48 protein-coding genes, 3 tRNA genes and 1 riboswitch (1 of these 52 cut by a window edge) are annotated in these 55,900 nt (G+C 68.1%); of the genes, 24 read left to right on the top strand and 27 right to left on the bottom strand.

The features are described 5' to 3' along the window. The 5 genes from rpoH to ATO3_RS21690 form a co-directional block, all read left to right on the top strand. A protein-coding gene (rpoH, locus tag ATO3_RS21710; protein WP_088652005.1) for an RNA polymerase sigma factor RpoH crosses the window boundary here: on the top strand, nucleotides 1-747 show its 3' portion. 150 nt of this gene lie to the left of the window's left edge; only the last 747 of its 897 coding nucleotides appear in the window; the start codon falls outside the window, past its left edge; the stop codon is at nucleotides 745-747. A gap of 156 nt (nucleotides 748-903) precedes the next feature. After that, the gene (locus ATO3_RS21705; protein ID WP_088652004.1) at nucleotides 904-1,830 is read left to right on the top strand and encodes a capsular polysaccharide export protein, LipB/KpsS family; all 927 of its coding nucleotides are present in this window, start codon (nucleotides 904-906) and stop codon (nucleotides 1,828-1,830) included. Nucleotides 1,831-1,960: 130 nt separating this feature from the next. After that, nucleotides 1,961-2,935, top strand: coding sequence for a Gfo/Idh/MocA family protein (locus ATO3_RS21700; RefSeq protein ID WP_088652003.1), 975 nt, complete (start codon nucleotides 1,961-1,963; stop codon nucleotides 2,933-2,935). A 222-nt stretch (nucleotides 2,936-3,157) separates the two neighbouring features. Further along, complete coding sequence (locus ATO3_RS21695) at nucleotides 3,158-3,427, top strand: DksA/TraR family C4-type zinc finger protein (RefSeq protein ID WP_088652002.1); 270 nt, start codon at nucleotides 3,158-3,160, stop codon at nucleotides 3,425-3,427. A gap of 82 nt (nucleotides 3,428-3,509) precedes the next feature. Further along, entirely contained in the window at nucleotides 3,510-4,094 is a 585-nt protein-coding gene (locus tag ATO3_RS21690; protein WP_143747323.1) for a hypothetical protein, read from the top strand. Between the two features lie 292 nt (nucleotides 4,095-4,386). Here ATO3_RS21690 and ATO3_RS21685 read toward each other — a convergent pair whose 3' ends face one another. From ATO3_RS21685 to ATO3_RS21660, 6 genes are all read right to left on the bottom strand, one after another. Continuing rightward, a complete protein-coding gene (locus ATO3_RS21685) occupies nucleotides 4,387-4,872 on the bottom strand; it encodes a GNAT family N-acetyltransferase (protein ID WP_088652000.1) in 486 nt (161 codons plus the stop codon). Further along, on the bottom strand, nucleotides 4,869-6,689 hold the full coding sequence (locus ATO3_RS21680; protein ID WP_088651999.1) for a M3 family oligoendopeptidase: 1,821 nt from the start codon (nucleotides 6,687-6,689) through the stop codon (nucleotides 4,869-4,871). The genes ATO3_RS21685 and ATO3_RS21680 overlap by 4 nt, the downstream gene beginning before the upstream one ends. A gap of 235 nt (nucleotides 6,690-6,924) precedes the next feature. Further along, nucleotides 6,925-8,517 carry an ATP-dependent DNA ligase gene (locus ATO3_RS21675; protein ID WP_088651998.1) on the bottom strand — a complete coding sequence of 531 codons (1,593 nt, stop codon included), beginning with the start codon at nucleotides 8,515-8,517 and terminating at the stop codon, nucleotides 6,925-6,927. Further along, nucleotides 8,514-9,521: a ligase-associated DNA damage response exonuclease gene (locus ATO3_RS21670; protein WP_088651997.1), complete on the bottom strand. Its 1,008-nt coding sequence runs from the start codon at nucleotides 9,519-9,521 to the stop codon at nucleotides 8,514-8,516. Before ATO3_RS21670 ends, ATO3_RS21675 begins: the two co-directional genes overlap by 4 nt. Before the next feature lie 158 nt (nucleotides 9,522-9,679). Further along, on the bottom strand, nucleotides 9,680-10,648 hold the full coding sequence (locus ATO3_RS21665; RefSeq protein ID WP_088651996.1) for an alpha/beta fold hydrolase: 969 nt from the start codon (nucleotides 10,646-10,648) through the stop codon (nucleotides 9,680-9,682). Then, nucleotides 10,648-10,938: an SCP2 sterol-binding domain-containing protein gene (locus tag ATO3_RS21660; RefSeq protein WP_088651995.1), complete on the bottom strand. Its 291-nt coding sequence runs from the start codon at nucleotides 10,936-10,938 to the stop codon at nucleotides 10,648-10,650. The genes ATO3_RS21665 and ATO3_RS21660 overlap by 1 nt, the downstream gene beginning before the upstream one ends. 121 nt (nucleotides 10,939-11,059) lie before the next feature. Between ATO3_RS21660 and ATO3_RS21655 the strand changes: the two genes are divergently transcribed. The 5 genes from ATO3_RS21655 (at nucleotide 11,060) to ATO3_RS21635 (ending at nucleotide 16,483) form a co-directional block, all read left to right on the top strand. Further along, nucleotides 11,060-11,773 carry a tetratricopeptide repeat protein gene (locus tag ATO3_RS21655; RefSeq protein ID WP_233152253.1) on the top strand — a complete coding sequence of 238 codons (714 nt, stop codon included), beginning with the start codon at nucleotides 11,060-11,062 and terminating at the stop codon, nucleotides 11,771-11,773. A 26-nt stretch (nucleotides 11,774-11,799) separates the two neighbouring features. Further along, nucleotides 11,800-14,817: a helicase-related protein gene (locus ATO3_RS21650; protein ID WP_088652046.1), complete on the top strand. Its 3,018-nt coding sequence runs from the start codon at nucleotides 11,800-11,802 to the stop codon at nucleotides 14,815-14,817. Nucleotides 14,818-14,835: 18 nt separating this feature from the next. After that, complete coding sequence (locus ATO3_RS21645; protein WP_088651994.1) at nucleotides 14,836-15,201, top strand: RNA-binding S4 domain-containing protein; 366 nt, start codon at nucleotides 14,836-14,838, stop codon at nucleotides 15,199-15,201. A 112-nt stretch (nucleotides 15,202-15,313) separates the two neighbouring features. Next, nucleotides 15,314-15,652, top strand: a complete 339-nt coding sequence (gene fdxA, locus ATO3_RS21640; RefSeq protein WP_088651993.1) for a ferredoxin FdxA — start codon at nucleotides 15,314-15,316, stop codon at nucleotides 15,650-15,652. Nucleotides 15,653-15,967: 315 nt separating this feature from the next. Further along, the gene (locus ATO3_RS21635) at nucleotides 15,968-16,483 is read left to right on the top strand and encodes a CarD family transcriptional regulator (protein WP_088651992.1); all 516 of its coding nucleotides are present in this window, start codon (nucleotides 15,968-15,970) and stop codon (nucleotides 16,481-16,483) included. A gap of 94 nt (nucleotides 16,484-16,577) precedes the next feature. Here the strand turns inward: ATO3_RS21635 and cobS are convergent, their stop codons facing one another. Further along, the gene (cobS, locus tag ATO3_RS21630; RefSeq protein ID WP_088651991.1) at nucleotides 16,578-17,330 is read right to left on the bottom strand and encodes an adenosylcobinamide-GDP ribazoletransferase; all 753 of its coding nucleotides are present in this window, start codon (nucleotides 17,328-17,330) and stop codon (nucleotides 16,578-16,580) included. 84 nt (nucleotides 17,331-17,414) lie between these two features. Here cobS and cobT point away from each other — a divergent pair, with 84 nt between their 5' ends. Together cobT and ATO3_RS21620 are read left to right on the top strand one after the other, a co-directional pair. Continuing rightward, complete coding sequence (gene cobT, locus ATO3_RS21625) at nucleotides 17,415-18,428, top strand: nicotinate-nucleotide--dimethylbenzimidazole phosphoribosyltransferase (RefSeq protein WP_088651990.1); 1,014 nt, start codon at nucleotides 17,415-17,417, stop codon at nucleotides 18,426-18,428. Between the two features lie 72 nt (nucleotides 18,429-18,500). Further along, entirely contained in the window at nucleotides 18,501-19,289 is a 789-nt protein-coding gene (locus ATO3_RS21620) for a MipA/OmpV family protein (RefSeq protein ID WP_088651989.1), read from the top strand. 199 nt (nucleotides 19,290-19,488) lie between these two features. Here the strand turns inward: ATO3_RS21620 and ATO3_RS21615 are convergent, their stop codons facing one another. Beyond that, entirely contained in the window at nucleotides 19,489-21,387 is a 1,899-nt protein-coding gene (locus ATO3_RS21615) for a cation:proton antiporter domain-containing protein (RefSeq protein ID WP_088651988.1), read from the bottom strand. A 24-nt stretch (nucleotides 21,388-21,411) separates the two neighbouring features. Then, complete coding sequence (locus tag ATO3_RS21610; RefSeq protein WP_088652045.1) at nucleotides 21,412-21,867, bottom strand: Lrp/AsnC family transcriptional regulator; 456 nt, start codon at nucleotides 21,865-21,867, stop codon at nucleotides 21,412-21,414. A 173-nt stretch (nucleotides 21,868-22,040) separates the two neighbouring features. Here ATO3_RS21610 and hppD point away from each other — a divergent pair, with 173 nt between their 5' ends. Then, complete coding sequence (gene hppD, locus ATO3_RS21605; protein ID WP_088651987.1) at nucleotides 22,041-23,135, top strand: 4-hydroxyphenylpyruvate dioxygenase; 1,095 nt, start codon at nucleotides 22,041-22,043, stop codon at nucleotides 23,133-23,135. A 332-nt stretch (nucleotides 23,136-23,467) separates the two neighbouring features. On the opposite strand, the gene ATO3_RS21600 is transcribed toward hppD, so the two are convergent. Further along, nucleotides 23,468-26,560: a hypothetical protein gene (locus ATO3_RS21600; protein WP_088651986.1), complete on the bottom strand. Its 3,093-nt coding sequence runs from the start codon at nucleotides 26,558-26,560 to the stop codon at nucleotides 23,468-23,470. Nucleotides 26,561-26,745: 185 nt separating this feature from the next. On the opposite strand from ATO3_RS21600, the gene ATO3_RS21595 reads away from it, so the two are divergent. Then, on the top strand, nucleotides 26,746-27,456 hold the full coding sequence (locus ATO3_RS21595) for an SIMPL domain-containing protein (RefSeq protein WP_088651985.1): 711 nt from the start codon (nucleotides 26,746-26,748) through the stop codon (nucleotides 27,454-27,456). 314 nt (nucleotides 27,457-27,770) lie between these two features. Here the strand turns inward: ATO3_RS21595 and ATO3_RS21590 are convergent, their stop codons facing one another. After that, complete coding sequence (locus ATO3_RS21590; protein ID WP_233152252.1) at nucleotides 27,771-29,396, bottom strand: DUF1254 domain-containing protein; 1,626 nt, start codon at nucleotides 29,394-29,396, stop codon at nucleotides 27,771-27,773. Between the two features lie 256 nt (nucleotides 29,397-29,652). Between ATO3_RS21590 and ATO3_RS21585 the strand changes: the two genes are divergently transcribed. Continuing rightward, nucleotides 29,653-30,090, top strand: a complete 438-nt coding sequence (locus tag ATO3_RS21585) for a PACE efflux transporter (protein WP_088651984.1) — start codon at nucleotides 29,653-29,655, stop codon at nucleotides 30,088-30,090. A gap of 51 nt (nucleotides 30,091-30,141) precedes the next feature. Here ATO3_RS21585 and ATO3_RS21580 read toward each other — a convergent pair whose 3' ends face one another. Next, a complete protein-coding gene (locus ATO3_RS21580) occupies nucleotides 30,142-31,434 on the bottom strand; it encodes an O-acetylhomoserine aminocarboxypropyltransferase/cysteine synthase family protein (RefSeq protein WP_088651983.1) in 1,293 nt (430 codons plus the stop codon). Between the two features lie 434 nt (nucleotides 31,435-31,868). Here ATO3_RS21580 and ATO3_RS21575 point away from each other — a divergent pair, with 434 nt between their 5' ends. Further along, nucleotides 31,869-33,122: an MFS transporter gene (locus ATO3_RS21575; protein ID WP_088651982.1), complete on the top strand. Its 1,254-nt coding sequence runs from the start codon at nucleotides 31,869-31,871 to the stop codon at nucleotides 33,120-33,122. 133 nt (nucleotides 33,123-33,255) lie between these two features. Continuing rightward, a riboswitch (cobalamin riboswitch) is annotated at nucleotides 33,256-33,435 on the top strand. A 45-nt stretch (nucleotides 33,436-33,480) separates the two neighbouring features. Continuing rightward, nucleotides 33,481-34,158, top strand: a complete 678-nt coding sequence (gene bluB, locus ATO3_RS21570; protein WP_233152251.1) for a 5,6-dimethylbenzimidazole synthase — start codon at nucleotides 33,481-33,483, stop codon at nucleotides 34,156-34,158. A 128-nt stretch (nucleotides 34,159-34,286) separates the two neighbouring features. Here bluB and ATO3_RS21565 read toward each other — a convergent pair whose 3' ends face one another. Then, nucleotides 34,287-35,309, bottom strand: a complete 1,023-nt coding sequence (locus ATO3_RS21565) for a hypothetical protein (protein WP_088651981.1) — start codon at nucleotides 35,307-35,309, stop codon at nucleotides 34,287-34,289. 124 nt (nucleotides 35,310-35,433) lie between these two features. Beyond that, nucleotides 35,434-36,498: a dipeptidase gene (locus ATO3_RS21560; RefSeq protein WP_088651980.1), complete on the bottom strand. Its 1,065-nt coding sequence runs from the start codon at nucleotides 36,496-36,498 to the stop codon at nucleotides 35,434-35,436. Between the two features lie 384 nt (nucleotides 36,499-36,882). On the opposite strand from ATO3_RS21560, the gene ATO3_RS21555 reads away from it, so the two are divergent. Continuing rightward, nucleotides 36,883-38,040 (top strand): MFS transporter, encoded by a 1,158-nt coding sequence (locus ATO3_RS21555; RefSeq protein ID WP_088651979.1) that lies wholly within the window; start codon nucleotides 36,883-36,885, stop codon nucleotides 38,038-38,040. A 296-nt stretch (nucleotides 38,041-38,336) separates the two neighbouring features. Here the strand turns inward: ATO3_RS21555 and ATO3_RS28880 are convergent. Further along, a tRNA-Tyr gene (locus ATO3_RS28880) sits at nucleotides 38,337-38,420 on the bottom strand. A gap of 110 nt (nucleotides 38,421-38,530) precedes the next feature. Between ATO3_RS28880 and rlmB the strand changes: the two genes are divergently transcribed. The 3 genes from rlmB (at nucleotide 38,531) to ATO3_RS21540 (ending at nucleotide 40,747) form a co-directional block, all read left to right on the top strand. Further along, a complete protein-coding gene (gene rlmB, locus ATO3_RS21550; protein ID WP_088651978.1) occupies nucleotides 38,531-39,319 on the top strand; it encodes a 23S rRNA (guanosine(2251)-2'-O)-methyltransferase RlmB in 789 nt (262 codons plus the stop codon). Nucleotides 39,320-39,489: 170 nt separating this feature from the next. Continuing rightward, nucleotides 39,490-39,975 carry a YHS domain-containing (seleno)protein gene (locus ATO3_RS21545; protein WP_088651977.1) on the top strand — a complete coding sequence of 162 codons (486 nt, stop codon included), beginning with the start codon at nucleotides 39,490-39,492 and terminating at the stop codon, nucleotides 39,973-39,975. 301 nt (nucleotides 39,976-40,276) lie between these two features. After that, nucleotides 40,277-40,747: a CoA-binding protein gene (locus ATO3_RS21540; protein ID WP_088651976.1), complete on the top strand. Its 471-nt coding sequence runs from the start codon at nucleotides 40,277-40,279 to the stop codon at nucleotides 40,745-40,747. Nucleotides 40,748-40,901: 154 nt separating this feature from the next. Here the strand turns inward: ATO3_RS21540 and ATO3_RS21535 are convergent, their stop codons facing one another. The 4 genes from ATO3_RS21535 to hisA form a co-directional block, all read right to left on the bottom strand. Further along, a complete protein-coding gene (locus ATO3_RS21535; protein WP_088651975.1) occupies nucleotides 40,902-41,210 on the bottom strand; it encodes a phosphoribosyl-ATP diphosphatase in 309 nt (102 codons plus the stop codon). A gap of 8 nt (nucleotides 41,211-41,218) precedes the next feature. After that, complete coding sequence (gene hisF, locus ATO3_RS21530) at nucleotides 41,219-41,980, bottom strand: imidazole glycerol phosphate synthase subunit HisF (protein WP_088651974.1); 762 nt, start codon at nucleotides 41,978-41,980, stop codon at nucleotides 41,219-41,221. Nucleotides 41,981-42,138: 158 nt separating this feature from the next. Continuing rightward, a complete protein-coding gene (locus ATO3_RS21525; RefSeq protein WP_088651973.1) occupies nucleotides 42,139-42,450 on the bottom strand; it encodes a hypothetical protein in 312 nt (103 codons plus the stop codon). A 6-nt stretch (nucleotides 42,451-42,456) separates the two neighbouring features. Then, a complete protein-coding gene (hisA, locus tag ATO3_RS21520) occupies nucleotides 42,457-43,179 on the bottom strand; it encodes a 1-(5-phosphoribosyl)-5-[(5-phosphoribosylamino)methylideneamino]imidazole-4-carboxamide isomerase (RefSeq protein WP_088651972.1) in 723 nt (240 codons plus the stop codon). A gap of 179 nt (nucleotides 43,180-43,358) precedes the next feature. On the opposite strand from hisA, the gene ATO3_RS21515 reads away from it, so the two are divergent. After that, nucleotides 43,359-43,769 (top strand): DUF2147 domain-containing protein, encoded by a 411-nt coding sequence (locus ATO3_RS21515; RefSeq protein ID WP_088651971.1) that lies wholly within the window; start codon nucleotides 43,359-43,361, stop codon nucleotides 43,767-43,769. Between the two features lie 140 nt (nucleotides 43,770-43,909). On the opposite strand, the gene hisH is transcribed toward ATO3_RS21515, so the two are convergent. Further along, the gene (gene hisH, locus ATO3_RS21510) at nucleotides 43,910-44,548 is read right to left on the bottom strand and encodes an imidazole glycerol phosphate synthase subunit HisH (protein WP_088651970.1); all 639 of its coding nucleotides are present in this window, start codon (nucleotides 44,546-44,548) and stop codon (nucleotides 43,910-43,912) included. A 155-nt stretch (nucleotides 44,549-44,703) separates the two neighbouring features. Next, nucleotides 44,704-45,291 (bottom strand): imidazoleglycerol-phosphate dehydratase HisB, encoded by a 588-nt coding sequence (gene hisB, locus ATO3_RS21505; RefSeq protein ID WP_088651969.1) that lies wholly within the window; start codon nucleotides 45,289-45,291, stop codon nucleotides 44,704-44,706. 180 nt (nucleotides 45,292-45,471) lie between these two features. Here hisB and ATO3_RS21500 point away from each other — a divergent pair, with 180 nt between their 5' ends. Then, nucleotides 45,472-45,711: an Lrp/AsnC family transcriptional regulator gene (locus ATO3_RS21500; RefSeq protein ID WP_088651968.1), complete on the top strand. Its 240-nt coding sequence runs from the start codon at nucleotides 45,472-45,474 to the stop codon at nucleotides 45,709-45,711. A gap of 341 nt (nucleotides 45,712-46,052) precedes the next feature. Here ATO3_RS21500 and ATO3_RS21495 read toward each other — a convergent pair. From ATO3_RS21495 to ATO3_RS21475, 6 genes are all read right to left on the bottom strand, one after another. Next, a tRNA-Gly gene (locus tag ATO3_RS21495) sits at nucleotides 46,053-46,127 on the bottom strand. Between the two features lie 336 nt (nucleotides 46,128-46,463). Beyond that, nucleotides 46,464-46,538 (bottom strand) — tRNA-Gly (locus ATO3_RS21490). 175 nt (nucleotides 46,539-46,713) lie between these two features. Next, nucleotides 46,714-46,869 carry a hypothetical protein gene (locus tag ATO3_RS28875; protein ID WP_158218035.1) on the bottom strand — a complete coding sequence of 52 codons (156 nt, stop codon included), beginning with the start codon at nucleotides 46,867-46,869 and terminating at the stop codon, nucleotides 46,714-46,716. Between the two features lie 258 nt (nucleotides 46,870-47,127). Next, nucleotides 47,128-47,772, bottom strand: a complete 645-nt coding sequence (locus ATO3_RS21485; RefSeq protein WP_088651967.1) for an SH3 domain-containing protein — start codon at nucleotides 47,770-47,772, stop codon at nucleotides 47,128-47,130. Nucleotides 47,773-48,045: 273 nt separating this feature from the next. Continuing rightward, nucleotides 48,046-51,486 carry a pyruvate carboxylase gene (locus ATO3_RS21480; protein ID WP_088651966.1) on the bottom strand — a complete coding sequence of 1,147 codons (3,441 nt, stop codon included), beginning with the start codon at nucleotides 51,484-51,486 and terminating at the stop codon, nucleotides 48,046-48,048. 94 nt (nucleotides 51,487-51,580) lie between these two features. Beyond that, the gene (locus ATO3_RS21475) at nucleotides 51,581-52,756 is read right to left on the bottom strand and encodes an alpha-hydroxy acid oxidase (RefSeq protein ID WP_088651965.1); all 1,176 of its coding nucleotides are present in this window, start codon (nucleotides 52,754-52,756) and stop codon (nucleotides 51,581-51,583) included. Nucleotides 52,757-52,944: 188 nt separating this feature from the next. Between ATO3_RS21475 and ATO3_RS21470 the strand changes: the two genes are divergently transcribed. After that, on the top strand, nucleotides 52,945-55,380 hold the full coding sequence (locus ATO3_RS21470; protein WP_088651964.1) for an ATP-dependent helicase: 2,436 nt from the start codon (nucleotides 52,945-52,947) through the stop codon (nucleotides 55,378-55,380). Nucleotides 55,381-55,900 lie beyond the last annotated feature (520 nt).

Genomic DNA, 55,900 nt, shown 5'->3' with positions numbered 1-55,900 from the left:
CACCGGCTGGTGACCTCGCACCTGCGACTGGCGGCCAAGATCGCCATGGGCTATCGCGGCTACGGGCTGCCCCAGGCCGAGGTGATCTCGGAGGCCAACGTGGGCCTGATGCAGGCGGTGAAACGGTTCGATCCCGAAAAGGGCTTCCGTCTGGCGACCTATGCCATGTGGTGGATCCGCGCCTCGATCCAGGAGTACATCCTGCGGTCCTGGAGCCTGGTGAAGCTGGGCACGACCTCGGCGCAGAAGAAGCTGTTCTTCAACCTGCGCAAGGCGAAGGCCAAGCTGGGCGCGCTGGAAGACGGCGACCTGCGGCCCGAGAACGTCAAGCAGATCGCGACCGATCTGGGCGTGACCGAGGATGACGTGATCTCGATGAACCGGCGCATGGCCGGCTCCGACGCCTCGCTGAACGCGACCGTGGGCGCCGAGGGCGAGAGCGCCATGCAATGGCAGGACTGGCTGGAGGACGAGGATGCCGACCAGGCCAGCGATTACGAGGCCCGCAACGAGCTGGAAGCCCGGCGCGAGCTCCTGGCCGAGGCGCTGGACGTGCTGAACGACCGCGAGAAGGACATCCTGACCGAGCGTCGGCTGTCCGACCAGCCGGTGACGCTGGAAGATCTGTCGGGCAAATACGGCGTCAGTCGCGAGCGGATCCGCCAGATCGAGGTGCGCGCCTTCGAGAAGCTGCAGAAGAAGATGCGCGACCTGGCGAAGGAGAAGGGGATGCTGGCTTCGGCCTGATCCCGGCAGGGCCCTCGTCGCGCCCTTGCAGGCGCGCCTCGGTACGGTGGGCGCATAAAGGTCAGGGGTCCGCTTTGGCGGGCTTCTTTTCTTTTGGGGGATGCGAAGGCCATGCGCCCTCTTGGGCCGGCGCCTGCGGGTCGCTAGGGTCCGCCCATGACGCGCGACATCATCTTTCATCTGCCCAAGGATTGGCTGGACACCTCGGGTGAGGGGGTGATGCCCTTTTATGACCGCCTGCGCAATGGATTGGAGGCAGAGGGCCGGCGGGTCCACCTGCGCCCGCTGGACAAGAGCCGGGTCGCGGCACAGGCGGGCGCGGACGATGCGATCCACCTGGTCAACCACGGCCGCATCCGGCATCCGCGCGTCTGGAACGCCGGCATCGCCTATGTCTACCCGTTCTGGAATGTCGATCCCTGGGGGATCCGGGCGTTTTCGTCCATCGCCGGGTTGCGGTTCGATCCCGATCGGGTCGATGCAGAGGCCGCGCGGCCGTTCTTTCGCCGCTTGCGCAAGCGGCTCGTGGGCGCGCGCAGCTCGCGCTATCCGCAGCCCGGGGCGGTGGAGGCGCTGCCCGAGGGGGCCGTGGCGGTCTTTCTGCAGAGCGAGGCGCATCGCGACGTCGAAGAGACCTGCCACCTGACGCGTGAGCAGATGGTGGAGACGGTGCTGGAGGCCGCGCAAGGGCCGGTGGTGGTGAAGTCGCATCCGCGCGACACCGACCCGGCGACGGCGGCCTGGCTGCGGCGGCTGGCGGCGCGGCATTGCCGGCTGACCGTCTCGGGCGGCAATATCCACGATATCCTCGCGGCCTGCGAGCGGGTGGTGACGATCAACTCGGCCGTGGGCATCGAGGCCTGCCTGCACCGCAAGCCCGTGGTGCTGTGCGGTCAGGCGGATTTCCATCACCTGGCGAAGGTGGCGAAAACACCCGAGGAACTGGCCGAGGCGCTGGGGGGCAGGCCGAGGAAGCGGGCCTATGACAAGTATGTCTACTGGTATTTCGGGCTGCAATGCCTGTCGACGACCGATCCGGCCCTGGCGCGGCGCTTTCTGGAGCGGGTGGAGGCCGGGCTTTGACGGCCGCCGGCGCGGCGGGGGCTGAACCGGGGGCCTTGGGGCTGGTGCCTGCCGACAGAGACGCTACCCTGCGGGCGACGGTCGGGGGCCGAGGCGCCTGGCCCGCGCGGGCAGAAGAAGGAGAGACGACATGACCACTCCGGTGCGCTGGGGCATTCTCGGGGCGGCGAAATTCGCCCGTGAACATATGGGGCCGGCGATCCACGCCGCGTCGGGGGCCGAACTGGCGGCGCTGGCGACCGGTTCGCAGGAGAAGGCGGCGGCCTTCCAGGCCTTTGCGCCGGGGCTCAAGGTGCATGCCGATTACGACGCGCTGCTGGCCGACCCGGGGATCGACGCGGTCTATGTCCCGCTGCCGAACCACATGCATGTCGAGTGGACCCTGAAGGCGATCGCCGCCGGCAAGGCCGTTCTGTGCGAAAAGCCGATCGCGCTGAAGGCCGAGGAGATCGACGCGATCATCGAGGCCCGGGACAAGGCCGGCGTGCTGGCGGCCGAGGCCTTCATGATCGTCCATCACCCGCAATGGCAGCTGGTGCGTGACTGGATCGCCAACGGCCGGATCGGCGAGCTGGTCCACGTGCGGGGCGCCTTCAGCTTCGACAATTCCGCCGAAACCGGCAATATCCGCAACCGGGCCGAGACCGGCGGCGGGGCCCTGCGCGACATCGGGGTCTATGTTCTGGGATCGGTGCGGTTCGCCACCGGGCAGGAGCCCGACGAGATCGGCGCCAAGATCCGCTGGGACAAGGGGATCGACAGCTTTGCCGCGATCGAGGCGACCTTCCCGGGCTTCACCTATTCCTCTTACGTGTCGATGCGGATGGGCCTGTATCAGGAGATGTCCTTCCACGGCACGACCGGCACGATCCGGGTGACGGCGCCGTTCAACGCCGGCGTCTTCGGAGAGGCCCGGGTGGAGCTGCATGCGCCCGGGCTGGTGGTGGAGAGCAAGCGCTTCCCCTCGGCCAATCACTACGTGCTGCAGGTCCAGAATTTCGGGCGCAGCCTGCGCGAGGGCGTGCCCTATGGCTGTTCGCTGGAGTTCACGCGGGGGACCCAGGTGGCGCTGGACCGGATCTATGACGGGGCGGTCAGCCTTTAAGGGTGTCCCACGCGTGGGACATCAGGTCGGTCCAGGAAAATCAAGGGGTTGCGAGGGCGCGTTTACCGATTGGTAACGCATTGCCCTCTCAAGCCACGGGGGCGTTTCGGCCCGGATCGGGCCTGTGCCCGCCCCCGGGCGTTGGGGGCGGCGCGTGCCGTCCCGATGGACGGGGCTGCCGATCGGCCCTAGATTAAAAGCATCGCGAAAGGAGAAGCTGGCATGGCAGGCGGATGGTCCCGCGACGGCGCGGTGAATGAACAGATCGAGGCCTCGATCTCGGACGAACTGGCACGGTTGCGGGCGGCAAAGCGGCCGCAGGGCGAAAGCCTGACCCATTGCGCCGAATGCGAGGAAGAGATCCCCGAGAAACGCCGGCTGGCCATTCCGGGGGTCAAGCTGTGCCTCGACTGCCAGCAGGAGCGCGACGGGGCCTACAAGGCGCGCGGCGGGATCAACCGGCGCGGATCGAAGGACAGCCAGCTGAAGTGAGCCTGCGCGCCCGGCGCTCTTCACGAAATGTAAAACCTCGCCGGCCCATTCTGTCGAGACACGCGACAGGACGGGATGGCAGATGAACGGACGACAGTTGATGATGGCGCTGGCCGGCCTTTTGGCGTGGCCGTGGGGCACGGCCGATATGGCCCGGGCGGGCACCGTGGACGTGGACAGCTGGAGCAACGGCGCCTGGCACGTGCGGTTCTTCGCCAACCCCGATTTCCCCGGCTTCGGCGGTTGCGAGGTCTGGACAGGCTCGGACGGGGCCGGGGTTTTCGGCATCACCGTGGGCGAGGACGGCGCGGATGCTAGCCTGAGCTACGTGCCGGTGGCGCCGCGCGGCTATCCGTCGCCGCTGATCGACGGCGATGCGGTCTCTTTCATCGTGGACGGGCAGGTCATCCCGGTGTCGCAGCAGCTTGAGATCTCGGAGATGGAGAACGAGTTCGGCGAATGGGAGGTCAGCGCGGATGCAGGCAACAGCGGCGTGGCCGGAACGGTCCGCAGCCTGCGCGCGGGCGACGTGATGACGGTCGGTGTGACCCGGCAGGGGCAGATGACGATCTACGAGACCTATGCGCTGAACGGGTTCACCGCGACCTGGCTGAAGGCGGCGGAATGGTGCGGGTTCGATCCGGGCAAGCGGTTCCGGTCGTCCTGATCCTGCCATCTGCCCCTGTCGCGAAGGACAGGGCCGGCCAGGCAGGCCGGACTGCCTTGCGGACCCGGCGTGGATGTTCTTTCATGCGGCGAACAAGCGCCTTTGGCGCAGAGCCCTTGCAGAGGCACGGGCGCCGGCCGCCCCCTGCCGATTACATCCTACCTTCGCATCCGGCCCGGCCGACGTGGATGGACGCCGATGGACGCGGTGGGGCGAACCCCCATGCCCTCGGCCGCAGCCGGGCGGGACGGACATGTAGGGTGGGGTTTTACCCCACCGCTCCCCGTGCCCGTCAGTCCAGGGCCAGCCGCATGATGTGCTGCGGGCCGAAGCCGCCGCCGTGGTAAAGCGCGCCGGTATCCGTGAAGCCGCCCTTGAGATAGACAGCCCGCGCGCCCGGGTTGCGGCAGTTGACGGTAAGCCAGCAGCTGCCGATACCCGGATAGCGGTCGCGGAAATAGCCCGCCATCGCCCGCGCCGCGGCGCTGGCGATGCCGCGCCCCTGCTGGGCGTGATCGACCGAGAACATGCGCAGACCGATTGCGCCCGGATCGGCGAAATCGTGGGTTTCGGCGTAATCCCGGTCGATGGCGAAGAACCCGGCCGGCTCTCCGTCGGCAAGGATCACGTGGCCATCGCGCGCCGGACTGTCGGACAGCACCTTGCCCGGCAGGTCGGCAAAGCCCGCCTGTTCCGGCGGCAGGGTGAAATGGGACAGGCGGCCGATATCGGCCGCCTCGATGGGGTCCAGCGTCACCAAGGGGCGCGCGGCTGTCATTCCTCCATCGCCTCCAGCTCGTCGATGAAGCCCGATATCATGTCGAGCCCCTTGTCCCAGAAGGCCGGATCGCTGGCATCAAGGCCGAAGGGTGCCAGCAGCTCCTTGTGGTGCTTGGATCCGCCGGCCTTCAGCATGTCGAAATACTTGTCCTGGAAGCCCGCGTCGCCCTCGGCATAGACCGAGTAGAGCGCATTCACGAGCCCGTCGCCGAAGGCATAGGCATAGACGTAGAAGGGCGAGTGGACGAAGTGGGGGATGTAGGACCAGAAGACCTCGTAGCCGTCCATGAATTCGAAGGCGGGGCCGAGGCTTTCGCCCTGCACCGACATCCACAGCGCGTTGATGTCGTCCGGGGTAAGTTCCCCGCCGCGGCGCGCGTCGTGCAGCTTGCATTCGAAATCGTAGAAGGCGATCTGGCGGACCACGGTGTTGATCATGTCCTCGACCTTGCCGGCCAGCAGCACCTTGCGCTGCTGCTTGGTTTCGGCATCGTCGAGCAGCTTGCGGAAGGTCAGCATCTCGCCGAAGACGCTGGCGGTTTCGGCCAGGGTGAGCGGGGTCGACGACAGCATCTCGCCCTGTTCGGCGGCCAGCACCTGGTGCACGCCGTGGCCCAGCTCATGCGCCAGGGTCATCACGTCACGCGGTTTGCCGAGATAGTTCAGCAGGATGTAGGGGTGAACCTCGGTCACGGTGGGATGAGCGAAGGCGCCGGGCGCCTTGCCCTCGGTCACGCCGGCGTCGATCCAGCCGTTGGAGAAGAAGGGCGCGGCGATCTCGGTCATGCGGGGGTCGAAGGCGCCGTAGGCCTCCATCACGGTCTTTTCGGCCTCGGCCCAGCCGATCTTGCGCTCGTCCTCCATGGGCAGGGGCGCGTTGCGGTCCCAGACCTGCATCTTGTCCAGGCCCAGCCATTTGCGCTTGAGCTCGTAATAGCGGTGGCTGAGGCGGGGGTAGGCGCCCACCACGGCGGTGCGCAGCGCCTCGACGACCTCGGGCTCGACCTGGTTCGACACGTGGCGGCCATGCTGCGGCGAGGGCATCTTGCGCCAGCGGTCCACGATCTCCTTCTCCTTGGCCTGGGTGTTGTGCACCCGGGCGAAGGTCTTGACGTTGTCGGCCAGCACGGCGGCCACCTCGCGGGCGGCCTCCTCGCGCAGGTCGCGGTCCTGCTCGGTCAGAAGCGTCAGCGTGCCCTCGATGTTGCGGGTCTCGCCGGCGACCTCGAAGGTCAGCCCGGCGATGGTCTCGTCAAACAGCCGCTCCCAGGCGTCGCCGACGACGCCCAGGTCATGCAGGAAATTCTCCAGCTCGTCCGACAGCTGGTGCGGCTTCATCGCGCGGATGCGGTCGAAGATCGGCTTGTACCGGGCGAGATCGGCGTTCTGGGCAAAGAGCGTGTCCAGGTGATCGTCGGGCAGGCGGTTGAGCTCCAGCGTGAAGAAGACCATCGGGGTAGAGAAGTTTGTGATCTTCTCCTGCAGGTCCGACAGCTGCTTGGCGCGCCCGGCATCGGTGGTCTTCTGGTAATAGCGCAGCCCGGCATAGGACATGATCCGTCCCATCTTGGTCGAGATCGCCTCGTCGCGCTGCACGCACTTCAGCATCCCCGCGGCGTCCAACTCGGCCAGCTTGCCCTCGTAATCCGCGGCGAACTCGGCGCAGGCTTTCTCGACGAAATCCAGGTCGGCCTGCAGTTCCGGCGCGTCGGGCGCGGCGTAAAGGTCGGTCAGGTCCCAGACCGGCAGATCGCCCAGGCCCCCCGACCCGGTTTCGGTTGCGGCATCGCGGACAGGGAAGGGCAGGTGAAGCATCTGGGATCTCCGGGTTCGGGTTTGGCAGTGAACCTATGCCCGCCCCGCGGGACAGACAACCGCTGCGTCGACGTTCTTCTTGGGGCGTAAGGTCCCGCCGTCGCGCGGGCGGAGACGGATCAACGGAGTATTTTTTTCCAAGAAGAAGACAGGAGCGCCGCGCCCGCGTCTTCTTCTTGGGAAAAATATCTCCGGGGGAGGCCGCCATCGGCGGACGGGGGCAGCGCCCCCAAACTCACCCGTAAAGCTCGAGCATCGCCTGGAGGTCTTCGAAGGTATTGGCCTCCTGCACCGGCTTGTCCTTGCGCCAGCGCGCCATCCGGGGGAACCGCAGGGCGACGCCGGACTTGTGGCGCGGCGAGGCCTGGATGCCTTCGAAGGCGATCTCGAAGACATGCTCGGGCGTCACCTGCCGGACCGGGCCAAAGCGCTGCTGCGTGTTCTTTCGCACCCAGGCGGTGATCTGGCGGAACTCGGCGTCGGTCAGGCCGGAATAGGCCTTGGTGAAGGGAACGAGGTCGTTGCCCTTCCAGACCGCGAAGGTGAAATCGGTGAACAGGTTGGCGCGGCGGCCGTGGCCAGACTGCGCGTAGATCATCACCGCGTCGATGGTCAGCGGGTCAAGCTTCCATTTCCACCAGTCGCCCTTCTTGCGCCCTGCAAGATAGGGGCTGTCCAGCCGCTTGAGCATCAGCCCCTCGGACTGGTGGTCGCGGGCATTTGTGCGGAGCGTCGCGAGCGTCTCCCAATCGTCAAAGGCGATGGTCGGCGACAGGCGGATCGGCGCATCTGCGGGCAGGTCCGAGACCAGCGCCTCCAGCCGCGCGCGGCGGTCGGCGAAGGGCAGGGCGCGCAGGTCTTCGGCATCCTGTTCCAGAAGGTCGTAGGCATAAAGGATCACGGGCGCCTCGGTCAGCAGCGCCTTCGGGACACTCTTGCGCCCGATCCGCTTCTGCAGCGCGTTGAAGGGCAGGGGCTGGCCCCCGGCCCAGGCGAGGATCTCGCCATCCAGGACAACACCGTCGGGCAGGAAATCCAGCGCGCGGGCCAGTTCCGGAAACCGGTCGGTCATCAGCTCCTCGCCACGCGACCACGTGAAATGCTGGCCGCCGCGCAGGATCAGCTGGCCGCGGATGCCGTCCCATTTCCATTCGGCGTGCCAGTCCGACGGAGGACCAAGGCTGTCCGGTCGGTCCTCCAGCGCATAGGCGAGGTAGAAGGGATAGGGGCGGCTGTCCCGCGCGACCGGATCGTCGGAGGTGATCAGCGCCTCCCAAGAGGTGGTCGCGGGCGTCCAGTCGCCCATCAGGCGGTGGGCCAGCTCTGCCTCGTCGCGCCCGGTGGCCTGGGCCAGCGCGCGGGTCATGAGCTTCTGGCTGATGCCGATGCGGAAACCGCCCGTCAGCAGCTTGTTGAAGAGGAACCGTTCCGTGGTGTCGAGCTGGTCCCAGGCGGCAAGGACGGCCGCCTTGCGCGCCTCCTCGGGCTGCTGAGACAGCTCGGTCAGGGCGTGGATCCAGTGGGTCAGCGACAGGTCCGAGGTGCCCGACGGCGGCGGCAGGATCAGCGCGATGGTCTCGGCCAGGTCGCCGACGATCGGATAGGCCTCCTCGAACAGCCACAGCGGCAGGCCGGCGCGCTCGGCCGCCCATTCGCGCAGCCGCGTGGTGGTGACCGCGCGCTTGGGCCGCCGCCCCGAGAACAGCGCGACGGTCCAGAGCCGGTCGTCCTCAGGCGCCTCTGCCAGGTATTCGGCCAGGGCCGCGACCTTCACGTTGGTCTTCGTGGTCTGGTCGATCCGGGTGAAGAGACGGGCGAAGCGTTTCACGAGGCCTCGGCCTCCAGCGTCTCGCCCTCGAACTCGGTCGGCACGATCTGCGCATCGAGGCCCCGGTCCTGCAGCCAGCGGCTGAAGATCTCGGTGTAGCCATGGGTGACAAAGAGGCGTTCGGCCCCGGTCTCGGCGATGGCGCTGTTCAGCCCGTCCCAGTCGGCATGGTCCGAGATCACGAAGCCCCGGTCGGCGGCGCGGCGGCGGCGCACGCCGCGCAGCTGCATCCAGCCGGAGGCGAAGCCGGTCGACAGCGTCCCGAAGCGCCGCGACCAGGCGGAGCCGATGGCCGAGGGCGGGCAGAGAACGAGCGCCCCGGGATGGTCCTTGGCTTTGGTCTCGGGCGTGACGGGAACGGTCTCGGGCAGGCCGTAGCCCTGGTCGCGCAGGACCTGGGTGGTGTTCTCGACCGCGCCATGGGTCAGGATCGGCCCCTGCGCGGGGTCAAGCAGCGACAGCAGCCGCTGGGCCTTGCCCAGGGAATAGGCGCCAAGGATCGGTGTGCGCCCGGCGGCGACGCTGTCCCGCCACCAGGCGGCGATCTCGGTGGCCAGCTCGGCCTGCGGGCGCCAGCGAAAGACCGGCAGGCCAAAGGTGCATTCCGAGATGAAGGCGTGGCAGCGCACCGGTTCAAAGGGCTCCGACAGCCCGTCGGGCACGGTCTTGTAATCGCCGGACACGACCCAGACCTCGCCGTCCACCTCGACCCGGATCTGGGCGGAGCCGGGGACATGGCCGGCGGGGTGGAACGACACGCTCGCCCCGCCGATCCGGCGTGTCTCGCCAAAGGCCACCGTGTCGAGGGTGATCTCGCCCAGCCTGTGGCGCAGGACGGGTGCTGCGGCATCTGTCGACAGGTAGGACCCCATGCCGGACCGCGCGTGATCCGCATGCCCATGGGTGATCAGCGCCCGTTCCACCGGCCGCCAGGGATCGACAAAGAAATCCCCGGCCGGGCAATAGATCCCGTGATCGGTAAAGGTGAGAACCGGCGCGCGCATGATCCAAGCCTAGCGCGCCCGCCGCCCCGGTCCAGAGCCTTCACATCCCGCGACACACCTCATGAACGAAGCGCCACGTCCTGTCTTCACCTTGGCAAAATACCTCCGGGGGAGTCCGCCATGGGCGGACGGGGGCAGCGCCCCCTGAAGACAGGGACTCACGCGCTCTGCGCGGCCGTCTCCTGTACTGCCGCCGCGTCGTAATGCGCCACCAGCCGGTCGAAGATTTGCTTTCGGATCTCCGGCCCCTCCATCATCACCTCGTGCTCGGCGCCGGGGATCACGACCAGCTCGCCCCTGGGCCAGGCCGCCATGCGGTGGTGGACGCGGTCCACGTCGATGATGCGCTCCAGCCCGCCCAGGATCGTCAGGCAGGGCAGGTCCGGAGAGCCGCGCGGCGCCATCATCGCCGTCACCTTCAGCGCCTCGCGCAGCCAGGTCAGCGTCGGCCCGCCAAGCGCGAGATCGGGATGCGCCGCGATCTGGGCGCGCATCATGTCGTACATCCCGGGATCGGTGGTCAGCACGTTGTTCTCGAACGGATGCCGGGTCACGTAGTTCTCGTAGCTGGTCGAGGGCGGCAGCCGGTGACCGAAGCCCACGCGCGGCGCGACATTTGCCAGTGTCCAGCCGATCTGGCGGATCACCGGCGCCAGAGAGATCCCCCACATCGGCCCGGTGAAGGAACACGACGCCACCGGCAGCCCCTCCATCACCGCCGCGAGGCCGATGGCGCCGCCCATGGAATGGCCCAGAAGGTGCCAGGGCCGGGGCAGGTCAAGCTCGGCGGCCAGCACGAGCGCGGCCTCGGCGTCGCGCTGGTAATCCGAGAACGCCTCGACATGGCCGACACGCGGGTCGGGCACCAGGCGGTCGGCCAGGCCCTGGCCGCGCCAGTCCACCGCCAGCGTCGCGTAGCCGCGCGCGGCGAAATCGGCGGCCGCCAGCCCGTATTTCTCGACATATTCGGTGCGCCCGGGAAACAGCAGGACCGTCCCGCGCGCGTCGTCCAGCGGCCAGGTCGCGACGCGCAGCCGCACCCCGTCGCTGGCCCGCAGCCACCAGGCGGCACCGCTCTCCGGCCCCGGGGCGATGTCCTCGAAGAGCGGCGCCGCCTGAAGATCCATCAGGCGAGGACCTGCGCCAGCTGCATCGCCATGCCCATGTCGCCGTCGATCGTCAGCCGGCCGGACATGAAGGCCGCCGTCGGGTCGAGTTCCTTGTTGAAGATCGCGCGGAACGTGTCGGCGTCGGCCGTCATGGTCACATCGCTGTCGGCATCCGAGATCTCGGCGGTCTCGGAGGTGAAGACGATGGCGCCTTCCCCGGGCACGGAAATCTTGGCGGTGCCGTCGAAGCTTGCCTCTTCGAGGCGCGGTTTCAGCTCTTCCAACATGTCCTGGAGATATTCGCTCATGATCAACGGTCCCTGAAATTTGACGCAGCCGTGTCTGGTAATCCGGGTCTGCTAGGTTACACTCGAATACGTTATGAGACCTATCAACTCCAGACTCAAAGGTGCCGCCACGGTAATTGCCATGCCGGCGCTGATCGTGGCGCCGCTCCTGGCGGGGCCGTTCTTTTTCGGGTCGGCGGCTGTCTCGCTGATCTCGGTGCCGGCGGCCGCGTCGGCGCAGGAAGGGGATGTGGTCCGGACGGGTGTCCTGCCCGCCCAGGCGCAGGCGCCCGATGTCCTGCCCGAGGACGAGCTGCCGCAGATGGATCTGGGCCCCGCGCCCGGGGAGGAGGGCGGCGAGGATGTCGTGCTGGACCCCGGCGTGGACGAGGCCACGCTGCTTGATCGCCTGGCCGAAGCCGACGCGGGCGAGGCCATCCGGATCGAGCGCGAGCTGCAGGCGCTCTGGCGCAAGAGCGGCTCGGCAGCGATGGACCTGCTGTTCCGCCGGGGCCGCGAGGCGATGGAGCAACAGGACCTGCAGGCCGCGATCGAACATTTCACCGCGCTGACCGATCACGCCCCGGACTTCGCCGAGGGCTGGCATGCCCGCGCCACCGCCTATTTCCATGCCGATCTTTACGGTCCGGCCGTCGCCGACCTGGAGCGCGCCCTGGCGCTCAATCCTAACAATTATCGTGCGATCTTCGGCCTGGGTACGATCCTGGAGACATTCGGGGATGAAAAGCGCGCCTATGAGGCCTATCTACGCGCCAAGGCTATACATCCCCACTTCGAGGACGTAACCGACGCCCTGGACCGGCTCCGCACTGGCGTCGAAGGCCAGACACTCTGAACTACCCCGCCCAGCGGAGACACATGATGACCGGGTCATCCCGGGTCGTGGCCGTGCTTGGCCCGACCAATACAGGCAAGACGACCTATGCCATCGAGCGCATGCTCGGGCACCGCACGGGCGTTATCGGACTTCCTCTCAGATTGCTGGCCCGCGAGGTCTATGACCGCATCGTGGAGCTGCGCGGCCCCTCGGTCGTGGCACTGGTCACCGGCGAGGAACGCATCGTGCCGCCGCGCACCCAGTACTGGGTCTGCACCGTCGAGGCGATGCCCGAGGGCATGGGCGTCGATTTCCTCGCCGTGGACGAGATTCAGCTTTGCGCCGATCCCGAGCGCGGCCATGTCTTCACCGACCGGCTGCTGCGCGCGCGCGGGCTGAACGAGACGATCTTTCTGGGCTCGGACACGATGCGCGGCCCGATCCGCGAGCTGGTGCCCGAGGCGACCTTTCTCTACCGCGACCGCATGAGCGAGCTGCTCTATACAGGCGCCAAGAAGATCTCGCGCATGCCGCCGCGTTCGGCCATCGTCGGGTTTTCGGTCGACAACGTCTATGCCATCGCCGAGCTGATCCGCCGCCAGAAGGGCGGGGCCGCCGTGGTCATGGGCGCGCTGAGCCCCCGGACCCGCAACGCGCAGGTGGCGCTGTATCAGAATGGCGAGGTCGATTACCTCGTGGCCACCGATGCGATCGGCATGGGGCTGAACCTTGATATCGACCACGTGGCGTTTTCGTCCGTGACGAAGTTCGACGGGCGGCGCATGCGTCCGCTGGCCCCGAACGAGCTGGCGCAGATCGCCGGCCGCGCGGGGCGCGGCATGCGCAACGGCACCTTCGGCGTCACCGGCGAGGCGCGGCCTCTGGACGAGGGCGTGGCGCAGGCGATCATGGATCACCGCTTTACGCCGCTGAAGAAGCTGAACTGGCGCAACGCGGCGCTGAACTTCGGCACGGTCGAGCGGCTGATCGCCTCGCTGGAGGAATCACCCGAGGGCGAGACGCTGCTCCGGGCCCGCGAATCGGATGACCTGCAGGCGCTGAAAATGCTCTCGCGCGTGGCCGAAGTGGCGGCGCGGGCCAGCGACGGCGCTTCGGTGCGGCTGTTGTGGGATGTCTGCCGCATCCCGGATTTCCGCGGGATCAGTCACGCGGAACATGCTGCGCTGCTGGAAGTTATCTTTGGACATCTGCACGAACGGGGCGCTGTACCCCATGATTTCATGGCCCGTCAGATCCGGCGCATCGATCGTACCGATGGCGATATCGACACATTGTCGAAGCGGCTGGCCTATATCCGCACCTGGACCTACGTGGCCCAGCGGAACGGATGGGTCGAGGATGAAAGTCATTGGCGCGAGGAATCGCGCGCGGTAGAAGACAGGGTGTCCGACGCCCTGCACGAGCGCCTGACCCAGAGATTTGTGGACCGGCGCACATCAGTGTTGTTGCGGCGGCTCAAACAGAAGGAGGCCCTTTTGGCCGAAGTGAACGACAAGGGGGAAGTGACGGTCGAGGGCGAATTCGTCGGCCGTCTCGAGGGGTTCCGGTTTGCGCCGGACAAGGCAGCCCAGGGGCCGGAGGCGAAGACGCTGAAGGCGGCCTCGCTGCAGGCGCTGGCGCCGCATTTCCACCTGCGGGCGGACCGGTTCTACAATGCGCCGGATACCGAGATCGACTTTACCGAACAGGGCGGGTTGATGTGGGGGGATTCTGCGGTCGGCAAGCTGACCGCCGGGGCCGAGCCGCTGAAGCCGCAGGTCGAGGTCTTCGTCGATGACGCGGCCGGGCCGGACGTTGCGGCAAAGGTGCAGCGCCGGTTGCAGCATTTCATCGACCGCAAGGTCGCCGCGCTGTTCGAGCCGCTGGTGAACATGCAGAAGGACGAGGCGCTGACCGGGCTGGCCCGGGGCTTTGCCTTCCGCATGGTCGAGAACCTGGGCATCATCCCCCGCGCCGCCGTCGCGCAGGAGGTCAAGGAGCTGGACCAGGACGCGCGCTCGCTGCTGCGCAAGCACGGGATCCGCTTTGGCCAGTTCACGATCTTCATGCCGCTGTTGCTGAAGCCCGCGCCGACACGGCTGCGGCTGGTGCTCTGGGGGCTGTCCTCGGGGCTGAGCGAATTCCCCGAGGCGCCGCCGCCGGGTCTGGTGACGGTCCCCGCGATGAAGGACGCGCCCGAGGGCTATCACGCCATGTCCGGCTACCGCGAGGCGGGCGAGCGGGCGATCCGCATCGACATGCTGGAACGTCTGGCCGACATGCTGCGGTCCGAGGACAGCCGCGGCGGGTTCGAGGCCAAGGCCGACATGCTGTCGATCACCGGCATGACGCTGGAACAATTCGCCGGGCTGATGGAAGGCCTGGGCTACCGGGCCGAGAAGGGCGAACGCGCCAAGGCGCGCCCGGTGCCCGCCACGCCCGAGGCAGAGGCCGAGGCCGCCGCCGAGGGGCTGGAACCCGGGGCGCAGCCGGCCCCCGAAGTTCCCGCCGAGGACGCGCCGGCGGCCGAGGCCGCCCCGGTGGAGCCCGGCGTCGCCGTGGAAGAGCCCCGTCCGGTGGACGAGGCGCCGGTGCCCGACATGCCCGTGACCGAGCCGGTGGCCCCCGAGGTGCCGGAGCCTGCGGCGGAGACGGCCGAACCCGATGGGGCGCCCGTCCTGGCCGAGGAGGCCGCGGATGCGGCCGCCGACCAGGCCGCGCTGACCGAACCGGCGGAGCCGGAAATGGAGGTGTTCTACACCTTCACCTGGAACCGCCAGCGTCCCGCCCATCAGGGACACCGCGGCAAGGGCCGCGAGGCCCGTGGTGGCGGCGGTGGCGAAGGCCGTCCGCAGGGCCGCAAGGGCGGCGGCAAGCCGCGCCGCGAGGGCGGTGGCGCCGGCAGTGGCGGCAAGCCCCGTGGCAAGGGCGGCCCGCGCGACCAGCAGAAGGGCGCCAAGACCTATTCCTCGCGTCCTCCCCGCCAGGAGAAGAAGATCGATCCCGACAACCCCTTCGCGGCGGCCCTCATGGGCCTGCGCGACGACAAGTCGGACAGCTGATCCGGGGCAGGGAGGCGCATGAGCGACCCTGCACCCAAGCTGCGCGTCGACAAGTGGCTGTGGCAGGCGCGGTTCTTCAAGACCCGCAGCCTGGCCGCGAAACAGGTCACCGAGGGCCATGTGCGTGTGAACGGCACGCGCGTGGCCAAGACCTCTCACGCCGTCGCGCCCGGGGACGTGCTGACCTTCCCGCAGGGCCGGCAGATCCGGGTCGTGCGCATCGTGGCGCTGGGCACCCGCCGTGGCCCCGCGACCGAGGCCCAGGCCCTCTACGAGGATCTCACCCCCGAACCGGAGCCCGCACCCGAACGTGTCGGCGCCCGGCCCACCAAACGAAATCGTCGTGCAATCGACGCTCTGAAGGACGCAGGTTCCGAAGATTAGGCCATCGCAGGTCGATCGTCCTTCCCGTTGTCTTTCTGGGCCGCATCGCCTTGAACCCCTGTTGAAACCGTTCTAGCTACGGATCGTCAGCCGATACGGAAGCCGAAGCCAAATGACATACATCGTCAACGACAATTGCATTGCCTGCAAATACACCGACTGCGTCGAGGTGTGCCCCGTGGACTGCTTCTACGAGGGCGAGAACATGCTGGTGATCCATCCTGACGAATGCATCGACTGCGGCGTCTGCGAACCGGAATGCCCCGCCGACGCGATCCGCCCGGACACCGAGCCGGACATGGAGAAGTGGGTGGAGTTCAACCGCAAGTATTCCGAGCTTTGGCCGGTGATCATCACCAAGAAGGATCCGCTGCCCGAGGCCGAGGAACGCGACGGTGAAACCGGCAAGCTGGAGAAGTACTTTTCCGAAGCCCCGGGCGAGGGCGGCTGACCGTCTGATTCGCCAGGGGCCCCCCGCCGGCCCGGGGACGTGACCCTGAAAGGCGGCCTCATATTGCGGATTCAGCATGGAATTCGCACTGCGATGTCGGTGGTTTGATCAAATCCACCCTGCCTCCGCTTTCCCGGGGGCTTATTTTGTGGTACAAGAACTGCTCAACGAAGCCTACGGCCGGAGCTGTCCTCATCTTGCTGCCACTCATGGACGGCTGAATATCCATCTTCTGAACCGCTGGACGGGACGTGATCGATGCCCGGCCTGCGGATATTTGTCGCCTGCTCCGGCCGTCAAGCAAGGAAGACTTGAATGAGTAAATCGAAGAAGCTTGAATTCCGCCCCAACGATTACGTGGTATACCCGGCCCATGGCGTGGGCCAGATCATGTCGATCGAGGAGCAGGAAGTCGCCGGCCTCAAGCTGGAGCTTTTCGTGATTTCCTTCGAGAAGGACAAGATGACCCTGCGGGTGCCCACCGCCAAGGCAACCGAAATCGGGATGCGCTCGCTCAGCTCGCCCGACGTGATCTCCAAGGCCATGACCACGCTCAAGGGCAAGGCCAAGGTGAAGCGGGCCATGTGGTCTCGCCGGGCTCAGGAATACGAACAGAAAATCAACTCGGGCGACCTGATCTCGATCGCCGAGGTGGTTCGCGACCTGCACCGCACCGACGACCAGCGCGAGCAGAGCTACTCCGAGCGTCAGCTCTACGAAGCCGCGCTTGAGCGTCTGACCCGCGAAGTCGCCGCCGTCTCCGGCAGTGACGAAGTCGCCGCCGCCAAGAAGGTGGACGATGTGCTGATGTCGCGCGCCGCTGCGGCCTGAGACCTGTCCGGTCCGGTTCGCCGGGCCAGGAAATTCCGAAAAAAGGGCCGCGCCGCAAGGCGCGGCCCTTTTCCTTTTGAGGGGCGCCTGGCCGTCAGGAGAGCTGCGCGATGCAGACCAGCAGCATGGCGATCTCGGCCAGCTGCTGCGTGGCCCCGAGGATATCGCCGGTCTGGCCGCCGATCCGCGCCCGTGCCAGCGCCCCGGCCAGCACCGCCATCACGCCACCGGCGACCAGCACGGGCAGCGCCACCGCCCCGCCAAGCGCCAGCCCAAGTCCCAGCGCCAGGGCCGCGCCCAGCAGCACCGCGCCGCCGCCCGGCCGCCCGACGCCCTTCGACAACCCGTCGGCCCGCGCATGGGGCAGCGCCCGCATCAGCGCCGGCATCATCGCGCGCGATCCGACCGCCGCCAGGATCACCGGCCAGGCCCCATGCGGCAGCAGCACCGCCACCGCCTGCCAGCGCAGCCCCAGCGACAGGATCAGCGCCAGCACCCCGTAGCTGCCGATCCGGCTGTCGCGCATGATCTCCAGCCGCCGCTCGGGCGTGAACCCGCCCCACAGCCCGTCGGCCGCGTCGGCCAGCCCGTCTTCGTGCATCGCGCCGGTCACGATCACCTGCACCGCCAGCACCAGCCCCGCGGCCACTCCCGCCGGCAGCCCCGCCGCCAGCGCCAGCAGCCCCGCGCCGCCCGCCAGCGCCCCGGTGCACAGCCCCACCAGCGGAAACGCCCAGACCGCCCGCGCCTGCGCCGCAAAGGCCGCGTCGGGCAGACGGGGCAGGGGCAGGCGGGTCAGCAGCGCGAAGGCGACACCAAGGTCGAGCAGGGGGGCGAAGGGGCGCATGGGCGTCGCAGGGCCTCTCGGGGGTTGTGGCGCGGGCTTGGCGCGTTAAACACCTCCCACCCGGCCAATGCAACGAGGTCCAAGATGACGGCTCCCTTCACGACGCTCGACGAATTCCGCGCGCTGCTTGCCGCGGCGCCCGGCCCCGACACGGCGGCCCGCACCGCCGCCGAAGAGCGCAACGGCCAGCTGACGAAGCCGCCGGGGGCGCTTGGCCGGCTCGAGGATCTGTCGATCTGGTACGCCGGCTGGCGCGCAGACCCGCGGCCTCGGATCACCGCGCCGCAGGTCATCGTCTTTGCCGGCAATCACGGCGTGGCGGCGCGCGGCGTTTCGGCCTTTCCGGCAGAGGTGACGGCCCAGATGGTCGCAAATTTCGACGCTGGCGGCGCGGCCATCAACCAGCTTGCCCGCGAGGCCGGCGCGCGCATGGACGTGCACGCGCTGGATCTGGACCGGCCGACGGCGGATTTCACCGCAGGCCCCGCGATGTCCGAGGCCGACTGCGTCGCGGCGCTGGCCACCGGATGGGTGGCCGTGGACCCGGCCTCGGACCTGCTTGTCGTCGGCGAGATGGGCATCGGCAATACCACCTCGGCCGCGGCGATCGCCATGGCGCTTTACGGCGGCGCGGCGGGAGACTGGACCGGGCGCGGCACCGGCGTGGACGACACGGCCCTGTCGGTCAAGACGGCGGTCGTGGCCGAGGGCGTGGCGCGGCATGGCCCGGTGACGGACGGGATCGAGGTGCTGGCCTCGCTCGGCGGGCGCGAGGTGGCGGCCATGGCCGGCGCCATCGCCGCGGCGCGGGCGCATCGCATCCCGGTGCTGCTGGACGGGTTCATCTGCTGTGCCGCCGCGGCCACCCTGGCGGAAACCCAGGCAGGCGCGCTGGATCACACCGTCGCCGGTCACCAGAGCGCCGAGGCCGCGCATCGCGCCCTGCTCGACCGGCTGGGCAAGCCCGCGCTGCTGTCGCTGGGCCTGCGGCTGGGCGAAGGCTCGGGCGCGGCACTGGCGATCACCGTGCTCAAGGGCGCGCTGGCCTGCCATTCGGGCATGGCAAGCTTCGCCGAGGCCGGTGTCTCGGACGCCTGAGGCGCCTTGCCCTCGCGGCGGCGCACGGTCTATGGTTCGCGCCACGGGCACAGGCACCAGCGGGGTTTCGACATGCGTATCCGGTCCATCCTCGCGGCGCTGGCGCTGGCCGCAACCACGCCGCCGGCGATCGCCGAAAGCCCGCTGCTGAACCTGCCGAACTTCCCCGATTTCGCCATGCTGGGTGTCGGGACCGGGCCGCAATACTTCGGCTCGGACGACCGGGTGGCCGCCGTGGTCCCGGCGGCGCAGATGAATTTCGGCCGCCGCTACATCAGCCTTCAGGCCAATTACCTCTCGATCAACCTCGTGGACGATCCCCGCTGGCAGGCCGGCCCGGCCGGGATCCTGCGGTTCGGCCGCCGCAACGTGGACGACCCCCAGGTGGCCGCACTGCCCGAGATCGACATGTCTGTCGGCCTGGGCGGCTTCCTTGGCTACCAGATCGGCGGCCCGGATCCGCGCGACCGGCTGCGCTTTGGTGCGGGCGTGCTGCAGGACGTGACCGGATCCCATGGCGGGCTTGTGGCCGATTTCGGCGTGCGCCGCTGGCTGCCGGTCGGCAAATACGGCGCGCTGGGGCTTAGCCTGGCCGGCTCCTGGGCCTCGGACGACTACATGGACACCTATTTCTCGGTGGACGACGCCGGCTCGGCCGCCAGCGGCCTGCCGGTCTTTGCGGCCACCTCCGGATGGCGCGACCTGCGCGCCATGGCGGTGTTCGTGCAGCCGGTCAGCAAGAAATGGGCCGTCGGCGCAGGGGTGCTCTATTCCTACATGCTGGACGAGGCGGGCACGAGCCCCGTCACCCTCGACCGCGATCAGCTGTACGTCGGCATCGGCGTCGCCCGCGCCTGGTAGTAGAGCATGCCCCTCGGCCCCCGGCACAGGGCCCCCTGCTTCTTCTTGGAGACAAATACTCCGACACGGCGCCTGCCGCGGGGACGCCCTCCGGGCAGGTGCACCGTCCCCCTGTCTTCACCTTTGTCCAAATACCTCGATCCGACACCTGCCACGCGCGAACCACCCGCAGCAGGGCACGGCCCCCCGGTCGGCCCGCCTACGCGCTTTTCTTGTCGGTCTCGCTTGCCCGGGTCATCAGAGCCGTCTCCAGGTCCTTCTGCAGCTCCCGGGCGCGGGCGATGTAGGCCGCGTTCTGCGTTGTCGGCACCGCGGGATCCCACAGCTCGGCCAGCTCGCGCACGGTCTGGCGGTCATGGGCGTAGAAGGTCTGCTCGGCCGCCGCGGCCTCGAACTCGGTCAACCCGGCGTTCTCCAGCACGTAGCGCCCGGCCCGCAGGCTGCTGTCGAACATCTCGCGCACGATGTCGTTGGCGCCGGCGCGATAGAGTTCATAGACTTGGTTGCGATCATAGGCGCGGGCGATGATGTGCAGATCGGGCCGTTCCTTGCGGGCATAGGCCACCAGCTGCGTCACCTTCTTGGCGTCGTCCATCGCCGCCACCAGGATCTTCGCCTTGTCCAGCCCGGCCGCCTTCAGCAGTTCGGGCCGCGTCGGATCGCCGAGGAAGCCCTTGAAGCCGAAGCGGCGCATCAGCTGGATCGTCTCCATGTCGTGGTCCAGCACCACGGTCTGGATCCCGCTGGCCTGTACCAGCCGGTTCACGATCTGCCCGAAGCGCCCGATGCCGGCGATGATCACCGGCCCCTCGATGTCGATCGGGTCGGGCTCCACCGGGGTCTTGGTGTCGGCCATCCGCCGCGAGAGCTGATCGTACAGGATGAACAGCGCCGGCGTGATCAGCATGGACAGCGCCACCACCAGCAGCAGCGTCTCGGCCACGGCGGCGGTGACGACCTGCTGCTGCAGGGAGAACGACAGCAGCACAAAGCCGAATTCGCCGGCCTGCGCCAGTGACAGGGTAAAGAGCCACAGGTGCCGGCCGCGCAGCCCGAAGGCGCGGCCCAGGACATAGAGGATCGCCCCCTTGGCCACGATCAGCAGCAGCGTCATGCCGAGGATCCGCAGCGGATCGCCGAAGAGCACGCCAAACTGGATTCCCGCGCCCACGGTGATGAAGAACAGCCCCAGCAACAGCCCCTTGAAGGGCTCGAGGTCGCTTTCCATCTCGTGCTTGAATTCGCTGTTGGCCAGCACCACGCCCGCCAGAAAGGTGCCGAGCGCGGGCGAAAGGCCGACCAGCGTCATCAGGAAGGCGATGCCGACCACGATCAGCAGCGCCAGCGCGGTGTGCATCTCGCGCAGGCGCGAGACGTAGATGTAGTGGAACAGCGGCCGCACCAGGTAGATCCCGGCCAGGATCACCGCCACCACGGCGCCCAGCGTCACCAGCGTCACGCCCCAGCCCGGCAGCCCCTCGACCAGCGACAGGTCGGGCCCGTGATGCGCGGCCTCGTGGCCGGTGACCTCGACATTGCCGGTCTCGGACACCCGCGCGCGCTGCGCCGGGCCCTGGTGCACCGCTGGCGCGGCCAGCAGCGGCATGAAGGCCAGGATCGGGATCACCGCGACATCCTGCGTCAGCAGCACGGAAAAGACGCTGCGCCCGCCCTGGGTCTGGGTCAGCCCCTTTTCCGACAGGGTCTGCAGCACGATCGCGGTCGAGGACAGGGCCAGCGTCAGCCCGATGGCCAGCGCGGGCGCCCAGCCCTGGCCGAAGGCGATGGCCACGCCCATCAGCGCCAGCGCCGTCAGGACCACCTGCGGACCGCCCAGCCCCATCAGCTTGCTCCGCATGTTCCACAGCGTGCGCGGGTCAAGTTCGAGCCCGATCAGGAACAGCATCATGACGACGCCGAATTCGGCCACATGCTGGATATCCTGGGTCTCGGACCCCACCAGCCCCAGCACCGGGCCCACGATGATCCCGGCCGCCAGGTAGCCCAGAACCGACCCCAGTCCCAGCCGCGCGGCTATGGGCACGGCCAGCACGGCCGTCGCCAGGTAGACCGTGGCCTGGTAGAGGAAGGTATCCATGAGCTTTGGTCCTTTCGTGGCGTCTCAGGTGGGCAGCGGCGCGTCGCGTTTGAGCTGATCCATGACGATCTGGCTTTGCACACGGGCCACGGCCGGATGGGTCAGCAGCACTTCGTGCAGCAGGGTGTTCAGCGCGCCCAGGTCGGGACAGAAGACGCGCAGCAGGTAATCGGCCTCTCCGGTCATCGTCCAGGCACTGGTGATCTCGGGGCGGGTGCCGATCAGCCGCGCGAAGCTTTGCGACTGTTCCGGCCCGTGGCGCGCCAGCTGCACCTGCACGAAGCCCTGCACCGCAAGGCCCAGCCGCGCCGGGTCCAGCCGGGCGGAATAGCCCTGGATATAGCCTTCGGCCTCCAGCCTCTGGCGGCGGCGGCCGGCCTGGCTGGGCGAGAGGTTCAGCAGCTCGCCCAGCTGCTGCGCGGTCAGGTGCGCATCCTTCTGCAGGGCGGCAAGAAGCCGTGTGTCGGTCGGATCGAGCATGTGCGCGAAAACCGTATGTCTGATGGGTTCCATGCGCAGTTTAAGCGCCGTTCCCTGAAACAGCCATGAAGAATGCGCACATTCGCCACGAAAGTCGGCCTATTCTTATCTCAAATGACATCAAATTGCGCGCCCGCCCGCCGAAGGTGCGCGCCGCCTCAGGAGGAGACCTCATGGGACCTTTCCCGCATGACGCCCCGAAATCGAAGATCACCGCCGAGAACCCCGCCGGCACCGACGGGTTCGAATTCGTCGAATTCGCCCATCCCGATCCGCAGGAGCTGCGCGATCTCTTCACCCGCATGGGCTATGCGCTCGTCGGCCGCCACAGGGAGAAGGCCGTCGAGCTCTGGCAGCAGGGCGACATCACCTACATCCTGAACGCCGAGCCGGGCAGCTTTGCCGCCCGCTTCGTCGAGGAACACGGACCTTGCGCGCCCTCGATGGGCTGGCGCGTGGTGGATGCGCAGGCCGCCTTCGATCATGCCGTGTCCAAGGGGGCCGAGCCCTACGAGGGCGCCGACAAGACGATGGACGTGCCCGCGATCAAGGGGATCGGCGGCTCGCTGATCTATTTCATCGACCAGTATTACGAGACCTCGCCCTACAACACCGAGTTCGAATGGCTGGCCCAGTCGAAGCCGCGTGGCGTGGGCTTCTACTACCTCGATCACCTCACGCACAATGTCTTCAAGGGCAACATGGACAAGTGGTTCCGTTTCTACGGGGATCTGTTCAACTTCCGCGAAATCCGCTTTTTCGACATCGAGGGCAAGTTCACCGGCCTGTTCAGCCGCGCGCTGACCTCGCCCTGTGGCCGCATCCGCATCCCGATCAACGAGGACCGCGGCGAGACCGGTCAGATCGTGGCCTACCTGAAGAAGTACAAGGGCGAGGGGATCCAGCATATCGCGGTGGGCTCGGACAACATCTACGACAGCGTGGATGCGATTTCCGAAAAGGGCATCGCCTTCATGCCGGGGCCGAACGACGCCTATTACGAGGCCTCGCGCGAGCGGGTGCACAACCATGACGAGCCGCTGGAGCGGATGAAGAAACACGGCATCCTGATCGACGGCGAAGGGGTCGTGGACGGGGGCGAGACGAAGATCCTGCTGCAGATCTTCTCGAAAACCGTGATCGGGCCGATCTTCTTCGAGTTCATCCAGCGCAAGGGCGATGACGGGTTCGGCGAGGGCAACTTCAAGGCGCTTTTCGAGTCGATCGAGCAGGAGCAGATCGACAGCGGAGAACTCGCCGCCGAGTGACGCCAGCCTGAGGGCTTCAGGGCACGCTTGACGCTGCCCGCGCGACCGATGCAGACGCCCGGCGGATCCCTTCGCCGGGCGCTTTCGCGTCAGATGTCCATGGGTCTGGAGGTGCTGATGCCGGGCACAGGACCTTCCGGCACCTAGGGGCCTCCGGGGGTGCTGTTCTTGACAGAGGCGCCGCCGGTGCTGGCCTGGGCGGGTGGTACCCTAGACGGGATCCGCAACGCCTGGGGGATCCATCCTGCGGGTCCGGGTCAGACGCGCGCATATCTGCTGCTCGCCGCTTCGGCGCCGGCTTTTCCCGGGAGGATCGGCTTCGAGGCGAGGGGTCAGCCGCGCGGCATCTTGAGGATCACGCTGCGGCCGCCCTTCTGATAGCGCAACTCGCTGTCGCCAATGGCCACGACCTGGCCGCCGTCGATCCGGTCGCCCACCTGCACCTTGCGGTAGCGTCCCGACGACAGCCGCACCAGTGCGCGGCGGTTCGACGGCGTGCCGTAGACTCCGATCAGGTTCACCTGCCGCAGGTTGATCGCGTTCTTGATCGTGGCCTGCTTGGCCACCGTGGCCGGCGTCGGGCCGGTCGGGCGCGCGGTCTGGTTGCGCGGCACGGCCGGGGCATTGCGGTTCGTCGACGAGGGCGTGGCGAATGTCGTTGCGGTCGAGGCGCCGGCCGCCGGCCCGGCCGAGGCATTGGCCTGGCGCTGCGCGGGCGCACGGGCAGCGGCCACCGTTCGGGCGAAATTGCCCGGCCGTGCCTGGGGCTTCTTGGCCGCCAGGTGCATCTCGTTGGGGCCCAGCGGGATGTAATCCGGCTCTTCCTCGGCGACTTCGGGAGCCTCGGGCGTTTCTTCCGCGGCGGGCTCTTCCTCGGCGGCGGGCAGCTCGGGCTCGTAGGGGCGTTCGCGGGGGCGCAGGCCGCCCAGCTCTTCCAGCGTCAGGCCGCCCAGCCGCGCGCGTTCGGCATTGTCGACCAGGTCCTCGGGCCGGTTGCGCGGACGCTTGGCGGGCAGCACCGGTTCCAGCGGTTCCTCGGCCTCGACGCTTTCGATGCGCGGCGGGGTCGGCGGCGGCACGACGGCGGGCTGGCCCAGGTAGACCAGGATGCCGTCCGGCGTGACCGTGCCCTCGGGCGAGGGGTCCACCAGGCTGAGCGCGTCCAGCTCGAAGGCGATGCCCGGCCCGGCGGGCGAGGCCACGCCGTTGGGGGACTCGTCGGTCGCGTAGCTTTTCGCCGCGGGCAGGGCGAGCGCATCCTGGGTCAGTGTCGCGCCGTCGATCGAGGCGACAAAGACGTCGTCCAGCGGGATCACCCCCGGCGTTTCGGGCCGGGCGGGCGCATTGCTCCAGATGCCGGTGGCGGCATAGGCGGCGGGGCTTGTGCCCCCGGTTTCGTCCGTGGCGCCGCTGGCTGAGCCCGCGCCGTCAGGCCCGGCGAGCGGTGCGTCGGCCAGGGCTTCGGGGTCGGTTTCGGCATCTTGGGTGGCCCCGGCGGTGGCCATGTCGATCGCTTCGGCGTTCGCGGCGGCCTCTTCTGCGGCGCCCAGGGCGTCAAGCACGGCCGCATCCGTCTCGGTCAGCGTATCGGCAAGGTCAAGCGGGTCGGTGTCGCGGTTGGCGGCGACGGTGGCATCGGGCTGAGAGCCGAGGGTGGGATCGTCTTCGTCGCCGACCCCCGGCGCAGCCATGTCAGGCGCGTCGGTGGAGATACCCCCGGGCCCCGTATCGGTCGCGCTGTCGTCTGTCCGGGAGGGGCGAGCGGAGGTGATGACCTGCGCGTCCATCTCGAGGATGCGAGGGTCGATCGCCGCCGTCGCGGGGGGCTCGCCCTCGGCCCCTTCGGCCGGGGCGGGGGCGTAAGCGGCCTGTTCGACCTGCGCGTCATCCTCTGCGCCGCGATTGAAGAACTCGCTCACCGGCGTGTCGTTGAAGATCGCGGCAAAGGCGGCGACGCCGACCAGCACCACGAGCAGGATCGCCGTCAGGATCAGGCCAAGGAACCGGGGTTTGCCGCGGGGCTGGCTTTTCTGGCGGGCGCCGAAAACGGTCATCCGCTCGGCATCGCTTTGCGGCATCGGCGGGATCGGGTCCCGCGCCGGTTGCCCGGGCGTCGCGGTCTGCGCCGGGGCGGGCTGTGCGCGCCGGCGGCTCATGAAGCCCGCGCGCGGCTCGGCCTCGGGCGGGGGGGTGGCGCGGGCGGCGCCAAGCGAGGCAGCACCGGCGGAGGGCGGCGTGCTGGGCGCGCGGACCGGCGCGGCCGGGGCGCTGCGGGCCGTGGAGAATGGCTGCGCCGGAGCCTGCGCCTGCGGCGCGGCCACGGTGGGCGCGGGGCGCGAGGGTGGCGGCGGCGTGCGCAGGTGTTCGGGCAGCGCGGCGATCTCGGCAGAGGCAGGGCGCGGCGCGAGCGTGATATCGTCCGGCAGCTCCGGGCCCCGGCTGCGGCGCGAGGCGAAGCCGGCGGCGGTGTCGTCCTGTTCCTCGGTCGATGTCGGGGGGGCGGAGGCCGTGGCGTTCCGTGCGGCACTGGGCGCCGACGGGGTGTTGGGCGGCGGGGTCGGCGGCTGGGCAGGCAGTGGGGCCTGTTGCGGCGGCGGTTTCGCGGCCGTCGGGGCCTTGTCCATGCCGCCGTCCGGGCCGGATGATCCGGTTGCGGAGGTGGCCGCCGGCTCGGCCCGGGGGCGCGAGGTGGCGGGGGACGGGGCGGGCTTGGCCGTATCGGGAGCGTCGTCCTTCGCGGCCGGAGGCTCGGGCGTCCGGATGTCGGTCTTCGCAGCCTCGCGCGGCGCGTCAGGGGCGGCGGCGGGGAGATCGGGCGCGGCCACGTCCTCGACCGGGGCGGCATCGTCGGCGGCCACCGGGCCTTCGGGCGCGGCGCTCATCTCTGCCAGGACGATCGGATCGGTGTCGGGCTCCACCGTCTCGCCGGGGGCGAGTAGGGTGCCGGCCTGCCGCGTCTCGCCAAAGAACGGCTCTCCGGGGAAGGCGGCGGGGTCGGGCATGGCGACGAAGGAGACGGGGTTGAAGCCGTGATCCACCGCGAAGCTTTCGGCCTCGTCCAGGGTTTCGCGGGCGACGGCGGCGACATGGGTCTTCGGTCCCTCGGCCGCGATGTCGAAGGCAAGCTCTTCCACCGCGTAGGGGGTGGCGCCGTCCAGCGCGCGGATCGCGGCCTCGCGCCGTGCGTCGGCATCGAGCGGTCCGGTGTCGATGGTCAGATAGCGGATCTGGTCATCCGGCAGCACCAGTTTCGTGCGCAGGGCGCTGCGCGACAGCGCCGCGGCATCGCGGCGCAGCCCGTCCATGGCGGCGGCCATGTCGGGGGTGTCCACGGCCACCTCGCCCACACGACGCCAGCCTGATGCGCTGCGGTGCAGCAGCGTGAGTCCCTCGAACGACAGAGAGAGCGCAAATCCCGGTTTCATACTGCTATGACTTCTGCATCCTGACCGGCGGTTCTGGCGCCGGTTCATGTCAAACCTCGGTGACTCTTTTTAATGGTTTCCGGCCGCGAGGAAAAGGAAAACGCGCAGACGCTTCCTGTCGGCGCGTCCTTGCCGGACCCGCTGTCGGAACCCATGTTCAGGGTCCAATGCTACGGAGGAATGGTATGCATAGCATTAAGACCGGACTTGCCGCGCTGGGTGCCGCGCTGGTGCTCGGGCTCGGGGCCGGAATGGCCCAGGCAAGCGAGGACATGCGCGTGATCCGTGTGACAGGAGAGGGCCGCGTGGCGGCCGCGCCGGACACGGCGACAATCACCATGGGCGTGACCGAACAGGCCGACGCGGCGCATGCGGCGATGAGCCAGGTTTCGGTTTCGGTGGCCGCGATACTGGAGCGACTGGAAGAGATCGGGATCGCTCCGGAGGATGTCCAGACGCAGCGGCTGACGGTGAACCCGGTCTGGTCGAACCGGAATTACAGCGAGGGCGAGGCGGAGATCACCGGCTTCGTGGCCAACAACGCGATCAGCGTGCGGATCCGCGACCTGCCCAGCCTGGGCGACGTTCTGGACCGCATTCTCGAGGAAGGCGGCAACGATTTCAGCGGGCTTCAGTTCTCGGTCCAGGACCCCGAGCCGCTGGTGAACGAGGCCCGGCGCGCGGCGGTGGCCGACGCCAGGGCGAAGGCCGAGCTTTATGCCGAGGCCGCCGGCGTGAGCCTGGGCGCGGTCCAGCGCATCGAGGAGATGGGCGGCAGTCCGCGACCGATGATGATGGAAATGGCCGCCGCCTCGCGGGGGTCTTCGGTGCCCATCGCCGAGGGTGAGGTCACCGTGGAGGCCAGCGTGAACATGGTCTTTCTGATCGCGGAATAAGTCCCGGAGAGACCGGGTGTCCCACGCGTGGGACACAAGGCGGGGTCAGGGATTCCAAGGGGTTGCAGGCGCGGATTTACACTCTGTTTACCCTTGGGCCCCGCGGTTGCGGGCCTCGACGCGACAGCGGGCCGGACCGGGCGCTGGCGAAAACGTGACCGGGGCATCGGGCCCGACAGCCCGATGCCCCGCGCAGACCGCGCCGGGCGCGGGTGGAGAATCATCGGATCCAATCACAGGGTCCCCGGACCGGGATCTTCCTGACCCGGAAGGGGCGCCCCGGACTGCGCGGAAGCAGCCCGGAGCGTGACCGCTCAGTTGGTGACCGGCTCGATCTCGCTGGGTTGCCAGGACTTGTCAAAAAAGGACGCCAGCGGGCTGTAGAGCCGCAGGATCACGACCCAGCCCTTCTCGGGGTCGGTCTGGATCCAGTTGCCGCGGCCGACGCCCTCGGGCTGGTCGGGGCCGAACCATATGGTGGTCGATCCGTCTTCGGCCGCCTCGGCCTCGGGCGAGGGATAGCCCTGCGATCCGGCGCGCGGATAGTTCTGCGGGGTCTGCAGCATCGACCGCGTCTGGTTGTCGTAAAGCGTGAAGGACCAGAACGCCCCGGCCGGGATGTCCTTGGGCAGGACCACCTTGTAGGTTTTTGACCCGTCGTAGAAATCCCCGTTCGCATCAAGGCTGGAGAACAGGTATTGCGAGCCCACGCCGGTCAGCCGCATGGCCATCGCCGGGGTGATCCCCGTGGCCATGTAGAAGAACGAGGTCCGCGCGTCGTTCTGCTTGTAGCCGCTGGGCGGATAGGGCTTGGCGCCGTCCTTGGTGATCTCGGGCAGGGGCGTTTCGAAATTGTAGCCCCCGGCAAAAAGCGGGTTCCACCAGTGCGAGCCCTCGTAATAGCTCCAGTCGGGATCGCGCGGCCACATGCCCAGCGTGCGGCCCGTCGCATTGGCGACCTTCACCGCCTCTTCCAGGATGCCCTTCATCCGCGCGTCGGGCGCGAAATCCTGCCCCTTGCGGATGCCGATGGCGGCGATCGGCCCCATCAGCTCGGGGTCGAGCACGGTGGCGGGTTCGCTTTGCACCAGCCGGTCGAGCATCTCGTAGAAGCCGTAGCCGCTGGGCGGGATGGTGTTGATCGCAAGTCCGGTGCCTTCGTGGAAGACCGGTGTGACAGGTTCGGCATCACGGCCCAGCTGCACGCCGCCCTCGAGGAAGCGGGCGATGGACATGCCGATGCCGCCGGGGGCGTAGGGATAGATTTTGAGGTTGTCCTTGATGACCTTCACCGTCGGCGCCGGATCGTCATCGGTCAGGAAGGAGCGGCCGAGGATCACGACCATGTTGGTCCGGGATTTCGACAGGTAGAAGCCGTCCTCGGGCAGGAAGCCGTCGTAGCCGGGGCCGACCAGCAGGTACTTGCCCCCCGCGCCGCGATCCGGGCCGGGGCGGCCGAAATCGCTGACCCAGCGGAACCAGGCGTCGTCGAAGGTGCCAAGCGCGTCGGGCGGCGTTTCCACCACCACGGGCCCGTCGGAGAGGTCGACGAAAGCCAGGTAATAGACCGTGTCGGCATTCGCGGTCAGGAACAGCGATTTGGCATCCATCAGCTTTGAGAAGATCAGGATCTCTCCGTCCTTCACGCCGGCGTCGCGGAAGCCTTCGAGCACGGCGCGCACGCTGACGCCCTTGTAGGTGTCGGTGAAGGCGCGGAAGGCATAGGTGAAATCGAGATGGTCATAGACCGCCGTGGCGGTGTCCGCCGAAGGCGCGCCGTCGGTGAAGGCGAGCGGGCCGAGCCGGGTCTCGACGCTGTCGGGGGTGGAAATGGCGGCCAGGGTTTCGGCGGAAACCTGGGCCTGCGCGCCGGGCGCAAAGCCAGACTGGGCCGCGACGAGCGAGAGCCCGGCGGCAATCAAACAAGAACGCATCAACATGGAAAGCCTCTTTCCGATCAAAAGATGACGTTGGGAAAGGTTAACGCGCTTAGCGGGAATTGTCTTGCTGTTAACGCACTAAATGCGTGGGGCCCGGATGCGGTATCCGGCCGGGGGGCCGTGGCGCGCGCGCCACCGGCGGCGCGCGGGGCTTGATCCCTGCGCCGGGGGTGTTATCTGGACCTCAGCGAGGACGACCTCCCCCCGTTACGGGCCATTCTGCCGGGACGACCCGGTCCAAACGACCGAGGTTGCCATGCGCTCTCCCCTTGACCGGCTTCGCCATGCCGTGAGTTTCGAACTTCTTGCCCTGCTGTTGATCGTGCCGCTGGGGTCATGGCTGTTTCACATGCCGATGCATGACATCGGGCTGGTCGCGGTGGTCAGCGCCACGATCGCAACCCTTTGGAATTTCGCCTATAACTGGCTGTTCGACCATGCGATGCAGCGCTGGACCGGCGGGACGGAGAAAACCGCCCGGATCCGCCTGCTGCACGCGGTGCTGTTCGAGCTGGGTCTGCTGATCGTGCTGCTGCCCTTCATCGCCTGGTACCTGGGGATTTCCCCCTGGCAGGCGCTGGTGATGGATGCGGGCTTTGCGGTGTTCTACGTGGTCTACGCGCTGGCCTTCAACTGGGCCTACGACCGGCTGTTCCCGCTGCCTGAATGGGGCGGTGAAGCGGCGGCGCGGTAGAGGTCTTCGCGCGGGTCGGGCCCGCGCGAAGTCAGGGTCGGTCGCGCGGGGTCAGGCGGTGGCCTTGGCCAGCGCCTGGTCGAGGTCGGCGATCAGGTCGTCGGCATCCTCGATCCCGATCGAGATCCGCACCACGTCCGGGCCGGCGCCGGCGGCTTCCTGCTGTTCCGGCGTCAGCTGACGGTGGGTGGTGGAGGCCGAGTGGATGATCAGCGAGCGGGTGTCGCCGAGGTTGGCCACGTGGGAGAAGATCTCGAGCGAATTCACCAGTTTGACGCAGGCGTCGTAGCCGCCCTTCATCGAGAAGGTGAAAAGCCCGCCGGCGCCCTTGGGGCAGATCTTGGCGACCCGGTCGTTGTAGGGCGAGGAGGCGAGGCCCGCATAGGTAACGGTGCCGACGCGGTCGTCCTTTTCCAGCCAGTTGGCGACCTTGATCGCATTGGCGACGTGACGCTCCATGCGCAGCGACAGGGTTTCGATCCCCATCAGCGTGTAATGGGCGCCCTGCGGGTTCATCGTCATGCCAAGGTCGCGCAGGCCGACGGCGATGCCGTGGAAGGTGAAGGCGAGCGGGCCGAAGGTCTCGTGGAACTTCAGGCCGTGGTAGGCCGGTTCGGGCGCCGAGAGGGAGGGGAACTTGTCCGAGGCGGACCAGTCGAAGCGGCCCGAGTCGATGATCGCGCCGCCGGTCACGGTGCCGTTGCCGGTGAGGTATTTCGTCAGCGAGTGCACGACCAGCGTGGCGCCGTGTTCGATCGGGCGGCAGAGGTAGGGCGTGGCCGAGGTGTTGTCGACGATCAGCGGCAGGCCGGCGTCATCGGCGATGGCCGAGATCGCGTCGAGATCGGTGATGTAGCCGCCGGGGTTGGCGATGGATTCGCAGAAGACGGCGCGGGTGTCGTCGTCGATCGCGGCCTTCACGGCGTCGGTGTCGTCGAAATCGACGAACTTGGCGGACCAGCCGAAGCGCTTGATGGTCTGGCTGAACTGGGTGACCGTGCCGCCGTAGAGGCGGGTCGAGACGACCACGTTGCGGCCCGGTGCCATCAGCGGGAAGAGCGCCATGATCTGGGCGGCATGGCCGGACGAGCAGCAGACGGCGCCGACGCCGCCTTCGAGGGTCGCCATGCGTTCCTGAAGGACCGCGACCGTGGGGTTGGTCAGGCGGGAATAGATGAAGCCCACTTCCTGCAGGTTGAAGAGCGCCGCGGCATGGTCGGCGTCGCGGAAGACATAGGCGGTTGTCTGGTAGATCGGCGTCTGGCGCGCGCCGGTGGCCGGATCGGGCCGGGCGCCGGCATGGATCTGGAGCGTGTCGAAGCCGTATTTCGGGGCGTCGGTCATGGAAGTCCTCCGGGATTGTTGAACGCGCGTCGGGCGCGGGATCTGTCTACGGGCTTTGACGTCGGGGCACAACGCCGGCCTCGGCGCGGCGGAGAGGGCGGGACGGACCGCCGGCACGCGCCCGCCCGCCCACCCCGCGCGCCGGCGGTCCGGCGCACCGGAGCCAGCCGGGCACCTGCATGTCCGGCCTGCGGCGGAGGGGGCTGCGGGCCCGGCATACCGGGGGACGGCCGAGGCCAAAGCGGGGCCAAAGCAGGGGCCGGTCGGGGTCAAAGCGCCGCGCAGGGCGGTCCCCGGGCGGCGTCAGGGCGGACGGAATGCCTGGATTCTGGCGTGAATGCCCTGCCAATGACGCTGAAACAGGCACACGCATTGCCTGCACGCGCAAAGCCACGCAGGGTGGGCGGTGACTTCGGCGGGGGAGGGCTGTGATCATGTACCAGGTGTTGTCCGGTGTCTGGGCATTGCTGATTGGCATCATCTTCATCATGCTGGGCAACGGCATGCATTTCACGCTGATCGGCCTGCGCGGCGGGATCGAGGGGTTCTCGGCCGCCGAACTGGCCATCGTCACCTCGGGCTATTTCATGGGGTTCCTGTCGGGGGCGAACCTGACCCCCCGGCTGATCCGGCGGGTCGGGCATGTGCGGGTCTTCGCCGCGCTGGGCAGCTTCATGTCCGCCGGGCTGATCGCCTTTCCGCTGGTGACCGAGCCATGGGCCTGGACGATCCTGCGCCTGCTGGTGGGGTTCTGCATGTCGGGCATCTATGTCACCGCCGAAAGCTGGCTGAACGACGCGGCCACGAACGAGACCCGCGGCAAGGTCCTGTCGGCCTACATGATCGCGCAGACGCTTGGGATCATCGGAGCACAGGGGCTGCTGACGCTGGGCGACGCGGCAAGCTCGGCGCTGTTCATCTGCGCCTCGATCCTCGTGTCCGTCTCCTTCGCGCCGATCCTGCTGTCGGTCACCCCGCTGCCGGCGGCCGAGGTGACGCGGCCCATGCCGCTGCGCAGCCTGTTCCGGGGCTCGCCCCTGGGCACGGTGGGGATCTTCCTGCTGGGCAGCGTCTATGCGACGCAATCGGGCATGGGCGCGGTCTTTGGCTCGCAGATCGGGCTGAGCGCGGACCAGATCGCGCTGTTCGTGGCGACGCTTTTTGCCGGGGCGCTGGTGCTGCAATATCCCATCGGCTGGCTGTCCGACCAGATGGACCGGCGCAAGCTGATCTTCGGCGCGGCGACCCTGGGCGCGGGCGCCTGCGCGCTGGGCTGGCTGGGAGAGGGCGGGATATGGCCGCTGATGGGGGCGGCCTTTCTGGCGGGCGGGGTGACCACGCCGCTTTATGCGCTGTTCCTGGCCTATACGAACGATTCACTCTCGGCCGAGGACATGCCGGCCGCCTCCGGGGGCCTCGTGCTGACCTTCGGGGTGGGCGCCATCCTGGGCCCGCTGATCGCGGGCTGGGCGATGGAGCGGCTGGATCCCTTCGCCTTCTGGCTGATGCTGGGCGCGAATTTCTGCCTGATCGCCGTCTATTCGCTGTATCGCATGACGCAGCGGGCCTCCGTGCCGGCGAGCGATACCGAGAGCTACCTGGGCGTCGTTCCCACCGCCTCGCCCGTCGCGGTGGAGGCGGCCGGGGCCTGGGCCGCCGAGCAGGCCGAGGCGGAACCGCAGACCTGATGTCGCGCGCCGCTTGCGGATCCGGGCAGGGCGGGCCGGTGTGGCGGGCGGCCGGACCTGTCGCGGCTGCGGCGCGCCGCCGGCCAGAGGGACGCGAGGGCGAGGTGATCCTTGCAATCGCAGGCGCGGTTCGCCACTCTTGCCCCTGTCAGGTGCCCTTTTCGAAGGGATAATCGGGAAGCCGGTGCAAATCCGGCGCGGGCCCGCCGCTGTGAGAGTGACGAATTGGCACGAGCCACTGGATCCGTCCGGGAAGGCGCCAATCCTCGGATGATCTCGAGCCAGAAGACCGGCCTTGACGGCATCGCGGCCCTGCCTGGTCGGCAGCGCGGCAATGTTCGACCCAAGGAGGCCGCCCGTGCCCGATCCCTCCATCTGTGCGCCGCAGCCCGCGCGCGTGTTCAATGAGACCGAGCGCCAGGCGCTTTACGACGTGATCTTTCACCGGCGCGACGTGCGCAACGAATTCCTGCCGGATCCGGTGGATCCGGATGTGCTTGACCGGATCCTGCGCGCGGCCCATGCGGCGCCGTCGGTCGGGCTGTCGCAGCCGTGGAATTTCATCCTGATCCGCGATCCGGCGCGGCGGGCCGAGATCCGGCAGGCCTTTCTGCGCGCCAATGACGAGGCCCGCGCGATGTTCCCCGAGGACCGGCGCGGCGACTACGCGGCGCTGAAGCTGGAAGGCATCGCCACGGCGCCCCTGAACATCTGCGTGACCTGCGACCGGACGCGGGGCGGCGATGTCGTGCTGGGGCGCACCCACAACCCGGATATGGACATCTATTCCACGGTCTGCGCGGTGCAGAACCTGTGGCTGGCCGCCCGCGCCGAGGGGATCGGGATCGGATGGGTCAGCATCTTTCACGAAAGCGACCTGAAGCGGATCCTGGGCCTGCCGGGTCACGTGACGCCGGTGGCCTATCTGTGTGTCGGCCATGTGGATATGCTGTTCGACAGGCCGGAGCTGGCCGTGCGCCGCTGGGCCGATGTCGCCGAGCTGGACAGCGTGGTGATGGAGGAGAGCTGGACCTGAACGGCCGGCCTGGTCCGGAGCGGCAGCGAGAGCGTGACGCGGCAAGAGCGTGGGCCCCGCGCCGCCCGCAGCAGCGCAAGCGAGCCTCCCGGTCCGCCCGAGCCGGCAGGCGGGCGGAGGGCCGCGCCTTAGCGCATCCAGAAGCCGTTCGCCTTGATCCGGTTGCGGATCGCCTGTTCCTTGCGCGGCAGGGACTCTTGGTCGAACAGCGCGCGCACCTTGGCGCCGCGGCCCTGGTAGATCATGCGCTTCATCGGCTCATAGCCCTTGAGCACCTTCTTGATCCAGTTGGGCGCGCAGACGTCTTCCAGCACCTCGACCACGCGGTCGCTTTCGCGGGCGTAGAGCAGCGGGAACAGCCGGTAGTGGCAGGTGACCGTGCCATCCAGAAGCCCGGCGGGCAGGGTGTCGCGCCCGCCGCCCAGCGAATGGATCACCAGCGGCAGCGCGACCTGGTCGAGCCAGGGATCTAGCGGCTGGCAGACCAGCGCCTCGGGCGGGTCATCGCGGATCGACAGGGCATAGTCGAGGAAGCGCTGACCGAAGATCCGGGGGCAGCGGTAGAAGAAATAGCCGGCATTGAAATAGAGATACCGCTTCCAGTATTCGCGCGGCCAGGCGGGATCCTGGCTGGTCTCGAACTCCAGCCCGAAGCGGTCGTAGAGCGCGCGCCAGGTGGCCTCGTAGCCCGGACCGTAAAGCTCGATCTTCGGCCAGGTGCCCTCGCGCCGCATCGAGGCGGTGGGGCGGTCGAAGTCGAAGGGGACCGAGGCGAGGTCGCCGGTCACCAGCGTGTCGGTGTCGAAGAAGACGAAGGGCTCGCCCTCGGGCAGGGACAACAGCGCCTCGATCTTGTTGCCATAGGGGTAATCGGCGCCGAAATGGCGACTTTCGAAGGGCAGGATCTCGGCCCCGAGGCGGGTGTAGAGGTCCAGCAGGTCGGGATCGGGGATCGATGGATCGTTGGGCCAGCGCTCGCCCGGTTGCGGCGTCGCGATGAAAAGCCGCCCATTGTGGCCGGGCGACATGGCGCGCAGCGAGGCGGCGAAAAGCGCGGCCTCGTACGAGAGGCGGCCGGACTGGCCGATGACGACAATGTTGAAGGCGGCGGGCGTGGTGTCGCTGGAGATTGGGGATTGGCCGGGCGCCATGGGGATTGCCAAATTCGCTGCTCCTGTCGTCTGAGCTTTATAAGTCGCGGGGGACAGGGTCAAATCCGACGGTGCGCGGGCGGGGATCCGGCCCGCCGCGCGCAGGGCCTGCCGGCTTTGGCGTTCAGGCCAGGGTCCGGTCCAGCAGGGCGAGCCAGTTGTCGCAGGCGACCTTGGCGACCAGCTCGGGGCCGTAGCCGTGATCGGACATCGCCTGCAGCAGCGAAGGCACGCCGGTCACGTCCCCCACCGCCGCCGGGATCACCGCGCCGTCGAAATCCGAGCCGAGGCCCACGTGATCCTCGCCCAGCTTTTCCAGCAGGTAGTCGATGTGGCGCAGCATCGGGTCGAACCCCATGTTCACGTCGGACACCCCGTCCTCGGCCAAAAAGAAGGTGGCGAAATTCAGCCCCACCATGCCGCCCGAATCGCGGATCTGGCCCAGCTGCCGGTCGGTCAGGTTGCGGGCCGAGGCGCAGATCGCGTGAACGTTGGAATGGGTCGCCACCAGGGGTTTGGTCGAGATCCGCGCCACGTCGTCCACGCCGGCGGCGTTCAGGTGCGACAGGTCGATCATGATCCCCAGTTCGTCGCAGAGCCGCACCAGATCCTTGCCCTTTTCGCTCAGCCCCGGGCCCACGTCGGGATCGCCCGGATAGCGCATCGGCACACCGTGGCCGAAGATGGTCGGCCGGCTCCAGACCGGCCCGATCGAGCGCAAGCCCATGTCGTGGAACAGGTAGACCGCGTCGAGATTGGGGCCGATCGCCTCGGCGCCTTCCATGTGCAGGATGCCGACGATGCGGTCGCTGTCGAGTGCCGCGCGGATCTGTGCGGGCGTCCGGCACAGGGCGAAATCGTCGGGCGCGCTGCGTTCCATCCATTGCATCAGCCCGGCCATGGTCAGCGCCGTGCCCTGGGCCTGGCCATGGGTCATCAGGGGCGGCAGGGGCAGATCGTAGGGCGGATGCTGCATCAGCGCCATGAAATCCACCGGCGCGCCGGTCTGGATCGGCGGGACGAACATGGCGAAGAACCCGCCCTTGAACCCGGCCTGTTTCATGCGGTTCAGATCCAGGTGACCCGAACCGCTGTCCCCCAGCCACAGCGTCTCGCGCGGTTCGCTGGAGGTCATGAGGCGCAGAAGGAAATCGTTGTGTCCGTCGAAATAGGGCAGGGGTGACGTCATGATGAAACTTTCGCGAATAAAGAGCGGCCCGGAAGAGGCCGGATGCCGATGTCTAGCACCCGCAGGCCGGCGGCTGAATGGGCAAGCGCGGATCGGTTCACCGGTTTGGACAGGTTTCGGGGCCCGCGCGGGCAAGCGCTGCCGCTTTGGGCGCGATGGCCGGCGCCGCGCATTCCGGCGCGGCCCGGGGCGCGCGGGGCGCGGCAACAAGGCTTTGAATCCCCCGCGTCACTGGGATAGGCGAAAGCGCGGCCCCCGGGGCCTGCCCAACACCCAGTGCCCCCTCGGGCCTGTCCTGTGCCTCTGCAGGCCACACCGGCCTGACGGTCGTTCGCGACCGCCCGCGGCCGGCAGGATCCGGGGCCCCTGTTCAGGAGACGGAACATGCAGCGCATCAACACGCCCTGGCGCGCCGTGGCGGCGGCCTTCGCGCTCAACGGGCTGCTTCTGGGCAGCTGGGCGTCCCGGGTCCCGGCGATCATGGAGAAACACGACCTGAGCGAGGGCACGCTGGGGCTGCAGCTGCTGCTGATGGGAATGGGGGCGCTGATCTCGTTTCCCGTCGCGGGCAAGATGTCGGACCGGCTTGGCGCGGCGCCGGTGACGCGTGGCCTGGCGGGTGCCTACCTGGCGACGCTGCTGCTGGTAGGGCTGGCGCCGGGGACCGTGGCCCTGGGTGCGGCGCTCTTCGTCTTCGGCATGTGTCACGGGGCGATGGACGTGACCATGAATTCCTGGGCGACCGAGGCCGAATCCCACATGGGCCGGCCGGTGATGTCCTCGTTCCACGCGATGTGGAGCGTGGGCGCCGGGGCGGGCGCGGCGCTGGGCTATGCGGCGACCAGCGTCGATCTGGCGCCGGGCTGGCATTTCGCCGGTGCGTCGGTGCTGGGCGCAGTGCTGCTGGCGCCGTTCCTGGCGCTGCCCTGGCAGTCGCGGATCCGGCCCGGCGCGGCCTCGGACCCGGTCTTTGCCCTGCCGCGCGGGCCGCTGGTCCTTGTGGGGGTGATCGCGCTGGCGGCAGGCCTGGGCGAGGGTGCGGTGGCGGACTGGAGCGCGGTCTACCTGCGCGACACGCTTGGCACGAACGATGCCCAGGCGACGCTGGGCTACGTGGTCTTTTCGGTGACGATGGTGATCGTACGGCTGCTGGGCGACCGGGTGGTCAACCGCTACGGCCCGGGGGCGGTGGCGCGGGTCAGCGGGCTGGTGGCGGCGTCGGGGATCGCGCTGGTGACGGTCCCGATGGAGCTTGGCGCCGCGCTGGCGGGCTTTGCGCTGATGGGCGCGGGCTATGCCGCGCTGGTGCCGCTGGCGTTCAGCCGGGCCGCGGCGGATCCGCATGTGCCGCCGGGGCAGGGTATCGCCTCGGTCGCGACGCTGGGTTACGGCGCGCTGCTGCTGGGCCCGCCGGTGATCGGGCAGATCGCCGAGCTGGCCTCGCTGCGGCTGGGATTCGTGCTGCTGGGGATCTTTGCGCTGACGGTGTCCGTGCTGGCGCCGGTTCTGGGGCGGCGGACGGGCGAAAAGGTTACGGCCTGAAAGCGAAGTGGGTCCCGGGCGGAGAGGCCCGGGTGACCCGCAAGCTTCTTCGGCCAGATCCCGGGCGGCCGGCGCCCGGATTGGGATGGCCGTGACGTGATACGCTCTGGTCGGTGCGGTGATCCCGGCGACTTCATGCGACACATGAAGATGTGCCCGGAGTCGCTCGGTCTGATTGGGATTTTTCGGAAATCGGTGGTTGTCGGCCCTGTCCCGCAGCCCTTGAGCGTCCTGCCGGTCCGCGGCGCTTGCGTGCCGTCCGGGTGCCGGTGCACCATAACCAGGAAAGAGAGGGATGGTGGGCGACCCTGGAATCGAACCAGGCGTGCGTCTCCGCGAGGGAGTTACAGTCCCCTGCCACACCTTGCGGCCTGTCGCCCATCCCCGGGCGTTGCGCCCGGTGTGGAGGCGTGATTACAAGCGCGTCTCAGGGGCGTCAACCGGAAAATCCGGCTTCTTGCGACCGCCCGGTGCATCAGCGAGGCGAGATATGAAAAAGCCCAAATGGGTCGTGGAAAAGGAACAGGCGAAACGTGCCGCGAGGTCCGAGACCGTGTGGCTCTTTGGCCTGCACGCGGTGCGGGATGCGCTGGTGAACCCCAGGCGCGAGAAGCTGCGGCTGATCGTGACGCAGAACGCCGAGGCAAAGCTGGCCGATGCCATCGCCGCGTCGGGGATGGAGCCGGAGCTGGCCGATGCGCGGAAGTTCTCCGCGCCGATCGATCCCGGCTCTGTCCACCAGGGCGCGGCGCTGGAGGTCAAGCCGCTGGACTGGGGCAGCTTGGAGGAGGTGTGCATCGGCGACAGCGCCGCGCCGCGCGTGCTGCTGCTGGACCGGGTGACCGATCCGCACAACGTGGGCGCCATCCTGCGCTCGGCCGAGGTGCTGGGCGCCAGCGCGGTGATCGCCCCGCGCCACCATGCGGCGCCCGAGACCGGCGCGCTGGCCAAGACCGCCAGCGGCGCGCTGGAACGCCAGCCCTACCTGCGGGTGCGCAACCTGGCCGATGCGATCGAAGAGCTGAAGCGGATGGGCTACCTGACGCTGGGGCTGGACGGCGAGGGCGAGGTGACGCTGGAGGCGGCGCTGGACGGGCAGAGGCATCGCCCCGTGGCGCTGGTGCTTGGGGCCGAGGGCCCGGGCCTGCGGGCGCGCACGAAGGAGGTCGTCGACCAGCTGGTGCGGATCGACCCGGCGGGCGGATTCGGCTCGCTCAACGTGTCCAATGCCGCGGCGATCGCGCTATACGCGACCCGGGCGGGGGGAGGCGGAGGCTGAGCGCCCGGTTGCAGAGCACGGCTGCGTGAGCGGGACTGCAACACTGCTCACATCTGCGTTGCCGGTCTTGGCGCAGGGCTGAAGGTCGGCCAGTTTAAAGCGCAGGCCCGATCTTCGGGCTTTTCGTGAACCGCGCCGACCGACGCGACCATACCGGAGCCGATTGCCAGATGAACCGCCGCCAGTTCCTTGTTTCGGGCCTTGCCGCGGGAATGACCGCGGGCCTTGCCACGAGCCTGTCCGTGGTCGGCACGCCGGCCCAGGCGGGACGTGCGATGTTCTGCACGATCGAGGGGCTGGCGATCGACGGCTATGACCCGGTCAGCTACTTCTCGACCCAGGGGCCGCGGCGCGGGCGGCGCGATATCTCTGTGATGTGGAAAGGCGCGATCTGGCGCTTTGCCACGCCCAAGCACCGCGACATGTTCGAGCTGAACCCCTGGGCGCTGGCCCCGCGCTACGGGGCCTATTGTGCCTATGCGATGTCGCAGGGCATACTGGTGCCCGGCTCGCCCCGGGTGTGGCACCTGGTGAACGGGCGGCTCTACCTGACGCAGGATGTCGAGGCGCATGAACGCTGGCGCAAGGACATGGTGAGCCATATCGCCAAGGCCGATGTGAACTGGCCGGCGATCCTGCTAACCGAGAGGTCCTGAGCGGCGCGATAGGCCTTATCCCTTTCCTGCGCGGAAAGCTGCCTGCGCAATCTCGTACGATCACGGTTGTGATCACATGGGCGAGAGTGGGGCTTCATGGGCAAAATAAATCTCTTATGTATCTGACAGGACACGGATCGGAACCTCCGTGCTCCACTTCACTGTCCCTCGTTCCGACACTGCGCCCTGGCTTCGGCCCGGGCGTTTTTTTGTGGGCCGTCCGCGCCGGACGGCCAGGGACGGGACAAGGCGCTTGCAGCCGGACGTTGAGACGGCGCGGCGCCACGCATAGGATCCGGACATGAGCACAAACACCGATTCGGACCTGAGGCGGATCCTGGCGGGCACCAGGGTGATCGCCATGGTGGGCCTGTCACCCGACCCGCTGCGGCCCAGCTATTTCGTGGCGCGCTACCTGTCGATGAAGGGCTTCCGGGTGATCGGGGTGAACCCCAAGGCGGCCGGAGAGCGGCTGTTCGGCGAAGACTGCGTCGGATCGCTGGACGAGGCGGGGCCCGAGGTCGACATGGTCGACATCTTCCGCCGCTCCGACGCGGTCCCCGGTATCGTGACCGAGGCTCTGGAGGTGTTCCCGAAGCTTCGGACGGTCTGGATGCAGATCGGGGTGGAGAATGCCGAGGCCGCCGAGATGGCCGGGGCAAAGGGGATCGACGTGGTGCAGAACCGCTGTCCGAAGATCGAGCATCAGAGGCTCTTCGGCGAGCTGCGCAAGGCGGGCTTTGCCACCGGGGTGATTTCGTCGAAGCTGTGAGGCGGGATTTTCTTCGGCGAAGAAAATCGGGCCGGGCACATAGGTCTTGTCGGGCTCAGAGGTTTTGCGGAGCACAGAGGTCCGCGCTGTACACGGCGCGCGTGACAGCCGGGGTCTTCGCCAGAGCCGGCCCTTGCAAAAAAGCGCTGCCGCGTCAGCGCCGCGCCTTTTCCTCGATCCCGCTCAGGCCCTGACGCCGCGCGAGTTCGTCCAGCACGTCCGACAGCGGCACGTCGCGGGCGGCCAGCATGACCAGCAGGTGATAGAGCACGTCGGCGGCCTCGGAGGTCAGCTTCTCGCGGTCGCCCTTCACGGCCTCGATGATCGCCTCGACGGCTTCCTCGCCGAACTTCTCGGCGCATTTCTCGGGGCCCTTCGCGAAGAGCTTGGCGGTCCAGCTGCTGTCGGGATCGGCGCCGCGGCGGGATTCGATCGTGGCGAAGAGGCTGTCGAGCGTGCTCATGTGCGAGGTCATACCGGCCTCACCGGGATGCCGGCGGCGGCCATGTGGGCCTTGGCCTCGCCGATGGAATAGGTGCCGAAATGGAAGATCGAGGCGGCGAGCACGGCGCTGGCATGGCCTTCGGTCACGCCCTCGACCAGGTGATCGAGCGTGCCGACGCCACCGGAGGCGATCACCGGGATATTCACGGCATCGGCGATGGTGCGGGTCAGCGGCAGGTTGAAGCCGGCCTTGGTGCCGTCGCGGTCCATCGAGGTCAGAAGGATCTCTCCGGCGCCCTTCTCGGCTACGGTAAGCGCGAATTCCACCGCGTCGATCCCGGTGGACTTGCGGCCGCCATGGGTAAAGATCTCCCACCGCCCCGGCTCCACCGTCTTGGCGTCGATGGCCACGACGATGCACTGGCTGCCGAAGATGTCTGCCGCCTCGGCCACCACATCGGGGTTGGCGACGGCGGCGGAGTTGAAGCTGACCTTGTCGGCGCCGGCCAGCAGCAGGGCGCGCACGTCCTCGCGGGTGCGGACGCCGCCGCCGACCGTGAGCGGGATGTAACATTGCTCGGCCGTGCGGGTGACCACGTCGTACATGGTCCCGCGGTTTTCATGGGTGGCATGGATGTCGAGAAAGCAGATCTCGTCCGCGCCGGCGGCGTCGTAGGCGCGGGCGCTTTCCACCGGGTCGCCGGCATCTATGAGGTCGACGAAGTTGACGCCCTTGACCACGCGGCCGTCGGCGACATCGAGACAGGGGATCACGCGGGTTTTGAGCATATCGGTCTTATAGAGGTTGGTTGGGGCTGGGCAAGTGGGGCAGTCCGGTGGGGGCGTTGCCCGTCGCCATTGTGCTTGAACCAATGGCGCATCAATGGCGACCCCCCGGAGGTATTTGGGCCAAGAAGAACGAGGGCCGCAATCCCGGGGGGAGCAGGTCAGCTTGGGGGCGTTGTGGTGCGGTGCCGTTTGCGGCGGTTGAGCCAGTCAAGCAGGGCCAAGGCGATCAGCACGCCCAGCAGGATCAGGCCCACGGGCAGGGTCAGCAGCATGAACCAGCCGGAGACGAAGGCGGAATAGAGCGTCTCGCCGTAATCCGTGCCGTTCACCACGCAGGGATTTACGTAGCCTTCGTGCAGGGTGCAGCCGTGGCGGTTCGCGAACCACGACGACCAGATCACCGCGCCCACCGGGGCGAAGCAGATCAGCGTGCCAAGGACGAGGGCCGCGTAGAGGATCCGGCGCCACAAGGGGGCTCAGCCCTTCAGCGCGGCCAGAGCCTCGGCCAGGTCCAGTGCGCCGTCGTAGAGCGCGCGGCCCGAGATCGCGCCGTTCAGCCCGGCGCCGCAATCGCGCAGGGCTTCGAGATCGGCCAGCGAGGACACGCCGCCCGAGGCGATCACCGGGATCGAGACCGCACGGGCGAGCGCGGCCGTGGCCTCGATGTTGGGGCCCTGCATGGCGCCGTCGCGGTTGATGTCGGTGTAGATGATCGCGGCCACACCGGCGTCCTCGAAGCTGCGGGCGAGGTCGGTGGCGTTCACGTCCGTCTCCTCGGCCCAGCCACGGGTGGCGACCAGGCCGTCGCGGGCGTCGATGCCCACGGCGATCTTGCCGGGGAAGGTGCGGGCGGCTTCGCGGACGAGGTCGGGGTTTTCCACGGCGACGGTGCCCAAGATCACGCGGGCGAGGCCCTTGGACAGCCAGGTCTCGATCGTGGCCATGTCGCGGATGCCGCCGCCCAGCTGTGCGGGCACGTCGCAGGTGGCGAGGATCGCCTCGACCGGGGCCGCATTGACCGGCGTGCCTTCGAAGGCGCCGTTGAGATCGACGAGGTGCAGCCACTGGCAGCCGGCCTCGACGAAGGCGCGGGCCTGGGCGGCGGGATCGTCGTTGAAGACCGTGGCCTTCTCCATGTCGCCGCGCAGAAGTCGCACGGCCTTGCCGTCCTTTAGGTCGATGGCGGGGTAGAGGATCATCTGTGTCGTCCGGCTGGGAATGTCGCGGGCCGTATGGCACGGGTCGCGCGGCTGCGCAACGCGGCGTCAGGGGCAGGCGGGTCTGCGCGGGGGGCTGCCGGAGGCCGGCGGGGATGCGGGCCGGGCTTGAACCGCGCCGGAGCCGAGGCGAAGCTGCGTGCGAAAAGGGAGATCAACCGATGCGGAGTCGCACTCTTGCCAAGGCGCTGCTTGCGCTGTCCTGGATCCTGGCCCCCGGCCTGCTGGCGGCCGATCCCGTCGAAGGCACCTGGAAGACCGGAGAGGGTGAGGACGGCGGTTATGCCCATGTCAGCATCGCGCCCTGCGGGGATGCCTTTTGCGGCAGTATCTCGGCGGCCTACGAGCCGGGCGGGCGGGAATCGAAAACCTATCCCCATCTGGGCCGGCAGCTGATCTGGGACATGCGGGCAGAGGGCGGCAACCGCTACGGCGGCGGCCAGATCTGGGCGCCGGACACCGGCAAGACCTACCTGTCGAAAATGGAGTTGAAGGGCGAGACGCTGACCGTCAAGGGCTGTGTCGCCGGTGGGCTGCTGTGCCGGGGGCAGGATTGGACGCGGGTGGACTGAGCGGGCTGCCTGCCTGCTGGGACCCGGCGGATTGACCCGCCTCCGGGGCCGATCGCCCGGTGTCACGCCACGCGCGGAGACCGAGCCGGGGGCGCGGATGCGGGCCCGGATAGGGGACTTGCGCGGATGCGCGGGGCGCTTCAGGGCGTCCAGGTCAGGAAGTTGGCGATAAGGCGCAGGCCGGTGGCGTGGCTTTTCTCCGGGTGGAACTGGGTGCCGATCATCGTGTCGCGACCGATGATGGCGGTGACGGGGCCGCCATAGTCCACATCGGCCAGGGTGTCCGCCGGATCGCTGGTGCGGACCTGGTAGGAATGCACGAAATAGGCGTGATCGCCCGAGCCGATGCCCTCGAACACCGGGTGGGCAGAGCGGATCCGCAGATCGTTCCAGCCCATGTGCGGGACCTTCAGCGACGGGTCTTCGGGGCGGATCCGGTCGACCTCGCCCGCGATCCAGTCCAGGCCTGCGGTTTCCCGGTATTCCAGCCCGCGGGTGGCCATCAGCTGCATGCCGACGCAGATGCCCAGGAAAGGCCGGCCCTTGACGGTGACCGCCTCGACCATGGCGTCGAAGATGCCCTTGTGGCCCTTCAGTTCTTCCATGCAGGCGGGGAAGGCGCCGTCGCCGGGCAGGACGATGCGGTCGGCTTTCGCCACCACCTCGGCCTTGTCGGTGACGATGACCTCGCCGGCGCCGGTCTCGGACGCCATGCGCTGAAAGGCCTTCTCGGCGGAATGCAGGTTGCCGGCTTCGTAATCGACGATGGCGGTAAGCACGGGGCGGGTTCCTTCGGCTGGGTCCTGGGCAGACGGGTGGCGCGAAAATCCGGCGGGGTCAAGACGGGGTCAATGCGGGGGCAATACGGGCGGGATCGGGGCTGTGCCCCCCGGGGCGCGGACGCGCGGTGCGCCGCCGTCACGCGCCTGGCGCCCTAAAGCGTGCCCTTGGTCGAGGGGATCGCGTCGGCCTTGCGGGGATCGGTTTCCAGCGCGTCGCGCAGGGCGCGGGCGACCGCCTTGAATGCGGCCTCGGCGATGTGATGCGCGTTCAGCCCGTGCAGCCGGTCGACGTGCAGGGTGATCCCGCCATGGGTGGCGAAGGCCTGGAAGAATTCGCGCACCAGCTCGGTGTCGAAAGTGCCGATCTTGGCCGAGGGCATGTCGACGTTCCACACCAGATAGGGCCGCCCCGACAGATCCAGCGCGCAGCGGACCAGCGCATCGTCCATCGGCAGCAGGCAGGCGCCGTATCGCGTGATGCCCTTCTTGTCGCCCACGGCCTGGGACAGGGCCTGGCCAAGCGCGATGCCGACATCCTCCACCGTGTGGTGATCGTCGATATGTAGGTCGCCCACCGCCTTCACGTGCATGTCGATCAGCGCGTGCCGCGCCAGCTGGTCCAGCATGTGGTCGAAAAAGCCGACCCCGGTCCGGTTGTCATAAGACCCGGTGCCGTCGAGGTTGACCGTCACGGTGATGTCCGTTTCGGCCGTCTTGCGGGTGATCTGGGCGCGGCGCATGGGTGGCTCCTTGGCAGGCGAAGGTCGCAGCGCAAGGCGTCGGGGCCGCGCGGCTGTCACGGTGGCGCGGCCCCCGGGGTCGCGAAGGGGGCTGCGGATCCGGTTTACAGCGCGGGGGCAGGGGATTGCAACGCCGCGCGCCGCGTGAGAGCTTCGCCGCAACCAGAGGGGAGCGCCCGCATGACCATTTGCGTCTTCATCCAGATCCGCTGCAAGCCCGGCACGACCTACAAGGTCGCCGAGGACATCGCCCTGCGCGAAATCCACTCGGAGCTGTATTCGACGTCCGGCGAATACGACCTGTTGATGAAGCTCTACATCCCGTCGGGCGAGGACGTGGGCAAGTTCATCAACGAGCACCTGCTGACGATCCCGGATATCGAGCGTTCGGTGACGACGATGACGTTCAAGGCGTTCTGAGCGTCGGGGGCTGCGGGGCGGATCACAGGCGTGGTGCTGTTGTCTTGCGCCGGGCTTTCGGCGGGTCTGGCCCGTGGGGCCCGGAGCGCATCGTGTCACCTGGCAGGAGGCTTGCACCGTTGCGGCCTTAGGCATCCGGACAATCGGGGAATGGCGGTCCCTGACGGGAGGCGCCTGCGCTGACATCCCGCAACAACCGGCCAAGCCAAAGCGGCCACACGTAGTGCTTCGCCTGACATGCTAATTCGCCTGACACGCTAATTCGAAACGTCTGTGAGGGGAGGGGAGGGGACGGCTGTGCCGGATCTGTACCCCACCGGTCCATCGGTGACCGGTGATATTGGAGCGGGCGATGAGATTCGAACTCACGACCCTTACCTTGGCAAGGTAATGCTCTACCCCTGAGCTACGCCCGCGTCCATTGGGTAGGGGGTGACGTATTGAGTTCGGGCGCCGGGCGCAAGCGGAAAATGCACGGATATGTGCCGAAGCTGGCCGGGCCGGTCCGTATGGCGGAGATTTGCCGTCGGATGACGGGCCGGTCGGGCCTGTGTCCGCTGCGGGCACTTCGGCGAATCCGGGGGGCCTGTGCCGAGGCCGGTCGCGATGTGCTGTCGCGGAGGTCGACGTGTTCAATGCACCGGCGTTGAGGCGCGGGACGGATTTCTACTGGAGGAGAGGTGGAGACCTGGCGACAGCGCATCTTTGCCGGAAGTCCGGCACGATCGACTGTCAGCTTTTCCGTGATTAATTGGAGCGGGCGATGAGATTCGAACTCACGACCCTTACCTTGGCAAGGTAATGCTCTACCCCTGAGCTACGCCCGCATCCATTGGGTAGGGCGGAAGTATAAAGAGTGCCGCCCGGCTGCAAGAGCAAAATGACCCCGATCTGCAAAAAACTTTGCGGCGGCCGCCGGGGCGGGACGGCGGGCCTGCGCCACGCCCTGGGCGCGGGGCGGCGTCCGGCCGGACGGGCCGGGGCGGTGCCGGCGGGGCCGGTTCAGGCCGCGCGCATCAGCACCGGATGGACACCGCTCTCGCCGGCCTTCTCGTCCTCGCTCCAGTAGGGCGTGGCGTCGCCCAGGTGCTGGCCGAGGAGGGTCACGCCGATGGCCAGAACCAGCAGGCCGACCTTCACCTTGTCCAGAGTTCGCATGCTCGAAGCTCCCTTTGGTTTGTTCGTTTTGCAGTTTAACGCGCGTGCTGCGGTTTTCCGGCGCACGAAATCGCGAAAATCCGTCAGATCACAGGACAGAGTGCAGCAGCAGGCCGATGGCGGCCCCGGCGATCATCAGCAGGGTCAGCGCCATCTGGGTGGCTGACGGACAGCGCGTCATGGATTGCGGCGGCCGAGCGCGCGCCGCGACGGGCGCTGTGATCACACCCTTCAGTCAGGCTTGGGCAGGCCTTATGATCAGGTCTCGACGCGGTCGTCGGACAGGAAGCTTGCGGCCATCCATCCGGTGACGGGCTTGCCCTCGACGTCGGCCTGGACCTTGTACCAGCGGCCCTGTTTCTCGATCACCGCCACCCCGTCGCCGCGCGACAGCGTGGCCAGCCAGTCGTGGCGCGAACCGGGGCCCGCGCGCATGTTGACGCGGTTGCCGGTGACATAGAGCAGATCGACAGCCGCGGGCGGCGCGGTGTCGATGGCGGGCGGCTCGGGCGCCTCCTGCGCGATCGGGGCAAGCCAGGCGACCGGGCGCAGCACGGGCGGCGCCGCGCTGATGTCGGTGTCGAAGCCGGCGAGGTCGAGGGGCTCGGCCGCTGCGGGGCGGGCCAGCACGGGACCGTCGCGCGGATCGGGGGCGGCCTGTGGCGCCTCGGGCCGGTCGCGGCTGACCTCGGCATCGGTGACGGGGATGGCGGCCGCTTCGGGCATCGCGCCGGAGAGCGTGCCGGACGGGACTGGTGCATCAACACTGCCGGTCGCAGCGGTTTGCGCCGTGGCCTCTGGCGCAGAGGTCCGGGCAGGCGGCAGCGGGTTCAGCGCCGTGTAGACGACGGCACCGGCCATGAGAAAGACGATACCGGTCAGAGCTCCGAGAATGAATCGCATCAGGCAGTCTCCTCTTTGGGGCGGAGACTGACGGTGGCCCAAGGCGGCAAATCAACCGATCTGAGGCATTTTCGGGGCATTCGGAGGGGCTGATGCAGGAGAGCCGTTGGCGATGACGTGCCGCGGCGCGTCTCGCCCGAGGATGCGACAGGTCGGAGGTCGCCGCCAGCAAGCGGCGGATGACGTGACGGCCACATCCGGGGGCTGCCGTGTCGGTATGGGAAGAAGGTCCGGGTGGTCCGGCATGCAGCGCCGGGCCACCCGTGATCGGGATCAGCCGAATTCGATCAGCAGGTCCTTGGCGTCGATCTGCGTGCCGGGCTGGACGTGGACGGCCTTCACCGTCGCGTCGCGCTCGGCATGCAGGCCGGTTTCCATCTTCATCGCCTCGATGGTCAGCAGCATCTCTCCCGCCTTCACCTTGGCGCCCGCCTGCACCGCGACCGAGGCCACCACGCCGGGCATCGGCGCGGCCACGTGATCGGGATTGGTCGGATCCGCCTTGGGCCGCACGGCGGAGGTGCCGGCGACCTTGCGGTTGGGCACGCGGATCACCCGCGGCTGGCCGTTCAGCTCGAAGAACACGCGCACGTCGCCCTTGTCGTCGGTCTCGGAGATCGTCTGGAACAGGATTTCCAGCGTCTTGCCCGGATCGATCTCGGCGGTGATCTCCTCGCCCGGCTCCATGCCGTAGAAGAAGGTGCGTGTGGGCAGGGTGCGCACGGGGCCGTAGATCGCGTGACGCTCCACGTAATCGGTGAAGACCTTGGGATACATCATGTAGCCGTTCAGGTCGTCGTCCTCGATCTCGACCTCGTATTTCTCCTCCAGCTTCTTGCGCTCGGCCTCCATGTCGGCGGGCGGCAGGAGCGATCCGGGCCGTTCGGTGATCGGCTCCTCGTCCTTCAGGACCTTCTTGACGATGGCGGGCGGGAAGCCGCCGGGCGCCTGGCCGACATGGCCCTTCATCAGGGTGATGACGCTGTCGGGGAAGGAGAATTCCGTCTCCGGCTTCAGCAGGTCCTCGGTCGTCATGCCCTGGCTGACCAGCATCAGGGCCAGGTCGCCCACGGTCTTGGCGATGGGCGTCACCTTGATCACGTCGCCGAAAAGCTGGTTGACGTCTGCATAGGTCTTGGCGACTTCGTGCCACTTGTCGTCCAGCCCCATGGAGCGCGCCTGCGCCTTGAGGTTGGTGAACTGGCCGCCGGGCATTTCGTGCAGGTAGACCTCGGACGAGGGCGACTGCATGCCCGATTCAAACGCCGCGTAGTGGTTGCGCACGGTTTCCCAGTAGTTGGAGATCTGGCGGATCGCGCCGATGTCGAGGCCGGTGTCCCGTTCCGAATGCTTGAGCGCCTCGACCAGCGTGCCCAGCGTCGCCTGCGAGGTGTTGCCCGAAAGCGCGTCCATCGCGCCGTCGACCGCATCGACCCCGGCTTCGGCGGCGGCAAGGATCGAGGCGCAGGCGATGCCGGCGGTGTCATGGGTGTGGAAGTGGATCGGCAAGCCGACCTCTTCCTTCAGCGCCTTGACCAGCACGGTCGCGGCGCGCGGTTTCACCAGCCCGCCCATGTCCTTCAGGCCAAGAATGTGGACGCCGGCGGCCTTCAGCTCCTTCGCCATGTCGACGTAGTACTTCAGGTTGTACTTCGCCCGGTCGGGATCGTGGATGTCGCCGGTGTAGCAGATCGCGCCTTCCAGCACCTTGCCGCTGTCCAGCACCGCATCCATCGACACGCGCATGTTCTCGACCCAGTTCAGCGGATCGAAAACGCGGAAGACGTCGATGCCCTGGTTCGCGGCTTCCTTGACGAAGCTTTGCACCACGTTGTCGGGGTAGTTGGTGTAGCCGACGCCGTTCGACCCGCGCAGCAGCATCTGGGTCATCACGTTGGGCATGGCCGCGCGCAGGTCGCGCAGGCGCTGCCAGGGGCATTCCTGCAGGAAGCGATAGGCCACGTCGAAGGTGGCGCCGCCCCAGCATTCGACCGAGAACAGCTGCGGCAGGTCACGCGCGTAATTCGGCGCGATCTTGATCATGTCGAGCGAGCGCATCCGCGTCGCCAGCAGGGATTGCGGCGCGTCGCGCATGGTGGTGTCGGTGATCAGCAGCTGTTTCTGCACGGACATCCAGTCGGCGACGGCCTGCGGTCCCTTTTCGTCCAGCAGCTGCTTGGTCCCCGGGGCCGGGGCGTCATGCCCGGGCTTCGGCGGCACCGGCAGTTTCAGAGAGGCCGGCGGGCGCGGCTGGCCGGCGACATCGGGGTGACCGTTCACGGTGATGTCGGCGATGTAGGTCAGGATCCGCGTGGCGCGGTCGCGCCGCTGGGCAAAGTCGAAAAGCTCGTCGGTCGTGTCGATGAACTTCGTCGTGTACTCGTTGCTCAGGAAGGTCGGGTGCTTCAGCAGGTTCTCGACGAAGGCGATATTGGTGCTGACGCCCCGGATCCGGAATTCGCGCAGCGCGCGGTCCATCCGGGCGATCGCCATCTCGGGCGTGGGCGCCCAGGCAGTGACCTTTTCCAGCAGCGAGTCGTAGTAGCGGGTGATGACCGCCCCGGAATAGGCGGTGCCGCCGTCCAGCCGGATGCCCATGCCGGTCGCGCCGCGATAGGCGGTGATGCGGCCGTAATCGGGGATGAAGTTGTTCTGCGGATCTTCCGTCGTGATCCGGGCCTGGATCGCGTGGCCGTTCAGCGTGACATCGGCCTGGGTCTCCTTGCCGGTGGCCTCGGCGATGGTCTTGCCTTCCGCGATCAGGATCTGCGCGCGGACGATGTCGATGCCGGTGACTTCCTCGGTGACTGTGTGTTCCACCTGCACCCGCGGGTTGACCTCGATGAAGTAGAAATTGCCCGAATCCATGTCCATCAGGAACTCGACCGTGCCGGCGCATTCGTAATTGACGTGCTTGCAGATCTTGTAGCCGAGCTCGCAGATCTCTTCGCGCTGCGCCTCCGTCAGGTAGGGGGCCGGGGCGCGTTCGACGACCTTCTGGTTGCGCCGCTGGACCGAGCAGTCGCGCTCATAGAGGTGATACATGTGCCCGTGTTTGTCGCCGAGGATCTGGACCTCGACATGCCGCGCGCGCAGGATCATCTTTTCAAGATAGCCCTCGCCGTTGCCAAAGGCGGCCTCGGCCTCGCGCCGGCCTTCCAGCACCTTCTCCTTCAGCTCTTCGGGCTTCTGGATCGGGCGCATGCCGCGTCCGCCACCGCCCCAGGAGGCTTTCAGCATCAGGGGATAGCCGATCTCCTCGGCCTCCTTGGCGATGGCGTCCATGTCGTCGCCCAGCACTTCCGTTGCGGGGATGACGGGCACGCCGGCCTCGATCGCCACGCGCCGCGCGCTGGCCTTGTCGCCGAGCGCGCGCATGGTTTCGGCCTTGGGACCGATGAAGGTGATGCCGTTCTTTTCGCAGGCGTCCACCAGTTCGGGGTTTTCCGACAGCAGGCCGTAGCCCGGGTGGATCGCATCGGCGCCGCATTGCTTGGCGACGCGCATGATCTCGTCGATGGACAGGTAAGCCTGCACGGGGCCCAGGCCTTCGCCGATGCGATAGGCCTCGTCCGCCTTGAACCGGTGCAGCGAGAGCTTGTCCTCTTCGGCGAAGACGGCGACGGTGCGTTTGCCCATCTCGTTGGCTGCGCGCATCACGCGGATTGCGATTTCGCCCCGGTTCGCCACCAGGATCTTGCGGAATTCGGTCATGATCGGCCTCGTCCTTGCTTCGTCACACGGCAAGTCGGGCGATGCGGAAAGACCGGCATTTCGCACGCGACGCCGGCCCCCCCGGTGCCACCCCTCACCGTTCTGCGGTGCAGAATGAGCCGATTTCCGACGCAGCGTCCAGCGAAAAGGCGGGCGGTAGCGCTCGCAAGGTCGTCGCGCCCAGCTGGCCCATGTTCGCGGCAAGGTCCTTGGCCAGAATATCGATCAGATGCGCCGGCCCTTCCGGCCCCAGCGCGGCAAGAGCATAGTGGAAGCCTCTGCCCAGCATGACAAAATCGGCGCCAAGCGCCATGGCGCGCAGGATGTCGAGCCCGCTTTCGATGCCGCTGTCGAAGAGGATCGGAAGGCCGGTCGCGGCGCGGATGGCGGGCAGGACATCAATCGTTGCAGGTGCAGCATCGAATTGCCGGCCGGCATGGTTCGAGATCCAGATCGCGTCGACGCCCGCGGCCTCAAGCGGCGCGGCGTCCTCGGCGCGCAGCACGCCCTTGACGATCAGGTGCCCCTTCCAGTGGTCGCGCAGCCAGCGCAGGTAGTCCCAGTCGGGCGAGGTGCGCAGCAGGTAGCCGATATGCTCTGTCGGCGGCAGGCTGGCCTGCAGGTCGGAATATTTGTCGAGCGTGCGCATGTGGACGTCGCGCTCGTTCCGCATCGCCCAGGCCCAGGCCGGTTTGCCCAGCACCTGCGCCAGCAGCCTAGGCGTCAGTTTCGGCGGGCTGGTCAGGCCGGACCGCGTCTGCCGCTCGCGGCGCGAGGCGACGGGGACATCGACTGTCAGCACGAGGCCGGTGAAGCCCGCATCCCGCGCCCGCGCCAGCATGTCGAGGCGGATGCCCTCGTCCTTGGGCGGGTACAGCTGGAACCAGCCATGATCGCCAAGATGCGGGGCCACATCCTCGGGCGAGCGGGTGGCAACGGTGGACAGCGAATAGGGGATGCCGGCCCTGGCGGCGGCGCGGGCCAGGTGGATCTCGGCCCGCTCCCAGATCAGGCCCGACATGCCCACGGGCGCAATGCCCACGGGCAGGGGGAAGTCATGGCCCAGCAACGGCGCGGTCAGGTCCGGCGTGAAGGGGCCATGCAGGATCGAGGGCATGAGCCCGATTCGGTCCAGCGCCGCGCGGTTGCGATGCTTGGTCGCCTCGGTGCCGGTCGCGGAATCGAGGTATTCCCAGACGAACTTCGGCAGACGCCGCCGGGCGGCGTCGCGCAGGTCGCTGAGGGCAGGATGGGTCTGGTGCAGGCTCACGACAGGAGAAATGCGCCTTGTCGCGCGTCTTGTCCAGAGAGGGCGCGCCCGGGGCCGGATATTCGAATTCCTCCACCCGTCCGTTTCAGGAGAAACGCCAGCGTCCTTGCGATCGGGCTGCACTTTTCGCTGTGAACGAAGGGCGAACAAGGCTTTCGCGCCCCTGTGATCCGCGCTAGGATCGGGGCATGAGCAGTTTCGATGATTTCGACGACACGGAGGCGTTCGAGCAGGCCTCGCTGTCCGCCCGTGCCATGGCCGCGCGGCCGATGCCCTATCTTGACGGTCTGAACCCGGCGCAGCGCGAGGCGGTGGAAACGCTGAACGGCCCGGTCCTGATGCTGGCCGGTGCCGGGACCGGCAAGACCAAGGCGCTGACCGCACGGATCGTGCATCTGCTGACCACCGGATCGGCCCGCCCGAACGAGATCCTCGCCGTGACCTTCACCAACAAGGCCGCGCGCGAGATGAAGAACCGTGTCGGCGGGATGCTGGGGCAGGCGATTGAGGGGGTGCCGTGGCTGGGCACCTTCCATTCGATCTGCGTGAAGCTGCTGCGCCGGCACGCAGAACTGGCCGGGCTGAAATCGAATTTCACCATTCTGGACACGGACGACCAGCTGCGCCTGCTCAAGCAATTGGTGAGCGCCGCCGGCATCGACGACAAGCGCTGGCCGGCGCGGCAGCTGGCCAATATCATCGACGGCTGGAAGAACCGGGCGCTGACCCCGGGCAAGGTGCCCGCCGCCGATGCGGGCGCCTACAATCACAAGGGCGTCGGGCTTTACGCCCAGTACCAGGAACGTCTGCGCGAGCTGAACGCCGTGGATTTCGGCGATCTGCTGCTGCACATGGTGACGATCTTCCAGGATCATCCCGACGTGCTTCAGCAATACCAGCGCTGGTTTCGCTACATCCTTGTCGACGAATACCAGGATACCAACGTGGCGCAGTACCTGTGGCTGCGCCTGCTGGCCTCGGGCCATCGCAACATCTGCTGCGTGGGCGACGACGACCAGTCGATCTATGGCTGGCGCGGCGCCGAGGTGGGCAATATCCTGCGGTTCGAAAAGGACTTTCCCGGCGCCCATGTGGTGCGGCTGGAACAGAACTACCGCTCGACCCCGCATATCCTTGCCGCCGCCTCCGGTGTGATCGACGCAAATGAGGGGCGGCTGGGCAAGACGCTCTGGACCGAGGCGCAGGAGGGCGAGAAGGTCCGCCTGATCGGCCATTGGGACGGCGAGGAAGAGGCGCGCTGGATCGGCGAAGAGGTCGAATCCATGCAGCGCGGCACGCGGGGCATGCGGCCCTTCGGCCTTGACGAGATGGCGATCCTCGTCCGGGCCTCGCACCAGATGCGCGCCTTCGAGGATCGCTTCCTGACCATTGGTCTGCCCTACCGCGTGATCGGCGGCCCGCGATTCTACGAGCGGATGGAGATCCGCGATGCCATGGCCTATTTCCGGCTGGTCGTGTCCCCGGACGACGACCTGGCGTTCGAGCGCATCGTCAACACGCCCAAGCGCGGCCTTGGCGACAAGGCACAGCAGACGATCCAGATGACCGCGCGATCGAATGGCGTAAGCCTTGTCGAAGGCGCGGCGATCGCCGTGGAATCCGGTCTGATCAAGGGCAAGGGCGGCAACCAGCTGCGCCACCTGGTCGAAAGCCTGGGCCGCTGGCACGAGATGATGCGCGGCCCGATCCGCGCGGCCGGCGACGACGAGGACGCGGTGATCGACGACGGCGCGGAGGTGCCGCGCGGCGGCCCGCGGGTCTCGCATATCGAACTGGCCGAGATGATCCTGGACGAATCCGGCTACACGGAGATGTGGCAGAACGATAAGACGCCCGAGGCGCCGGGGCGGCTGGAAAACCTCAAGGAACTGGTCAAGGCGCTGGAATCCTTCGAGAACCTTCAGGGCTTCCTGGAACATGTCGCGCTGATCATGGACAATGAAAGCGACGACGCCGAGCAGAAGATCTCGATCATGACGCTGCATGCGGCGAAGGGGCTGGAATTTCCCGCCGTCTTCCTGCCGGGCTGGGAAGATGGCCTCTTCCCGTCGCAGCGGTCGATGGATGAAAGCGGGCTGAAGGGGCTCGAAGAGGAACGCCGGCTGGCCTATGTCGGCATCACCCGGGCCGAGGAGGTCTGCACGATCTCCTTCGCGGCCAATCGCCGGGTCTTTGGCCAGTGGCAATCGGCGCTGCCCTCGCGATTCGTCGACGAACTGCCCGCGTCCCATGTGGACGTGCTGACGCCGCCGGGGCTTTACGGCGGTGGATTCGGCGCGGCCTCGGGTGCGGCGCCGGGCCCCAGCGAAGGGCTCGAGGCGAAGGCGGCCGGGGCCAATGTCTACAATTCTCCCGGCTGGAAGCGTCTGCAAGCGCGGGCCGGCCAGCGCGGCATGTCGCAGCCGAAGGAAACGCGCAACACGGTGATCGACCTCGACGCGGTGTCGAGCTTCACCATGGGCGAGCGGGTGTTCCACCAGAAGTTCGGCTATGGCGCGATCGTGGGGATCGAGGGCGACAAGCTTGAGATCGACTTCGAGAAGGCCGGGGTGAAGAAGGTCGTCGCCCGCTTTGTCTCGGCCAGCGACGATATTCCGTTCTAGGATCAACGCCCGGGGGGCGCGCTGAGCGGCCCAACCTGATCCGCAGGGGGCAAGGCGCAGGCGCAACGCTTGGTGCCGGGGCAGTGAAGGCCCCGGTTTTCCGCGTCCCCGTGTTCGCGCGACCGCTGCTGGTGACGTGAGTGTCCTGCAGCGCCCGCAGGTCCGCCGACATCTGATTTGATCGCTACGGTCGACGGCTCGCCGTGCGGCGTCTCGCTATGCGCCGACGCCGTCGCGGTGCTGGGGAAGAGCCTCTGGCCGCTGTCACCGACCCTCGGAAAAGCGAAACGGCGGCGCCCGGGAGGAGGAGGGGCGCCGCCGCTTGCTACAGTACCAGGCCGCGAGGGAGGAGGAAGCGGCTGGTACATCCGAACCCGGCCCGAGGCCGGTATGGGGTGGCGGTGGCACCTGGGAGGAGGAGTGGCACCGACCGCCGAAACACCGAAGCGAGGGAGGAGGAGGCCCCGGTGCGTCTTGTTCCGGCTATCAGGGCCGGTATGGGGTCGCGGCGGCACCAGGG

It is taken from the genome of Marinibacterium profundimaris, assembly GCF_002210095.1.
Classification (GTDB): Bacteria; Pseudomonadota; Alphaproteobacteria; order Rhodobacterales; family Rhodobacteraceae; genus Marinibacterium; species Marinibacterium profundimaris.
The sequence above is the reverse complement of the archived record's forward strand: the minus strand, read 5'-3'. Positions and strand labels throughout refer to the sequence as shown.

Excerpts from the sequence above, each read along its gene's own strand:
- ATO3_RS21705 (WP_088652004.1), top strand. The coding sequence starts at position 904 with ATGACGCGCGACATCATCTTTCATCTGCCCAAGGATTGGCTGGACACC.
- ATO3_RS21700 (WP_088652003.1), top strand. The coding sequence starts at position 1,961 with ATGACCACTCCGGTGCGCTGGGGCATTCTCGGGGCGGCGAAATTCGCC.
- ATO3_RS21695 (WP_088652002.1), top strand. The coding sequence starts at position 3,158 with ATGGCAGGCGGATGGTCCCGCGACGGCGCGGTGAATGAACAGATCGAG.
- ATO3_RS21690 (WP_143747323.1), top strand. The coding sequence starts at position 3,510 with ATGAACGGACGACAGTTGATGATGGCGCTGGCCGGCCTTTTGGCGTGG.
- ATO3_RS21685 (WP_088652000.1), bottom strand. The coding sequence starts at position 4,872 with ATGACAGCCGCGCGCCCCTTGGTGACGCTGGACCCCATCGAGGCGGCC.
- ATO3_RS21680 (WP_088651999.1), bottom strand. The coding sequence starts at position 6,689 with ATGCTTCACCTGCCCTTCCCTGTCCGCGATGCCGCAACCGAAACCGGG.
- ATO3_RS21670 (WP_088651997.1), bottom strand. The coding sequence starts at position 9,521 with ATGCGCGCGCCGGTTCTCACCTTTACCGATCACGGGATCTATTGCCCG.
- ATO3_RS21665 (WP_088651996.1), bottom strand. The coding sequence starts at position 10,648 with ATGGATCTTCAGGCGGCGCCGCTCTTCGAGGACATCGCCCCGGGGCCG.
- ATO3_RS21660 (WP_088651995.1), bottom strand. The coding sequence starts at position 10,938 with ATGAGCGAATATCTCCAGGACATGTTGGAAGAGCTGAAACCGCGCCTC.
- ATO3_RS21655 (WP_233152253.1), top strand. The coding sequence starts at position 11,060 with ATGCCGGCGCTGATCGTGGCGCCGCTCCTGGCGGGGCCGTTCTTTTTC.
- ATO3_RS21650 (WP_088652046.1), top strand. The coding sequence starts at position 11,800 with ATGACCGGGTCATCCCGGGTCGTGGCCGTGCTTGGCCCGACCAATACA.
- ATO3_RS21645 (WP_088651994.1), top strand. The coding sequence starts at position 14,836 with ATGAGCGACCCTGCACCCAAGCTGCGCGTCGACAAGTGGCTGTGGCAG.
- fdxA (WP_088651993.1), top strand. The coding sequence starts at position 15,314 with ATGACATACATCGTCAACGACAATTGCATTGCCTGCAAATACACCGAC.
- ATO3_RS21635 (WP_088651992.1), top strand. The coding sequence starts at position 15,968 with ATGAGTAAATCGAAGAAGCTTGAATTCCGCCCCAACGATTACGTGGTA.
- cobS (WP_088651991.1), bottom strand. The coding sequence starts at position 17,330 with ATGCGCCCCTTCGCCCCCCTGCTCGACCTTGGTGTCGCCTTCGCGCTG.
- cobT (WP_088651990.1), top strand. The coding sequence starts at position 17,415 with ATGACGGCTCCCTTCACGACGCTCGACGAATTCCGCGCGCTGCTTGCC.
- ATO3_RS21620 (WP_088651989.1), top strand. The coding sequence starts at position 18,501 with ATGCGTATCCGGTCCATCCTCGCGGCGCTGGCGCTGGCCGCAACCACG.
- ATO3_RS21615 (WP_088651988.1), bottom strand. The coding sequence starts at position 21,387 with ATGGATACCTTCCTCTACCAGGCCACGGTCTACCTGGCGACGGCCGTG.
- ATO3_RS21610 (WP_088652045.1), bottom strand. The coding sequence starts at position 21,867 with ATGCTCGATCCGACCGACACACGGCTTCTTGCCGCCCTGCAGAAGGAT.
- hppD (WP_088651987.1), top strand. The coding sequence starts at position 22,041 with ATGGGACCTTTCCCGCATGACGCCCCGAAATCGAAGATCACCGCCGAG.
- ATO3_RS21600 (WP_088651986.1), bottom strand. The coding sequence starts at position 26,560 with ATGAAACCGGGATTTGCGCTCTCTCTGTCGTTCGAGGGACTCACGCTG.
- ATO3_RS21595 (WP_088651985.1), top strand. The coding sequence starts at position 26,746 with ATGCATAGCATTAAGACCGGACTTGCCGCGCTGGGTGCCGCGCTGGTG.
- ATO3_RS21590 (WP_233152252.1), bottom strand. The coding sequence starts at position 29,396 with ATGTTGATGCGTTCTTGTTTGATTGCCGCCGGGCTCTCGCTCGTCGCG.
- ATO3_RS21585 (WP_088651984.1), top strand. The coding sequence starts at position 29,653 with ATGCGCTCTCCCCTTGACCGGCTTCGCCATGCCGTGAGTTTCGAACTT.
- ATO3_RS21580 (WP_088651983.1), bottom strand. The coding sequence starts at position 31,434 with ATGACCGACGCCCCGAAATACGGCTTCGACACGCTCCAGATCCATGCC.
- ATO3_RS21575 (WP_088651982.1), top strand. The coding sequence starts at position 31,869 with ATGTACCAGGTGTTGTCCGGTGTCTGGGCATTGCTGATTGGCATCATC.
- ATO3_RS21565 (WP_088651981.1), bottom strand. The coding sequence starts at position 35,309 with ATGGCGCCCGGCCAATCCCCAATCTCCAGCGACACCACGCCCGCCGCC.
- ATO3_RS21560 (WP_088651980.1), bottom strand. The coding sequence starts at position 36,498 with ATGACGTCACCCCTGCCCTATTTCGACGGACACAACGATTTCCTTCTG.
- ATO3_RS21555 (WP_088651979.1), top strand. The coding sequence starts at position 36,883 with ATGCAGCGCATCAACACGCCCTGGCGCGCCGTGGCGGCGGCCTTCGCG.
- rlmB (WP_088651978.1), top strand. The coding sequence starts at position 38,531 with ATGAAAAAGCCCAAATGGGTCGTGGAAAAGGAACAGGCGAAACGTGCC.
- ATO3_RS21545 (WP_088651977.1), top strand. The coding sequence starts at position 39,490 with ATGAACCGCCGCCAGTTCCTTGTTTCGGGCCTTGCCGCGGGAATGACC.
- ATO3_RS21540 (WP_088651976.1), top strand. The coding sequence starts at position 40,277 with ATGAGCACAAACACCGATTCGGACCTGAGGCGGATCCTGGCGGGCACC.
- ATO3_RS21535 (WP_088651975.1), bottom strand. The coding sequence starts at position 41,210 with ATGAGCACGCTCGACAGCCTCTTCGCCACGATCGAATCCCGCCGCGGC.
- hisF (WP_088651974.1), bottom strand. The coding sequence starts at position 41,980 with ATGCTCAAAACCCGCGTGATCCCCTGTCTCGATGTCGCCGACGGCCGC.
- hisA (WP_088651972.1), bottom strand. The coding sequence starts at position 43,179 with ATGATCCTCTACCCCGCCATCGACCTAAAGGACGGCAAGGCCGTGCGA.
- ATO3_RS21515 (WP_088651971.1), top strand. The coding sequence starts at position 43,359 with ATGCGGAGTCGCACTCTTGCCAAGGCGCTGCTTGCGCTGTCCTGGATC.
- hisB (WP_088651969.1), bottom strand. The coding sequence starts at position 45,291 with ATGCGCCGCGCCCAGATCACCCGCAAGACGGCCGAAACGGACATCACC.
- ATO3_RS21500 (WP_088651968.1), top strand. The coding sequence starts at position 45,472 with ATGACCATTTGCGTCTTCATCCAGATCCGCTGCAAGCCCGGCACGACC.
- ATO3_RS28875 (WP_158218035.1), bottom strand. The coding sequence starts at position 46,869 with ATGCGAACTCTGGACAAGGTGAAGGTCGGCCTGCTGGTTCTGGCCATC.
- ATO3_RS21485 (WP_088651967.1), bottom strand. The coding sequence starts at position 47,772 with ATGCGATTCATTCTCGGAGCTCTGACCGGTATCGTCTTTCTCATGGCC.
- ATO3_RS21480 (WP_088651966.1), bottom strand. The coding sequence starts at position 51,486 with ATGACCGAATTCCGCAAGATCCTGGTGGCGAACCGGGGCGAAATCGCA.
- ATO3_RS21470 (WP_088651964.1), top strand. The coding sequence starts at position 52,945 with ATGAGCAGTTTCGATGATTTCGACGACACGGAGGCGTTCGAGCAGGCC.